Source organism: Aminobacter sp. LjRoot7 (assembly GCF_964252895.1).
Lineage (GTDB): Bacteria > Pseudomonadota > Alphaproteobacteria > Rhizobiales > Rhizobiaceae > Aminobacter > Aminobacter aminovorans_B.
Genome location: NZ_CAXUPX020000003.1, coordinates 55568 through 111260, shown reverse-complemented (window position 1 = coordinate 111260; position 55693 = coordinate 55568). Strand labels below are relative to the sequence as shown.

The 55693-nt window shown below is 60.3% G+C and carries 56 protein-coding genes (1 of these 56 only partly in view); 23 read left to right on the top strand and 33 right to left on the bottom strand.

Annotation, left to right across the window (positions count from 1 at the left end; all coding sequences use genetic code 11):
* The first annotated feature begins 293 nt into the window (after window positions 1-293).
* From ACSQ3E_RS10030 to ACSQ3E_RS10020, 3 genes are all read left to right on the top strand, one after another.
* The gene (locus ACSQ3E_RS10030) at window positions 294-593 is read left to right on the top strand and encodes a hypothetical protein (protein WP_436122591.1); all 300 of its coding nucleotides are present in this window, start codon (window positions 294-296) and stop codon (window positions 591-593) included.
* A gap of 165 nt (window positions 594-758) precedes the next feature.
* On the top strand, window positions 759-1289 hold the full coding sequence (locus ACSQ3E_RS10025; protein ID WP_436122590.1) for a YcnI family copper-binding membrane protein: 531 nt from the start codon (window positions 759-761) through the stop codon (window positions 1287-1289).
* Between the two features lie 52 nt (window positions 1290-1341).
* The gene (locus ACSQ3E_RS10020) at window positions 1342-2934 is read left to right on the top strand and encodes a copper resistance CopC/CopD family protein (protein WP_436122589.1); all 1593 of its coding nucleotides are present in this window, start codon (window positions 1342-1344) and stop codon (window positions 2932-2934) included.
* A gap of 12 nt (window positions 2935-2946) precedes the next feature.
* On the opposite strand, the gene ACSQ3E_RS10015 is transcribed toward ACSQ3E_RS10020, so the two are convergent.
* From ACSQ3E_RS10015 to ACSQ3E_RS09970, 10 genes are all read right to left on the bottom strand, one after another.
* Window positions 2947-3270 carry a metal-sulfur cluster assembly factor gene (locus tag ACSQ3E_RS10015; RefSeq protein ID WP_067964940.1) on the bottom strand — a complete coding sequence of 108 codons (324 nt, stop codon included), beginning with the start codon at window positions 3268-3270 and terminating at the stop codon, window positions 2947-2949.
* Complete coding sequence (locus ACSQ3E_RS10010) at window positions 3267-3788, bottom strand: DUF2249 domain-containing protein (protein ID WP_067964942.1); 522 nt, start codon at window positions 3786-3788, stop codon at window positions 3267-3269. Before ACSQ3E_RS10010 ends, ACSQ3E_RS10015 begins: the two co-directional genes overlap by 4 nt.
* Window positions 3789-3804: 16 nt before the next feature.
* A complete protein-coding gene (locus tag ACSQ3E_RS10005; protein WP_436122588.1) occupies window positions 3805-5151 on the bottom strand; it encodes a hypothetical protein in 1347 nt (448 codons plus the stop codon).
* Between the two features lie 174 nt (window positions 5152-5325).
* Window positions 5326-6321, bottom strand: coding sequence for an FAD:protein FMN transferase (locus ACSQ3E_RS10000; protein WP_067964947.1), 996 nt, complete (start codon window positions 6319-6321; stop codon window positions 5326-5328).
* A gap of 1 nt (window position 6322) precedes the next feature.
* Complete coding sequence (locus tag ACSQ3E_RS09995) at window positions 6323-6835, bottom strand: nitrous oxide reductase accessory protein NosL (RefSeq protein ID WP_067964949.1); 513 nt, start codon at window positions 6833-6835, stop codon at window positions 6323-6325.
* Window positions 6832-7659, bottom strand: a complete 828-nt coding sequence (locus tag ACSQ3E_RS09990) for an ABC transporter permease (RefSeq protein ID WP_067964951.1) — start codon at window positions 7657-7659, stop codon at window positions 6832-6834. Before ACSQ3E_RS09990 ends, ACSQ3E_RS09995 begins: the two co-directional genes overlap by 4 nt.
* A complete protein-coding gene (locus ACSQ3E_RS09985; protein ID WP_067964953.1) occupies window positions 7656-8579 on the bottom strand; it encodes an ABC transporter ATP-binding protein in 924 nt (307 codons plus the stop codon). The genes ACSQ3E_RS09990 and ACSQ3E_RS09985 overlap by 4 nt, the downstream gene beginning before the upstream one ends.
* Window positions 8576-9946, bottom strand: a complete 1371-nt coding sequence (locus ACSQ3E_RS09980) for a nitrous oxide reductase family maturation protein NosD (protein WP_436122969.1) — start codon at window positions 9944-9946, stop codon at window positions 8576-8578. The genes ACSQ3E_RS09985 and ACSQ3E_RS09980 overlap by 4 nt, the downstream gene beginning before the upstream one ends.
* 5 nt (window positions 9947-9951) lie before the next feature.
* The gene (gene nosZ, locus ACSQ3E_RS09975) at window positions 9952-11877 is read right to left on the bottom strand and encodes a TAT-dependent nitrous-oxide reductase (protein WP_067964956.1); all 1926 of its coding nucleotides are present in this window, start codon (window positions 11875-11877) and stop codon (window positions 9952-9954) included.
* Window positions 11878-11896: 19 nt separating this feature from the next.
* On the bottom strand, window positions 11897-14170 hold the full coding sequence (locus ACSQ3E_RS09970) for a 4Fe-4S binding protein (protein WP_436122968.1): 2274 nt from the start codon (window positions 14168-14170) through the stop codon (window positions 11897-11899).
* 260 nt (window positions 14171-14430) lie between these two features.
* Between ACSQ3E_RS09970 and ACSQ3E_RS09965 the strand changes: the two genes are divergently transcribed.
* Window positions 14431-15273 (top strand): ferritin-like domain-containing protein, encoded by an 843-nt coding sequence (locus tag ACSQ3E_RS09965; protein WP_436122587.1) that lies wholly within the window; start codon window positions 14431-14433, stop codon window positions 15271-15273.
* Between the two features lie 11 nt (window positions 15274-15284).
* A complete protein-coding gene (locus tag ACSQ3E_RS09960) occupies window positions 15285-15482 on the top strand; it encodes a hypothetical protein (RefSeq protein ID WP_436122586.1) in 198 nt (65 codons plus the stop codon).
* A gap of 118 nt (window positions 15483-15600) precedes the next feature.
* On the opposite strand, the gene ACSQ3E_RS09955 is transcribed toward ACSQ3E_RS09960, so the two are convergent.
* A complete protein-coding gene (locus tag ACSQ3E_RS09955) occupies window positions 15601-16020 on the bottom strand; it encodes a universal stress protein (protein WP_436122585.1) in 420 nt (139 codons plus the stop codon).
* Window positions 16021-16370: 350 nt separating this feature from the next.
* On the opposite strand from ACSQ3E_RS09955, the gene ACSQ3E_RS09950 reads away from it, so the two are divergent.
* Window positions 16371-16814, top strand: a complete 444-nt coding sequence (locus tag ACSQ3E_RS09950; RefSeq protein ID WP_067967011.1) for a pseudoazurin — start codon at window positions 16371-16373, stop codon at window positions 16812-16814.
* A 92-nt stretch (window positions 16815-16906) separates the two neighbouring features.
* Window positions 16907-18082 carry an NnrS family protein gene (locus tag ACSQ3E_RS09945; RefSeq protein ID WP_436122584.1) on the top strand — a complete coding sequence of 392 codons (1176 nt, stop codon included), beginning with the start codon at window positions 16907-16909 and terminating at the stop codon, window positions 18080-18082.
* Window positions 18083-18099: 17 nt separating this feature from the next.
* Here the strand turns inward: ACSQ3E_RS09945 and ACSQ3E_RS09940 are convergent, their stop codons facing one another.
* The gene (locus ACSQ3E_RS09940) at window positions 18100-18369 is read right to left on the bottom strand and encodes a hypothetical protein (protein WP_436122583.1); all 270 of its coding nucleotides are present in this window, start codon (window positions 18367-18369) and stop codon (window positions 18100-18102) included.
* Between the two features lie 50 nt (window positions 18370-18419).
* Window positions 18420-19166, bottom strand: coding sequence for a DUF1194 domain-containing protein (locus ACSQ3E_RS09935; RefSeq protein WP_436122582.1), 747 nt, complete (start codon window positions 19164-19166; stop codon window positions 18420-18422).
* Window positions 19167-19783: 617 nt separating this feature from the next.
* Here ACSQ3E_RS09935 and ACSQ3E_RS09930 point away from each other — a divergent pair.
* Window positions 19784-21055 carry an MFS transporter gene (locus ACSQ3E_RS09930; protein ID WP_436122581.1) on the top strand — a complete coding sequence of 424 codons (1272 nt, stop codon included), beginning with the start codon at window positions 19784-19786 and terminating at the stop codon, window positions 21053-21055.
* A gap of 279 nt (window positions 21056-21334) precedes the next feature.
* Here the strand turns inward: ACSQ3E_RS09930 and ACSQ3E_RS09925 are convergent, their stop codons facing one another.
* The 8 genes from ACSQ3E_RS09925 to napE all read right to left on the bottom strand — a co-directional run bounded on the left by ACSQ3E_RS09925 (window position 21335) and on the right by napE (window position 28153).
* A complete protein-coding gene (locus ACSQ3E_RS09925; protein WP_436122580.1) occupies window positions 21335-22249 on the bottom strand; it encodes a formylglycine-generating enzyme family protein in 915 nt (304 codons plus the stop codon).
* Window positions 22250-22315: 66 nt separating this feature from the next.
* Window positions 22316-23419, bottom strand: coding sequence for a copper-containing nitrite reductase (gene nirK / locus ACSQ3E_RS09920; RefSeq protein WP_067964971.1), 1104 nt, complete (start codon window positions 23417-23419; stop codon window positions 22316-22318).
* 145 nt (window positions 23420-23564) lie between these two features.
* Window positions 23565-24272 (bottom strand): NapC/NirT family cytochrome c, encoded by a 708-nt coding sequence (locus ACSQ3E_RS09915; RefSeq protein ID WP_067964973.1) that lies wholly within the window; start codon window positions 24270-24272, stop codon window positions 23565-23567.
* A 3-nt stretch (window positions 24273-24275) separates the two neighbouring features.
* Window positions 24276-24767: a nitrate reductase cytochrome c-type subunit gene (locus ACSQ3E_RS09910; RefSeq protein WP_436122579.1), complete on the bottom strand. Its 492-nt coding sequence runs from the start codon at window positions 24765-24767 to the stop codon at window positions 24276-24278.
* A complete protein-coding gene (napA, locus tag ACSQ3E_RS09905) occupies window positions 24737-27241 on the bottom strand; it encodes a periplasmic nitrate reductase subunit alpha (protein WP_436122578.1) in 2505 nt (834 codons plus the stop codon). Before napA ends, ACSQ3E_RS09910 begins: the two co-directional genes overlap by 31 nt.
* Complete coding sequence (locus ACSQ3E_RS09900) at window positions 27238-27501, bottom strand: chaperone NapD (protein ID WP_436122577.1); 264 nt, start codon at window positions 27499-27501, stop codon at window positions 27238-27240. Before ACSQ3E_RS09900 ends, napA begins: the two co-directional genes overlap by 4 nt.
* On the bottom strand, window positions 27494-27991 hold the full coding sequence (locus tag ACSQ3E_RS09895) for a ferredoxin-type protein NapF (protein ID WP_436122576.1): 498 nt from the start codon (window positions 27989-27991) through the stop codon (window positions 27494-27496). The genes ACSQ3E_RS09900 and ACSQ3E_RS09895 overlap by 8 nt, the downstream gene beginning before the upstream one ends.
* 9 nt (window positions 27992-28000) lie before the next feature.
* The gene (napE, locus tag ACSQ3E_RS09890) at window positions 28001-28153 is read right to left on the bottom strand and encodes a periplasmic nitrate reductase, NapE protein (RefSeq protein WP_154386989.1); all 153 of its coding nucleotides are present in this window, start codon (window positions 28151-28153) and stop codon (window positions 28001-28003) included.
* Between the two features lie 409 nt (window positions 28154-28562).
* Between napE and ACSQ3E_RS09885 the strand changes: the two genes are divergently transcribed.
* Both ACSQ3E_RS09885 and ACSQ3E_RS09880 read left to right on the top strand, forming a co-directional pair.
* On the top strand, window positions 28563-29027 hold the full coding sequence (locus ACSQ3E_RS09885; protein ID WP_067964985.1) for an RrF2 family transcriptional regulator: 465 nt from the start codon (window positions 28563-28565) through the stop codon (window positions 29025-29027).
* A 45-nt stretch (window positions 29028-29072) separates the two neighbouring features.
* Window positions 29073-29297: a hypothetical protein gene (locus ACSQ3E_RS09880; protein ID WP_182575674.1), complete on the top strand. Its 225-nt coding sequence runs from the start codon at window positions 29073-29075 to the stop codon at window positions 29295-29297.
* Between the two features lie 11 nt (window positions 29298-29308).
* Here the strand turns inward: ACSQ3E_RS09880 and ACSQ3E_RS09875 are convergent, their stop codons facing one another.
* Window positions 29309-30445: an NnrS family protein gene (locus ACSQ3E_RS09875; RefSeq protein ID WP_436122575.1), complete on the bottom strand. Its 1137-nt coding sequence runs from the start codon at window positions 30443-30445 to the stop codon at window positions 29309-29311.
* A 3-nt stretch (window positions 30446-30448) separates the two neighbouring features.
* Window positions 30449-30694: a DUF2249 domain-containing protein gene (locus ACSQ3E_RS09870; RefSeq protein WP_067964988.1), complete on the bottom strand. Its 246-nt coding sequence runs from the start codon at window positions 30692-30694 to the stop codon at window positions 30449-30451.
* A 405-nt stretch (window positions 30695-31099) separates the two neighbouring features.
* Between ACSQ3E_RS09870 and ACSQ3E_RS09865 the strand changes: the two genes are divergently transcribed.
* The gene (locus tag ACSQ3E_RS09865) at window positions 31100-31510 is read left to right on the top strand and encodes a hypothetical protein (RefSeq protein ID WP_436122574.1); all 411 of its coding nucleotides are present in this window, start codon (window positions 31100-31102) and stop codon (window positions 31508-31510) included.
* Window positions 31511-31556: 46 nt separating this feature from the next.
* Here the strand turns inward: ACSQ3E_RS09865 and ACSQ3E_RS09860 are convergent, their stop codons facing one another.
* Complete coding sequence (locus ACSQ3E_RS09860; protein WP_067964992.1) at window positions 31557-31838, bottom strand: DUF2249 domain-containing protein; 282 nt, start codon at window positions 31836-31838, stop codon at window positions 31557-31559.
* A gap of 218 nt (window positions 31839-32056) precedes the next feature.
* Here ACSQ3E_RS09860 and hemN point away from each other — a divergent pair, with 218 nt between their 5' ends.
* Together hemN and ACSQ3E_RS09850 are read left to right on the top strand one after the other, a co-directional pair.
* Entirely contained in the window at window positions 32057-33409 is a 1353-nt protein-coding gene (hemN, locus tag ACSQ3E_RS09855) for an oxygen-independent coproporphyrinogen III oxidase (RefSeq protein ID WP_436122573.1), read from the top strand.
* Window positions 33410-33447: 38 nt separating this feature from the next.
* Window positions 33448-33978 (top strand): ClbS/DfsB family four-helix bundle protein, encoded by a 531-nt coding sequence (locus tag ACSQ3E_RS09850; protein WP_067964996.1) that lies wholly within the window; start codon window positions 33448-33450, stop codon window positions 33976-33978.
* A 145-nt stretch (window positions 33979-34123) separates the two neighbouring features.
* Here ACSQ3E_RS09850 and ACSQ3E_RS09845 read toward each other — a convergent pair whose 3' ends face one another.
* From ACSQ3E_RS09845 to ACSQ3E_RS09820, 6 genes are all read right to left on the bottom strand, one after another.
* Complete coding sequence (locus ACSQ3E_RS09845) at window positions 34124-36022, bottom strand: nitric oxide reductase activation protein NorD (protein WP_436122572.1); 1899 nt, start codon at window positions 36020-36022, stop codon at window positions 34124-34126.
* 10 nt (window positions 36023-36032) lie between these two features.
* Window positions 36033-36842, bottom strand: a complete 810-nt coding sequence (locus ACSQ3E_RS09840; RefSeq protein ID WP_436122571.1) for a CbbQ/NirQ/NorQ/GpvN family protein — start codon at window positions 36840-36842, stop codon at window positions 36033-36035.
* 74 nt (window positions 36843-36916) lie between these two features.
* A complete protein-coding gene (locus tag ACSQ3E_RS09835; protein WP_436122570.1) occupies window positions 36917-38263 on the bottom strand; it encodes a cbb3-type cytochrome c oxidase subunit I in 1347 nt (448 codons plus the stop codon).
* A gap of 18 nt (window positions 38264-38281) precedes the next feature.
* Complete coding sequence (locus ACSQ3E_RS09830) at window positions 38282-38734, bottom strand: c-type cytochrome (protein WP_067965004.1); 453 nt, start codon at window positions 38732-38734, stop codon at window positions 38282-38284.
* A gap of 161 nt (window positions 38735-38895) precedes the next feature.
* Window positions 38896-39180, bottom strand: a complete 285-nt coding sequence (locus tag ACSQ3E_RS09825) for a cytochrome C oxidase subunit IV family protein (RefSeq protein WP_067965006.1) — start codon at window positions 39178-39180, stop codon at window positions 38896-38898.
* Window positions 39177-39734 carry a cytochrome c oxidase subunit 3 gene (locus ACSQ3E_RS09820; protein ID WP_436122569.1) on the bottom strand — a complete coding sequence of 186 codons (558 nt, stop codon included), beginning with the start codon at window positions 39732-39734 and terminating at the stop codon, window positions 39177-39179. Before ACSQ3E_RS09820 ends, ACSQ3E_RS09825 begins: the two co-directional genes overlap by 4 nt.
* A 317-nt stretch (window positions 39735-40051) precedes the next feature.
* Between ACSQ3E_RS09820 and ACSQ3E_RS09815 the strand changes: the two genes are divergently transcribed.
* Together ACSQ3E_RS09815 and ACSQ3E_RS09810 are read left to right on the top strand one after the other, a co-directional pair.
* Entirely contained in the window at window positions 40052-40510 is a 459-nt protein-coding gene (locus tag ACSQ3E_RS09815; protein WP_184767450.1) for a hemerythrin domain-containing protein, read from the top strand.
* A 209-nt stretch (window positions 40511-40719) separates the two neighbouring features.
* Complete coding sequence (locus tag ACSQ3E_RS09810; RefSeq protein WP_154386980.1) at window positions 40720-41523, top strand: GGDEF domain-containing protein; 804 nt, start codon at window positions 40720-40722, stop codon at window positions 41521-41523.
* 331 nt (window positions 41524-41854) lie between these two features.
* Here ACSQ3E_RS09810 and ACSQ3E_RS09805 read toward each other — a convergent pair whose 3' ends face one another.
* The 3 genes from ACSQ3E_RS09805 to speB all read right to left on the bottom strand — a co-directional run bounded on the left by ACSQ3E_RS09805 (window position 41855) and on the right by speB (window position 44181).
* Window positions 41855-42046, bottom strand: a complete 192-nt coding sequence (locus ACSQ3E_RS09805; RefSeq protein WP_436122568.1) for a hypothetical protein — start codon at window positions 42044-42046, stop codon at window positions 41855-41857.
* Between the two features lie 172 nt (window positions 42047-42218).
* Window positions 42219-43229, bottom strand: a complete 1011-nt coding sequence (tauA, locus tag ACSQ3E_RS09800) for a taurine ABC transporter substrate-binding protein (protein ID WP_436122567.1) — start codon at window positions 43227-43229, stop codon at window positions 42219-42221.
* Window positions 43230-43275: 46 nt separating this feature from the next.
* A complete protein-coding gene (speB, locus tag ACSQ3E_RS09795) occupies window positions 43276-44181 on the bottom strand; it encodes an agmatinase (protein ID WP_312874168.1) in 906 nt (301 codons plus the stop codon).
* A gap of 237 nt (window positions 44182-44418) precedes the next feature.
* Between speB and ACSQ3E_RS09790 the strand changes: the two genes are divergently transcribed.
* The 8 genes from ACSQ3E_RS09790 to ACSQ3E_RS09755 all read left to right on the top strand — a co-directional run.
* Window positions 44419-45345 (top strand): LysR family transcriptional regulator, encoded by a 927-nt coding sequence (locus ACSQ3E_RS09790; protein WP_436122566.1) that lies wholly within the window; start codon window positions 44419-44421, stop codon window positions 45343-45345.
* 324 nt (window positions 45346-45669) lie between these two features.
* Entirely contained in the window at window positions 45670-46020 is a 351-nt protein-coding gene (locus ACSQ3E_RS09785) for a diacylglycerol kinase (RefSeq protein ID WP_436122565.1), read from the top strand.
* Between the two features lie 324 nt (window positions 46021-46344).
* Window positions 46345-47811 (top strand): arginine-ornithine antiporter, encoded by a 1467-nt coding sequence (gene arcD, locus ACSQ3E_RS09780; RefSeq protein ID WP_436122564.1) that lies wholly within the window; start codon window positions 46345-46347, stop codon window positions 47809-47811.
* A gap of 24 nt (window positions 47812-47835) precedes the next feature.
* Window positions 47836-49053, top strand: coding sequence for an arginine deiminase (locus ACSQ3E_RS09775; RefSeq protein WP_436122563.1), 1218 nt, complete (start codon window positions 47836-47838; stop codon window positions 49051-49053).
* A gap of 16 nt (window positions 49054-49069) precedes the next feature.
* Window positions 49070-50071, top strand: coding sequence for an ornithine carbamoyltransferase (gene argF, locus ACSQ3E_RS09770; RefSeq protein ID WP_436122562.1), 1002 nt, complete (start codon window positions 49070-49072; stop codon window positions 50069-50071).
* A gap of 1 nt (window position 50072) precedes the next feature.
* On the top strand, window positions 50073-50984 hold the full coding sequence (gene arcC, locus ACSQ3E_RS09765; RefSeq protein WP_436122561.1) for a carbamate kinase: 912 nt from the start codon (window positions 50073-50075) through the stop codon (window positions 50982-50984).
* Between the two features lie 73 nt (window positions 50985-51057).
* Window positions 51058-53616 carry a cation-translocating P-type ATPase gene (locus ACSQ3E_RS09760; protein WP_436122560.1) on the top strand — a complete coding sequence of 853 codons (2559 nt, stop codon included), beginning with the start codon at window positions 51058-51060 and terminating at the stop codon, window positions 53614-53616.
* A 232-nt stretch (window positions 53617-53848) separates the two neighbouring features.
* Window positions 53849-55693: the 5' portion of a phosphoketolase family protein gene (locus ACSQ3E_RS09755; protein WP_436122559.1), read on the top strand. 543 nt of this gene lie beyond the right edge of the window; the window shows 1845 of its 2388 coding nt (coding positions 1-1845); the start codon lies at window positions 53849-53851; the stop codon falls past the right edge of the window.

The following is a 55693-nucleotide window of genomic DNA, read 5'->3' as shown; positions in this document are numbered from 1 at the left end:
TTCGCAGCGGCCGGAATGCTGCACGATCAGCTGCAACATGTCGGTGCAGCCAACGGGTGTGCCGACGGACAGCGGTTGGATTTTCTTCGAGCCACATGTCAGCGTTTCCACAGGTACCCGACCTTGGCTGTACCGCCCGGCGCGGCTGTCGGCTGACGGAGCCGTTCATCCACGCGCGCCCCCGCTGCGGACCTGATCGCCGCGGACAATCCTCTCGATTTGCGATGTCGCCTCCACGCCTGACAACCTTGGCGTGGCCATGGATCCGCGTGTTCGTGTCCGAGGAGACGCCCATGAACAAGCCATTCCGTTCCATCAAGAGTTCGCCGGTCAACCTCCCTCGAGCCTCACGGCTCCGTAGCCTGGAAGAGCGGATCGGCATCATCGGCTTTGCAGCCGCGCTGATTTTCGCGATGGCGCATTCGCTTTGCGTGTCGGAGGGCCGAGGGATCGGTACCAACCGTTGGGAAGCGGCAATCATTACCGCAAAGAGCGTCGGCAACGACAACGGCACGCCGTTGCAGGCAAGTCTACGAAACAAGCAATCTTTCGTAGAGGCGATGGCCAAAGTGGTTGGCGAGCACCGCAACTGACGCGGCAACGGAGCCTACGTCCCTGTCAATCCTTCGTGCGGCCGACGCACGCAGACCGAGGCGGATAGCTCCTCCGAGGTCAGCCCGCTCGCACGACCCCCATACGTCACAACACAACACCTTTACTGAAACTCGGCCGGAAACCCGGCAATCTGGAGAAAACCGATGTTGAAACAAATTCTGGTCGCCGCTGCGGTGGCATCGATTGGTGCAAGCAATGCTCTTGCTCACGTGAGCCTCGAAACCAAGGAGGCCGCTGTCGGCTCGACGTACAAGGCCGTGCTTCGCGTACCCCACGGCTGCGAAGGAAAGCCAACGAATGTCGTACGGGTGAAGATCCCGGAGGGGGTCATTGCGGTCAAGCCGATGCCGAAGGCCGGCTGGACGCTGGAGAAAGTGAAAAGTTCCTACGCAAAGTCGTATGACCTTCACGGGACAGCGACCAGCGAAGGAATCACGGAAGTCGTCTGGACAGGCGGCAGCCTGGCTGACGACGAGTACGATGAATTCACGTTGCGGGCCTTCCTCACGACGGACCTCGCGGCCGGCGAGCCACTCTATTTCCCTGTCGTCCAAGAGTGCCCTGAGGGCGCCGCTGAACGCTGGATCGAGATTCCTGCGGCAGGGCAGAAAGCCGACGACCTCGAGCGGCCGGCTCCCGCCATTATGCTGCTGCACGAAGTCGGCGGACATTGATGACGCAAAGCGAGGCGCGCTCGGCGCGCCTCGCTTCGTCGGGAAACCGATCATGACCCGACACACACTCAGCGCTTGGAAGGCCATATCAAGCGGCCGGCTTCGTTCTCTGACGCTGGCCGTCCTGATCGGGTTCATGTCCGCAGTCCCTGCATTCGCTCACGCGTCCCTGATAGGGACGAATCCGTCCGACGGCGCCGTGATCGAGCGGCCGCCCGAGCTCCTGACGTTGAGGTTCAGCGAACCAGTCTCGCCGCTCTTGCTCAACCTCATCAAGCCAGATCGCACTTCGCTCAACCTTGCGGATTTCAAGGTTACTGACCGAAGCTTGAGAATCTTCTTTCCTTCATCGCCTATTGACGGCACCTACGTCTTGTCGTGGCGTGTCGTCTCCTCCGACGGGCACCCGATAGGAGGCTCGGTTGTCTTTTCGGTAGGCATTCCAAGCACTGCCTCAATGCCCAATTTCGAAGACAGTGGCCGTTCCGTCCGTATATCCATCTGGATTGGGAAGGTGGTGATGTACCTAGCCCTGTTTCTCGGGGCTGGAGGTGCGTTCGCAATATCGTGGATCACGAGAGGCGATCCGTCAGGCCGCATTCCTGTCGTTATGCTGGCGGCCTTCGGCATCGCGGGGTGCGGGCTATCCGCTGGCTCACAGGGGCTCGATGCCCTCGGCGCCCCGATGTTTCGCATGCTGGAGGCGGACACGTGGCATGCTGCGATGAACACGGCTTTTGGACCGACAATCATCATCGCGGTCATTGTTTTGGCTATGGCCCTCGGCAGCGTACTGTCAATTGGACTGCAGGCGCGGGTGCTTTCACTCGCTGCGTTAATTAGCGTGGGAATTGCGCTTTCGCAAAGCGGCCACGCCGCATCGGCGGAGCCCCGATGGCTCATGCGGTCGATGGTGTTCACGCACGGCGTCGGCATCGCGTATTGGACGGGCGCGCTCATGCCGCTCGGGCTTGTGCTGGCCCGTCGCCGCCCGGAGGCAGCCAATGCGCTCCTGCGGTTCTCAAGGACAATTCCGTACCTGGTTGCGGCCATTCTCGTGTCTGGCATCGTCATGGCCAGCGTGCAGCTGGAGCAACTTGCAGCACTGGTCAACACGGCCTATGGGCGCGTGCTCTTGGTCAAATTGTCGTTGCTTACGGCCCTCTTCGGCCTTGCCATCCTAAATCGCTGGAAACTGACTGTCCCGCCAGCCACGCGCCAACTGGTACGGTCCATTGCGGCAGAGACGCTTGTTGTCGTTCTGATCTTTGCCGTGGCCGCCGTCTGGCGCTTTACGCCGCCACCGCGAACACTGTCGATGGCCGCGGCGGACATCGCGATGGTGCACGTCCACACAGGGACGGCCATGGCCGATGTCACCGTTTCGCCCGGCCACGCGGGTCAGGTCAGCGTATCGATCGCTCTTGCGGCAGGTCCGGTTGAACCGCGGCAAGTCGAGCTCGTAGCCACACATTCGGAAGCCGGAATCGGACCTATGCGCCGCCGGGCGAGAAGGTGCCAGGACCAGTGGTGCGTAGACGGGCTGGTCTTGCCCGTTCCTGGAATCTGGGTCGTGCAGGTCGAAGTGCTGATCTCGGACTTCGAGCTCGAGAAGCTCGAAGGGAGCATCGAGATTACGCCTTAGGTACTGCGGTCGTTAGCCTGCAATGCCGAGCCGACTCATTGTGCCGGCGGTCATCATCGACGGACTCCACTCCGGTTCGTATGTCAGAGACACTTCGACCGACCCAATGCCGGGGACGCTTTTGGCGCTGTCTCGAGCCCCGTTCTTGAGGTAGGCGGCCGCCGGACATCCGCGCGTGGTGGTCGTCATCACGATGTAAGCCGCACCTCCTTCGTGAACCGCCACGTAATAGACAAGACCCAGATCGACGATATTGTCACCGAGCTCCGGATCTATCACCAAACGAAGCGCCTGCTTCACCCGGCCGGCAAGCGCGTCGGTCGCTTCGACCGTCATCCAACCCGCTCCTTCGCATTGATCCAAACCAGCAGACGATAGGTAGTACCGCCGGAATCGAAGCCTCCCTTCCAACGATGCCCCCGCTTCTCCAACTCGGGAAACAGGAAGACTGGCTCACGTCCGAGCAGGGCCGACATGACCTCTCCTGGCGCCATTTGCTCAACCTCGGCCAGGATGCGCACCATCGGCTCTGGCGGCTCCAGATCGCGATTGTCCAAGTGACGAACTGGCTCCGGCCACCTTTCCGACGACACCTCCTCGGCGGAACCGACAGGCCCGTGTTCGCCAGACGGCCTGAACAGGACCTCCCAGTCCCCGTCGCCGATCTCTCTTGCTTCGTAGTCGAACCCTCTTGAAGCAAGCACCTGTAACAGCGGAATGGGCTTGAAGGGCGCGACAAGCCTGAGGCCAACGTCGGGCCCGAGCGATGCCACCGTCTCCATTATCTTGCCGAATGGTTCGTCGCCCGCCGCAAGCAGCGGCCGTACATCGAGGTCTACGAATGTCGTGGTCATAAATGTCAACCTTCTCTCATTGTGCCGCGGACCACAGCATGGGCGGCCTGCGAACACCTGATGGCATTCCAGCTTTGGGCACGTCGGCCAAATACCTGACGCGCACGAGCTCGCCTACAATGCCAAGGGTCGCGACGAGCATGGCCGCCGCAGCCGCTTGAAATGCCCCAGGGTACCCAAATACAAGCGCCGCAGCGCCCAACCATACCGCAATAAAGTACAGCAGAAACCACTTCCCGGCCCGTGGTTCAACGACGAGATCCTGCACACGAGGCGTCGGCATCTTGCCTAGAACGGGGCCGTAGCATTCGAGCCACGTCAGAAATGCTACGATCTTGTAAAGCTTGGCCAGCCCCAGTCCCGAAAGCCAGCCGAATGCGAAAAGAAAAGCGATCGGGGCGGAATACCTCTGCATCTCCGACAGGAGCGTGGCGATCACAGCGAGCAGGACTGCGGCCGCCAAGGAAACGAAGGCAAGGGTGGCCATGCGAGCGTTCAATTCGATTGTTCGACGCTTGCGCGCACGATAGACGTGGAGAATATCCCGGCCGTAGAACGCCATGGCACCCAGGCCTGGGGCACCGGCTGCGAGTAGCACCAGATCGCGACTCCCGCCAAACCAGACGGCAACGACAGCTCCAGGCATGCCAATCAGGAGGGCGCATGTCCCGAGATAAAGCGCCGCGCGGCTGCCGCGCCTGTCGAGCTCGGGCGCCAGCATGAACATGGCCAGCAACTTGTAGCTCACGCCCATCGCGCAGAATCCAAGCCAGCCTCCAAGTCCGGTTATAGCGTGAATGGGAATGCCTGCCGAAGCGAGTTCGACGAGATGCTCCTCGTCCGCAATGCCTCCCCGCACGAGGGCGAACGTAACGCCTAAGGCCGCAGTCAGAGCGAGGCTTGCCAGTCCGACAACCACGAAGCGTGCTGGGATGGGTAGTGGGCGACCTTTCAACAGCGTGACAAGCAGGTTCCCAAGCACTAGCCCAAATCCCATCACCAGAAGCAGGCTCGCAGCAGCGAAAAACGATGGCGTCGCGGCTATTCTTCCCTCCAGCGCCAGAAAGCCGAGCAAGAGCGCCACCAAGCCTGACACCAAGCAAACGAGAGCCGACAAGGGTGCAGCATCGCTGTAAAGAGGACGAGCTATCAGCACGGGCACGAACTGAAAAAGCGCGCCGCACATCAGAAGGCTCAACCACCCGAGCACGGCCAGATGCACGACCACAAGCGTCTGCGGCGATTCGACTGGAACGTGAGGGAAACCGTAACCGACAGCCATCAGCGCCAGCGCCAGAAGCAATGCCAACAAGGCGGCGGCGAAGTACGACACTGTCCATCGCGACAGGGATGCGCCGATCATTGAACTCCCCTCAGGACCGGGCTGCGATCCGACGCGGCCACGCCATAACCGTCCTCACGATCCCCGAAATTTCCGCGCGACCTCCGCAACAGCGGTTGACCTTCAGCGATGTCGCTGCAAGTTCCGATACGCATCTCGGGCACTGGGCGGGCCCATGCTCGAATATCCGCTCCGTCATGTTTGCATCACCAGTTCGGGACCGCCGACTTGCGCGATGCGGACGTCGATCCTTCCAATCTTCTTGGCAGCCGCAGCGATGGAGGCTGTGTCCATCAGGCTGAAAGCCGTTGACAGGGCATCTGCGTCGGCGGCTTCCACGGCGACCACCGTCAGGCTCCTGTAGCGATGAGCCGGCAGGCCAGTTCGCGGGTCCAGGAGATGGTTGAAGCGGCCATTGCTGTCGAAATGGAACCCAGAGGGACTCGTCGTCGCTACCGCTCGGTCGACGACATCCAAGACCGCGAGTTGGCGGCCCGCGTCATCCGGGTCGGCGATCGCGACCTGCCAGCCGTTGCCATCCGGGCGCATGCCGACGGCACGGCACTCGCCCATGTCCACGAGGCAGGAACCTATGCCTCCAGCCCGCAGTAGCGTCACGATGCGGTCTGTGATGTAGCCTTGGGCAACGCCATTGAGGGTGAGCGCCATGCCAGCGGCGAGTTCAATGCGGTCGCGGCTGAAAACGACTCGGTCAAACCCGACCTTGCTCCGCGCCTCTCGGAGAACGCGGTCCGATGGGCCTGTCGCATCGGCATCGGGAACTGAGAAGTGTCTTTGGTAGGCTGACCAGAGCGGCTGGATCGTCGGATCGAAAGCGCCCTCGCTCAACGTCCAATAACCGCGGCATTTGGCAAGCAGGTCGACCAGTTCCTCAGGCGGAGCTACCAGCGAGTGCTGCCGATTCAGCGAAACCAGGATCGAGTCCTCGCGATAGAGGCTGAAGATTCGTTCGAGGCGCCGGACCTCTGCAGCGACCTGTTCTACCAACGCCTGCGCATGCGCGCGGTCGTGGTGGTGAATTCTCAATTCAGCGGGCGCACCCAGCGCCTGCCCGCGCCAATCCACGGCGTGGGCCGGGACTGCGACAGCGGAACCGAACGGCACTAGACTCAAGCCCGAGGCGGCAGCCAATATCCCGATTGCGCGACGACGGTTCACGAACGAGGCCATGTCAGCCACCCGCCTGGCTTTTGCCAAGCACGTATTCGGGTGGAATCCTGGCGAAATCTACGATCTCACCGCCGTGCATCGACACGAAAACCCGGGCTGCGGTTTCAGACGAAAAAGGAATCGTTTCTTCGGCACCCATGCCGCCCCGTTTGGAGCTGCGGATAACAAAGAATGCCTTCCTGGCGTCAATCCAGTTCTCTGGGCCCGGCTCTTCCCAGGTCGGAGCTGCTGCCATGTCAGAGACGAAGATAGCAGCGACGTTCTTTGGCTCTTCTGGCAGCATGGTGAACGCAACGGCATCGCGCGCAGACGAGAACCAGATCGGTTCAGCTATGCGACCCAGCACGATCTGTCCCTTGGGTCCTGGGTGCTCCAGGACGTTCATGCCGCAATAGTGGCCGATGGCGCTTTCCGTCAGGGCAAAAGGCTGCGGCGTCTCCGCCTGTTCTTCGGCACCGCAGCCTGCCAGAAAAAGGACCGCAGCGAACGTGCAGGCAACAGCGGCGAGTCTCATAGTTCTCTCCTCGAAAACACGACCGTGGCCATCGCCAAGGGGATGATCGTCCATCCGGCAAGGGCCGCGACCAAAATGGCGGGCGTGAGTGCGCTGCTCTGTGCAATGCCACCCATCCCAGACAGCAATCCTGCGCTGCCGGATCCGAGATTCAGCAGGCGGTAGACATCGGTTGGATTGAGCAGGAGCAGCGTATCCAACAGACCGCCACTCAGGTTGCGGCCTTGATCCACCACCAGCACCCCCAGCAGCCCCATGTCGTAGATGAGGACGAAAAGCAGCCAGGCGCCGATCGCTATTCCTCCGGCTGTCCCGCGCTCCCGCACCAGCGCGCTCACCAGGTAGCCGATCGCGATGAACCCAGCGCCAAGCATTACCGAGGCGCCGATCATGGACAGGAACGCCCACCAGCTTGCTGCGTCGATGGCCGCACCAGTTGCCGCCAGCGCCGCGGCGGCCGCGCCATAGCCGAGAAGGGTAGCGAACGACAGTATCGCCACATGCCCGACAAACTTCCCGATAATCACCTGCCAGCGGCCAACCGGATAGCTCAACAGCAGCAGCATGGTGCCCCGTTCCATCTCGCCGACGATGGCATCGTGGGAGATCAGGAGAGCGATTAGCGGCACGAGGAAGATGGTCAGGCTGGAAAGGCTGACGATGACCACGTCAAGTGCGCCGACGGCGACAATGCCCGTCGGTGCGCTGCCAAGGAACGTCAATGTCAGCGCAAGCGCGGCCAGCAACAGCGTTGTCGCCAGGACCCATCGGTTGCGAAGGGCCTCCTGCACCTCTTTCCGGGCGAGGATCAGTATGTTTTTCATGGCAGTGCGTCCTGCGTGCTCAAGAAATGCGCGTAGAGCTCGTCAAGGGTCGGCGGGATCAGGTCGAGATCGGCAACGGGCGCGCCTTCTGCGGCAGCTCTGCGCAGGAGCTGGATCTTGTCTTCCGGGGCCGCGTCGATTTCCAGCATGTGGCCGTTGACCCGTTGCCACCTGCCCGTGTCGCTGATCCAGCGCTCGACCGTGCCGGGTTCGCGGTCTGCGAGCTTCAGGCGGATGCGCGTGGGCAGCCGCGCGATATGGCGCAGTTCGTCTATCGTGCCGTCCGCGATCTTGATGCCGCGGTTGACGATGATTACGCGGTCGGCCTTTCCCTCGAGTTCCGTGAGGGCGTGCGACGACAGCAGGACGGTGGTTCCTTGGGATTTCAGCTCATCGATGATTGCGTAGAAACTGCGCCGCAGCGACGGATCGAGCCCAGTCGTCGGCTCGTCGAGCAGCAGAACTTGCGGACTTCCGAGAAGCGCCTGCGCCAACCCCAGCCGCTGGCGCATACCCTTGGAGTAGGTCCCTACCCGTCGGTCCATCGCCGCGCTCAGCCCCACCCGATCCAGCAGTTCCGGGACCTGGCAGAGGGCCGCGCGCTTGAGCCGAGCGTAAAACGCCAGCGTCTCGCGCCCTGTCAGCGCCATGTTGAACGAAACGTTCTCCGGCAGGTAACCCAAGCTCTTGCGCGCGGCAAATTCGCCTGCCGCCGGGTTTTCCCCCAACACGCGGACATTGCCGGCGCTCGGCCGGATAAGGCCCAGCATGAGCTTGATAAGGGTAGTTTTGCCGGCGCCGTTGTGCCCCACCAGCGCTATGGTCTCGCCTGCGTTCAACGCGAGCGATACAGATTTCACGGCCTCATGGCGGCCATAGGACTTTGCCACGCGTTCAACACTTACGGTTTCGCTGCTCATCGCGCTGCTCCCCGCAGTTCTGGAGGCGCCATCAGCGGTCGGCTGTCCACCACGCCGCCCGGAAGCAGCGCCGGAAACTGCGCCTGAGCCCATCGGATAACTTGAATCGCCGGGCTGTTGACGAGAACTTTCGCCTGGGGAGCCGTCCACAGGACCTTGTCGATCAAATCGTTGGGACGATAGAGAGCGTCGCCGATGCCGTCGGAGTCGAGGTCGAAGGCCGGATTGTCGCTCCAATAGTTGCCGCGTCCGTCAACCTGCCAGTCGAGATCCCGGGTCCCGACATACTTGACCTGATTGCGGTTCCTGACGAAGGCGTTGCCGGACATGGTGTTGCCTTCGGACCCGGCCGTGAAATGGATGCCGATCTCGCAGCCCTCGAACCAGTTCTCGCGGAAGACGTTCTTGTTGGCATTGTAGATGAAGACGCATTTCTCCGGGCCGATCCGCATGGCGGAAGACGACGGCGCGTCGGCGGCAGCGGCCGGCAGGCCATGCTCGCTAGTCTGCTGTCCAGCCGTCCTCCATCGTTCCTCCGATTGGGGACGCCCACGCACGACGTTGCCCGATATCTGCGAGCCGTTGGCGTAGTTGAGCAGCAGGCCCCGGTCTCGGTCGCCGTCCGACAGATTGTAGGTGACCTTGAGCCTGCTGGAATACATGATCGCGTAGCCGACGGCGTTGCCCAGCGAGACGTTCCCGCTGATCTCGCTGTCGTTGGTGTACATGTAGTGGATCGCGAAACGCACGCTGCGGAAGCGGTTGCCACTGAAGACGTTTCGCTTGCTAGTCACTGAGAATATGCCGTCGCGGCCAAAGCTGATGTCATTGTCGATGACTTTGGCTCCAGGCGCGTTCCAGACCGAGACGCCGTTCCCGGCCTCATTCGTGCGGCCCTCGCGCATCCCGACGATACGGTTGCCCTTGGCGACCGCGTCCGGGGAACCGTGGAGATAGATTCCGTAGAGATTTCCGACGATCGTGTTGCGCTCGACGATGGCCGCGCTCGCCGTCTTGGTGACGAACACTCCGGCATCCATCGCTTCCATGTCCGTGCCCGAACCTTTTATCTCGAGACCGCGCACAGCCGAATTCGGCGCCCGCAAGGTCACGACGCTGCCGTGGCCGCTTCCCATCAAGACAGCTCCGGGAGCGCCCTCCAGCGTCACCGCCTTCCGGATCTCGATCGGTCCCTTGTGCTCGCCACTCAAGAGCGTCACGACGTCGCCCGGCGACGCCGCGTCGACAATGGCCTGTACGTTTCCGTTCCCCGCCGGGACCACGATGTTGGCCGACCAGGCTGGGCCAGAGAGGACGGCGACAATCGCCGCCGCCCCCATCGCTGTGAATGCTCCCGAACGGGTCATGGCCGTCAAGCGCCCTGCGGCTCGACGAACATGCGGCCCTTCATCTCCATGTGCATGGCATGGCAGAACCACGAACAGTAATACCAGTACACGCCTGGCTGGCTCGCGGTGAAGGTGACCGACGCGGTCGCCTGCGGCGCGACCTCCATATTGATGCCGTAGTTGATGATGCTGAACCCGTGGGTGAGATCCTCCACTTCGTCGATGTTGGTTACGTAGACTGTGACCTCGTCGCCCTGCTTTACCGAGAAGCTCTCGAGGCTGAACGCCGGCGCCGCCGACGTCATGTAGACGCGCACCTTGTTGCCATCGCGGATGACTTCCGCCGCCGACATCAGGTCGATCCCGTCAGCCTTCGCCTGTTTGACCGCATCGGCGAAGAACGGATCTTCACGGTTCCATACATGAACGGGATTGACCTTGGAGCGGTGCACCAGGGTTGCGTCATGCGGTTCCGCGAAGGTCGGGTTGTCATGCACCAGGACCATCTGGTCGCCGGAGATGTCGATGAGCTGGTCGTTCTCCGGCTTCAGCGGCCCGACGTTGAGGTAGCGATCCTTCGAGAACTTGTTCAGCGAAATCAGCCACTTGCCATCGGCCTCTTTGGTCTGTCCCATCGAGGTGTGGTTGTGGCCGGGCTGGTAGTGGACGTCCAGCTTCTGGCGGATGGGGTCGACCGCCTCCCCCTTGAAGGCCCGCTTGGCGTCGTCGATGTTCCACTTGCAAACCTGGCTGTCGATGAAGAGCGTCGTGTAGGCGTTGCCCTTGCCGTCGTAGGCAGTGTGCAACGGCCCGAGTCCGAGTTCTGGCTCGGCGACGACGGTGTCACGGGGCTGGATCTTATCGTCGAACAGCTCGTCGAACTTGCGCACGTCGAAGACCGTCACAGTCGGCGACAGCTTTCCGTTGGCGACGACATGGATTCCATCGGGCGCGGTATTGATGCCATGCGGGCTGTTCGGCACTGGAACATAGCGGGTGTAAGGCGAGCCCTTGCGACCGTCGATCACCGGAACGCCGTTGATCTCCTTGTAGTCGCCCTTGGCGACGGCATCCTCGATGCGCTTGAGATTGAAGATGACGACCCAGTCCTGCTCCTTTTCCATCATCTCGGCGAGGTTCACGCCCTCTTCCGAGTTGTAGCAAGTGGCGAAGCAGTACTTGCCCTGATAGTCGGCATCAACGTTGTCGAGGTTGCCGTCGACCATCACCTGCCAGGCCACCTTCATCGTCTCGCCGTCAACGGCTGTGAAGATCGCGTGATACTGCTTGTGGTCGTCGAGCACTTTGCCGTCGTTGGGGATCGGCACCCGGTCTTCGCCGTTGCAGAAGACGTATCCGGTCTTCGGATACTTCTGCACGCGGAGGCCGTGGACGGTGTGCTGGTTCGGGAGTTGGATGATCTTGTCGCATTTCATCACGTCGAGACGAATGCGGCAGACGCGGGTGTTGGCCTTGTCGTTGGCGAACAGATAGCGGCCGTCGTAGGTTCCGTCAGTGAAGGAGGGGTGAGGATGGTGCAGGTCGCCGTTGAGGTAGATCCCGCCCTTGTCCTTCAGGAACTCCTTCGTGTTGGGAAGCAGTCCTTCGGTCAGCACCTTGCGGCTCTCGTTCGTCTGGCCCCATCCGGTGGCGCTGCAGCGGTTGAAGACCGGAATGCGCATCATTTCGCGCATCGAGGGTGCGCCGACGATACGGACCTCGCCCGATTGGCCGCTGGAAAAGAAGACGTAGTATTCGTCGAGTTCGCCGGGCTTCACCTCATAACTTCCGCCTTCGCCGCTCGGCGCAGCAGAAGAGGACTGAGCGGCGGCGGGCGATACGGCTCCGCCTGCCAGCGTCAGGGCTCCGCTCACGGCGGTTGCGCCCGCGGCTACGCTAGTGCCCAGCAGCTGTCGCCTATTCAGTCTGTTGATTTGCTCGTCTGACATTTGAGCCTCCTTTTTTCGCTCATGGCTGTTTCGTCGGCTCGGCTTTCCCCGGCGCTGGGGGAATTGGAGCGCCCCGATGGGTGATTACAGGCTTTGCAGGTCCGCGATCGTTGTCGCTGCGCAAGGAAGGCGACGAAAGCGCCTGGAACTTTTCGCGCTTCAGCCGCACCTGGATCATGTGCGGGCAGCGATGGTCGTCGTGGTAGAGTTCCTGGCAATGCATGCAGTAGATGCATTCGTTGACGTTGATCTGGCCTTCCGGATGAATTGCCTGCACCGGACATTCCTTGGCACAGCGCTGGCACGGCGAGCCGCAATCCGGATAGCGCTTGAGCCATTCGAACATCCTGATCCGGCCAGGGATGGCGAGCGCTGCGCCCAGCGGGCAGAGGTAGCGGCAGTAAAACCGCTCGACGAAAAGTCCGAGTGACAGGATCGTCAGCGCAAAGATCACGAATGGCCATTCCCGCGCGAATTTAAGGATGATGGCCGTCTTGAACGGCTCGACCTCCGCGAACATTTCTGCCAGCGCGACGGAGTAGAAGGAGAGCCCGAACAGCCCTAGGAAGATAATGTACTTGATAGGCCACAGCCGCTCATGCAGCCCGAAAGGCACCTTCAGCTGAGGCACTTTCAGCCATTGGGCCAGATTGTTGGTTAGCTCCTGCAAGGCGCCGAAGGGACAAAGCCAGCCGCAGAACGGCCCGCGCCCCCAAAACAGCAGGCCTGCCGCGACCGACGCCCACAAGACGAAAACGAGGGGCGCGGAAAGGAAGAACTCCCAATTGAAGTTGGTAATCAGGGAGTTTGTGAAGGTCAGCACATTGACTACGGACAGCTGCGCATTGGCGTACCAGCCGAGCCAAACGAGCGTGAACAACAGAAAGCCGCGACGCACCCAGCCAAAAAGCTTCGGCCGCCGCACAAGCCAATCCTGGAAAAAGAAAATGGCGGTAAGGACAAGAAGCCCTAACACCGTGATGCCGATAGACACGGTGTTCATCTTCCACATCCTGACCCAGAGCGGCTCTTCGTCTGGAAATGTTCCGGCGCTGGCGTCAGGCTGGGCTGCGGGCGATGCGGCTGTCGAAGGCTGTGACTGAGCCACCGGCGGTGCCGGCGGCTCATTCACGGTCAGGTATTGTTTCGGCAGCGTATAGCCGACGTTGAAGGGAAGCGTCGCCTTCTCGCGTGCGCCAAAGCTGCGCTGCACCAGCAACTGCAGTTCCCAAGGCTCGGTCAGGTCCAGCGAAAACTCCGGCGGCACGACGAACAATGCGATCTCTCGCAGCCGCGGTGCGCCGGCCGCTGCCAGATCGCCGAGGCGGGAGTGATTGCGGTCGCGGAAGCGTACTCCTTGTCCATCCTGGAGGAGTTCGATCCGGTCGAAAATGCCTCCCCGGACGTATCCGGATCCCTTGAACGAATAGAGCCCGTCCCCGGCAACAACGATCGCCTGCTGGCCAGGCTTTAGCATCGACTGCATCCGCTCGAACCCGCTCTTGCCGAGCAGGCTGAGGCCTATCGACGGTACACTGACTGGAGCGATGTAAAGTTCCATGAAACGGTCGCCTGGAGTGTTCGATTCAGGCCGTGCGGCGGCCTGCGCCAAGCCAGCCTGCTTGAACGCCTCGGTAACTTCGCCCACCGACAGCTGCAGTTTTCGGACCGAGCCGTCCCCGACGAGAGCCTCCCAATCGTGGCCTTCGCGTTTGGACAGGTCGAGCTTCGTCGTCGCAGCGTGGGCGGGAGCGGACGCCAGTCCTGCTTCCCCCAGTCTGTTGCTTCGGATCAGCTTAACCGCCGACCGCACGATGCTGTCGCCCATCACGAGCACGGTAACCGTTGCGCCGCTGACGATGTCCACCTGGGGCGGTCGTTCAGCGCCCGCTGCTACCCGCCCCATGTCCTTGCCTATGAGCGCGTTCAGCGCGGCGACCACCTTTTTCTCGGGGATGCCAATGAGGACGATGGGCTCCTTGTGGTCAACGAGCTTGAACCCACGGACAACGCCGTGCTTGTCAATGCCGACCAGGATATGGATCGGCTTGCCGGAATAGCCGACCGCGCTGGTGAAATCCGAATTGAGGTAGACGTACCCCAGGATGTCGTCGCCTCGATATACAGGGGCGAGCGGCGGCTCTCCTGCAAGTTCGCCGAACCGTTCGGCGCCCTGGAAGAACTCGCCGGGCTGCGCCTTGGGCAAGAATTCGGCAACCCGGCTCGCCGCTGAAGCGTCTGCCAGTTGCCCAAATATAACGAAGGCGATTGCAGTAACTGCCAAGGCGGCCATCAAGGTTCTGGCGGCTGCCTTCTTGGCTTGGGGGAGAAATGCGCTTGTCACGATCGAATTCCGGTTCGGCCTAGCGACTTCGCCAAGGCTCGTCTTTTGCCCACGGGGTGGTTGCCCACGCGACGAGACTGCAACCGCATGCAGGTCGCTGGCTCGAGAGCGATAAAGACGGCTTAAGCCCGCGCGTCTTTGATCCAGCGCAAACTGAAGGTCAGCATCCCGTTCTAGGTTGTTCCAAAGTTCGTGCTGGGAGGAAGTTCATGTCGGTTCTGAAATGGGAGCCCTATGTGTCCGTCGATACGATGGACGAGCTAATCGCCCTCGCCTATGCGATGGAGCAGGAGGCCGCCTCGGGCTATTCAGAACTGTCTTCCAGAATGCGCAAGGAAGGCCGGACCGATCTCGCCGTCGTTTTTGACAGATTGGCCGCGGAGGAAAGGCAACACATCGACAACGTCACGCACTGGTCCCACCAGGTCAGCGGCAAGCAACCAGAACAATCACGGATCAGTTGGCAGCTCTCCGACGTTTTCGACGATGAGGGAGCGGGAACCATCGCACCCGAGCTGCTGAACGGCTATCGGGCGTTCTCGATGGCGGTGCGCAACGAAGAGCGCGCCTTTGTCTTCTGGACCTACATGGCCGCGCGCGCACCGACAAACGAGTTGCGGGAGGCAGCGGAGACGATGGCGAGGGAGGAGCTGGGGCACGTAGCCACGTTGCGCCGGGAGCGAAGGCTGGCGTTTCACAAGCAGCGGACCGCATCCAAAAGGACGGCTTTCGCTTGGGACGAGATGGAGCTTCGGCTTTCCGAACAGCTTGAAGTCGCGGCTGCCCGCGGAACTGCCGCCGAGGGAACACGGCTGCGGGAGCTTGCGCGCCAAGCACGGATGCGCGCGGATAGCCTGGCGAGATCGCCGCTTGGCCATTCGCCCCTGCTGCAAAACACACCAAGCGCAGGCTCGCTGGGGATGGCGGCACTTTGCGAGCTGCTCCTGGACTGCTATCTCGATTTCGGCGAACGGCTTCCGACTGAATTGGAACGCAATCGCGCCCAGAAGTTCGCGGCTGCTACGGTTCACTGCCTTAGCGCGATCCGCTGACAGGACCAAAGATGGACAAATATGAGAAAGAGGCCCTCGATGCCGTCGACCGTTATCTCGACCTCATCAGTCCACCGAATGTAGTTTCTGTCGTTGCGGCCGTTGCTGACATAATCGCCCAACTTCCGGCGAGCGGGATGGATGAAGCCCAGCTGCGACAGCTAATTGTTGCCCGCGCCGATTCTCGAAACTTGGCGACAAATCAATAGCGCTTGGACGCGTCTCCTCAGAGAGGCGATAGCTATCTTTCGGCGCTCCGTGCAATGGCAGACCGCGCTGGCGCTTGGCGTCGGCGCGGCACTGCAGGCCTGGGTAGTTCGCACGGCTCTACCGTACGACAAGCACCGGAATCTTGGAGAGGTGGACAACTTCCGCGGTTTGGCTTCCGAGCAAAAGCCTGCTCACACCACGTCGGCCGTGGGATGCGATAACGATGAGGTTGCATCCCCGATCTTGTGCTGTTTTGACGATCGCTTCCGCGGGCGATGCATGCGACGCCAGCACTACTTCGATGGTCACGCCCATCTTAGCGGCCGCTTCTTTTGCCAAATTCAAGGCAGCATCAGCATGATGTTGCTGAGCTTCAGTCCATGACCCGATTGTAGCGGGGCTGTGCAGTGGGTAGGGCTCCGCCACCGTTATCACAGTCGCTTTGCTGCCAAGGCTCTTCGCTAACGTCAGGCCGTGGTCGACACCCTTCTGCGCAAGTTCCGAGCCATCCGTGGTTATGAGAATGTTCGTGTACAAAACTACCTCCACTGCTGTGGTTTTGTGGCTATCGTGCATACGGCACTGTGTACCCCAAGAAGAAAAAATAGATTGATCTGTGTCAATCGTCTTGCGGGAGTCTTGCCCGTTACCCTCTGGGGGAAAGACGGTTCGTGTCGTGCGAACTACCATCCGCGAATTCCTTCTCCGAGGGGCCAAACCTCCCACAAACATCGAACTTCAACCGTCTTCGGTAGTTAGCCATCCCGAAGTCGCGCCACTTCCAAGGTTTTCTTGCCGAATTTGCGCAATCGCAAATTCCCTCGACGGCAATCGGAGTAGTGAGAGGCAACTGCTGACGCAGCCATAGATCGCTAGAAAGGCACATGATGAAATTCCTCCTCCACCTCACGACTGCCGTTTCGCTCTTCGTATTCGCTGGCGGCGCCAATGCTGCGGAACACGTGGTCCAAATGCTCAACAAGGGCGAAAAGGGCGCAATGGTCTTTCAGCCGAACTTCGTTCAGGCAGCGCCTGGCGACACAGTGAAGTTCGTGCCGACCGATAAGTCGCACAACGCCGAGTCCATCAAGGGCATGATCCCTGAAGGCGCCGCCGATTTCAAAAGTAAGATGAACGAGGAGATCACGGTGACCCTCGACAAGGAAGGCGTCTACGGGGTGAAGTGCACTCCCCACTACGGCATGGGCATGGTCGCCCTCGTGGTTGTCGGCCAGCCAGTCAACGCCGATGCGGCCAAGGCCGTCAAGCAGACCGGGAAGGCCAAGGCAGCGTTCGCCGAACTCTTCGGCCAGGCGGTAGCCGCCAAGTAATTACGCTCTCCTCCTGGCCTCAATTACCCTCGCTGAGGCCGACCGGGCGGACATTTCTTGACCGCCCGGTTCTTTTTTTGAAAGTCGCAAGAATGGGAATTCCAAGACTACGGTCCTACAAAGGACCAGCAATACTGTCGTACGGGTTCAGGCCATTCTTTCTGCTCGGGTCGTTGTACGCGGGACTCTCGATCCTGTTCTGGCTCCCGCTTTATGCTGGCCACCTTGAGACCTACAGCCTTCTGGCGCCACTGGACTGGCATGTTCATGAGATGCTGTTCGGCTATCTGGCGGCGATCGTCACTGGTTTCCTGCTCACTGCCATTCCGAACTGGACGGGCCGCCTGCCCGTTCAGGGATTTCCCCTCTTGGGTCTCGTGGTGATCTGGATCGCAGGCCGCCTCGCGGTGTTTTTCTCGTCTGCCATTGGCTGGCAAGTGGCGGCGATGGTGGACGCGGCATTCCTTGGCGCAGTGGCTCTGGCGGCCACCATTGAAATCGTTGCGGGCCGAAACTGGCGCAATCTGAAAGTGCTGCTGCCGCTGGCTATGCTTCTGGCAGCAAACGTATGTTTCCACCTTGAAGCTCATTATCTCGGCCTTTCCGACACGAGCCGACGGCTTGGCATGAGCGCCGCGGTGCTGCTGGTCATGATCATCGGCGGAAGGATCATACCGAGCTTTACGCGGAACTGGCTTGTCCGGCAGAATCCGGGACGCCTTCCCGTGCCTTTCAATCGCTTCGACGTGGTCTCTCTTGCAGTCGGCGCGCTTGCGCTCGCCGCATGGTGCTTCGCTCCAACCAGCGTAGTTACGGCCGTTGCGCTAGGGATGGCGGCCGCTTTGCAGTCGGTACGCCTGGCGCGATGGGCCGGTGACCGGACCATCAAGGATCCACTGGTCCTGGTCCTCCACCTCGCCTATGGATTCATTCCGGTGGGTTTCACTCTCCTGGCGGCTTCTATCGTGCTTCCCGAGAGCCTGCCTGTCGCAGCGGGGATACATGCCCTTGGCGGCGGAGCCATCGGCGCCATGACACTTTCCGTCATGGTACGCGCCACGCTGGGTCACACCGGGCGGCCGCTAAAGGCAGGACACGGAGCAGCTTTCCTGTTTGCGGCCATCATCGCGGCTGCAGGTTTGCGCATTGCGGCCGTCTTTCTCCCGGAACTCCATCTGATCGAGATCGCAGGAGCGGCATGGTCGGTCGCGTTCCTGGGATTCGCAGCGCTCTTCGGGAAGGCTTTGTTGCAACCCAAACTAACGTAACAGGTGCAGAGGTTCCGCTACAGCAGCGTGACGCGGGTGTCGTCACTGAAATGGAGCACCCGCTTCAGACACTGGCTAAAGTAGTACTCCTCCATGAAGCGCCCTGAACGGTGGTTCCGGTCGATCAGCAGATCGATGAAATCGGCCTGGAGCTCGTTCCATCTGGCGAGAGCGTTCTCTCCTTGGTCGAGCTTCCGAGCGAATCCTTGATGGTTTATCGGCCGCAGGTACACGGATCGGATAGGGTAAGAACTGGTGGTTTTGCTACCGAATGCCGGAAATTTCATCCACAAGAATTCGAAAGAAGAGGTGCGAGGAGTGATCCGCGACCGGGACGTTACTCTCGGACGACGACCATTTCCTTGCTGGGTGGCCGGATCGACAGACTGATCTCAGCAACGAGTTTTCGGCGGAGCGCTGCCGCGTAGTCGGTTGTCGTGGATGGCGCGATGACAAATGCTCTCGGACCACCAATGACATTGTTGTCGAAATATTCGGTGAGATCGTAAACAACGCTGCGTATCATCTCGGGAATGGCGATTGCGTTGATTGTGTAACCCTTGGCAATCGCCCGCCGTCGGCTCACTGCAACGGGCAAGCCGTCATTGTTGGTGCCATTGGCCGAGATATCGATGACCTTGCTGGCGGCTGATCCAACGTAACTGTCGAGCAGCATACAGCCGAGATCGATGGCGAAGGAAATGGAGGTCGCGCACGTCTGTTCACATCCGAGGCCTCTATCGCCTTCCTTCAGGATGATCGACGCCACGGCTTGCGCATCCTTAAGGCCACAGACACTTGTCCACGGCACCACCGAACGCGCATGCCCAGAACTTGCCCATTCGACATAGGTTACTGCGATGCAACCGGTGCTGTTGCGGGTAATGGCTGCGACGACCTCGGGCGAAGAGATTGCTGCGGCATGGCCTTGGCGTTGCAGGTTGGCGGTGGCGGGATCGATGGATGCCGAGACGTCGACCGCGAACACAATCGCCGCATCAACGTCAGCAGCATTTGCCTGCGGTGTATAAAGCGCCGATGCAGCAAGCATCGCTCCCAGCGGGGCAGCGAGGTTCGCGCTCATTGTCAGGCACCGTCTGGAGGTGCGAAGAAGCAGTTTGCGTCTCTCTTGGTGGGATGAAGGCAGATGTGATAATCGCGTTCTCCCGACGCAATTTCGTTTCCATATGGGATCAGAAACGTCTGCCTTCGTGTAATCTGGCAATGATCGCCAGGGTAGAGGGTCACAACGAAGCCGTTCAGCCTTGTCTTGACCGCAGCGTAGGGTATTCGCTGGCAATCTCCCTCAATGGGGTCACCCCCGCAGCATGCCGGAGGATAGGTCCAACCGGTGTCGGCTCCGTGGGCTTGCGCCTGGTCGTGATTGATCGCCAGAACGAGGGCTGTCGCAACCGCAACTGAGCCTAAAAGGTTCCCGATTGCGTCTCTGGTACGAAACCGCACCACGCCCATCTGGCCCCCCAAATCCCTGAGGTGAACAGGACTAATGCTACGCCTCGCTTCGAGCTTATGACAGGTAGCCGAAAGAGCTAGGCGATCCGAGGAGTTCAACATCTAGATGTGCTATAAGACGCATCGTGTTGAGGACGAGGATGCATTCATAGCGGCAATGACGGTCGAAATCCCCCCACCTCCGCCCAACGCCACTCAGACGCGGGCTGCGAACTCCGGGATTGCGCAGTGATCCATTCATCTCCGCGGATCGCCCTCGGGCTCAAGCAAAACTGGCGGCAGTTTGCCCTGCTTGTGGTGATCAATGCCTTTGTCGGCGGCATGGTGGGCATTGAGCGCACTGTGGTGCCACTCATAGGTTCCGAAGTATTTGGCATTGCCTCGACGACATTAGTCGTCTCATTCATTGTCAGCTTCGGCGTGGTAAAAGCCTTCGCTAATCTACTCTCCGGCCAACTCGCTGACAGATGGGGGCGCAAGCGCGTGCTCATCCTCGGCTGGCTCTTTGGCCTTCCGGTGCCCTTCATGATCCTTTGGGCACCCAGTTGGAGCTGGATTATCGCCGCCAATGCATTGCTGGGAGTCAGCCAGGGACTGGCTTGGTCGATGACCGTGATAATGAAGGTCGACCTCGTCGGTCCCAAGGGTCGCGGCCTCGCCGTCGGCCTCAATGAGTTCGCAGGCTACTTCGCGGTTGGCCTGACCGCATTCCTCTCCGGGTACCTCGCGGGGCGATATGGTCTACGACCAATTCCGATCTATGTTGGCGTGGTGTACGCGGTTCTCGGGTTGGCCTTGTCGGTTCTGCTGGTGCGCGACACCCGCCCCCATGTCCAACTGGAAATGGCGAACCATCCAAAGGAAGAATCCCCTCTCAGCTTTCGGGAAGTGTTCGCCCTGACGACCTTCCGCGACCGCAATCTCTTTGCGGCCTCGCAGGCGGGGCTCGTCAACAACCTCAATGATGGTATGAGTTGGGGCATCTTTCCGCTCTTTTTCGCCGCCAACGGACTCGGCGTGGAGAAGATAGGCATCCTGAAGGCCGTGTACCCTGGGGTGTGGGGACTGTTTCAAGTGCTGACTGGACCGCTTAGCGACCGTTGGGGGCGGAAGGGTCTGATCATTGCTGGAATGTGGGTGCAGGCAGTGGCACTCATGATGACAGCTCTCACCAGGGACTTCGGCTGGTGGCTGGTGGCAAGCCTGTTGCTCGGCTTGGGAACGGCAATGGTCTACCCCAGCCTGATTGCGGCTGTTTCGGATGCCTCACACCCTTCGTGGCGCGCCAGGTCACTGAGCGTGTACCGCTTCTGGCGTGATTTGGGGTACGCCATCGGAGCGCTGTCGGCCGGACTTATCGCCGATACCTTCGGACTTCCTTGGGCCATAGGGTCGATTGCAGCGCTCACTTTTCTTTCAGGGGCGATTACGGCGCTGGTAATGCGGGAAAGGCTGACGGCAGTGGCCGATCATGTATCGGCTAACCATTCCACGGGATAGTTCAGGCCGCTTTTCGTTGCACCTCCGCTGCATAGCCTCCAAGAATGCCATTCCAGCCGTGCTCAGACTCGAAGGTCTGACGGGCAGCCTCGGCGGTCTCTCCCATATTCTCAAGTAGCCGATGCACAAGTTCCACTCTCGTGTATTGCTCGCTCTCTTTGAGGAAGCACGCCCCCAACGCCAAAACCCCCAAATCCCGCCGGAGTATAGAAAAACTGACTGGCTGCATTGTCAATGAACCACCCTGCGTGCGCCGGATCACGTGTTCGGCATGGGAAGTCAGGCGCCGAACATTTCGCGCCGTAGCCTCCGGATCTGCGCCTGGAAATCGGCTATGGTCATGGCAGCAGGCCGTTCCCGCACCAGCCGGAAGCCCAGATTGTCGGGCGGCAAGCCGACAGCACATCCACCGCTCTTTCCATCACGGATGAAGTTCGACATGTATGTCCGGTGGAATCCCTCGACGACATGAACACCGCAATTCTCAATAGACGTTTCGGCGGCCCTGCCGTCTGCGGCCATGGTGACACGAGCATAACATGTCGACGTCCATTCCCAGACGTTGCCCGCGATGTCTGCCACGCCCTTGGAGTTCACCCCAAAAGAGCCGCGGCTCCTCGGCACAGGGTCTGCTTTCCGCTCCAAGTCCACCTCCCGCTGGTAGCTCGACAGCCAGGCGCGAGCGGGATTCTGCGCGTCTTGTTCCAACGGTTCGATGTCGCTCCGAAACCGTTCGCTGGCGGCATGCGCCCATTCCTCATCAGTTGGCAACCGCCATGTCTCTCCGGTCGCCTCGGAATACCAGCGAGCATATGCCTCGGCGTCGAGGTAGCTCACTCCAGTGACCGGAACGTCGCCGCTTCCTTCAGCATCGGCTGCCTCGCAGGCGCCGAGGCTGACACAGCGCTCGTACTCGTCCAGGCTCACTTGATACTTCATGATTTCTAGTGGCTGACTGATGGCGACCCGCTTTCGCGGTGCTGGAACAGGGCGCTCGTTCATCAGAAATTCGCCAGGCTCGGCGTGCGAGAAGAGTCCAGGCGCGGCCGCGACGGTGATCGCTGCCGGAGTGCGAGCTTGGCTATGTTTCGGACCGTCAGTCCAATTCAGCAGGGCAACGGCTCCGGCCGTCATGATGGCAGCAGCGCTGCCGATTAATGTTAGCGTATTGACTGGCATGGTGGTGGCCTTCAACGAAACGCGACCCGCCGGGGGCAATCCGACGGGTTCGCGCTCGCTTCCATTGTTCAGGTCCTGTTGTCAGTTCATCGGGATCGGTCTGGGCGCGTCGACCTGTTTCATCAGGTCGTCGTTCCACTCGCCTTCGACAGTGAAGTGAGCAGTCGCACCCAGTTCGACAGCTTCGATGAGATTGTGATTCACGTACGCGTAGACGCCGGGCTGAAGGAAAGTATACAGCGCAGCACCTGCGGATCCGCCACGGATGAACCAGGTCTCAAGGTCCTTTGCCGGAGGGTTGGCAAACTTGCCTTCTTCCCAGACATAGTCCCCATGCCCGCCGATCAAGTGCGGCCGGGTATCGCGATTGGCCTGCGAGTGGACGATCATGACGGTTTCGCCGACCTTCGCCGTCATGGCGTTCTTGCCCGTGAGGGAGCCGACCTTGCCGTTGAAGACCACGTGGGTCGGGATCAGGCCGCGCATGACCTTGAGCGTGTCGTCATAGCTTTCGCCGAGGGACTCATACTTCTTGTATTTGCCGTTCTCGTCCCGCGGAATGTAGAACTCGTTCTCTCCGACGTAGAAGATCTTGTCGTAGCGAACGGGCTCGCCCTTTTCATTCTTCAGTCCTTCACGCGGCAGGACCATCACGGTCCCGCTCATGCCCGAAACCACGTGCCACGGGATCATGCCTTCCGGCGCGCAGTGGTAGACGAACGTCCCGGTGCGCGTGGCCTTGAACCGCAGCGTTACCTGCTCGCCTGGATTGACGTGCGTAAGCGCCCCGCCGCCAAGCGCGCCCGTCGCGGCATGGAAGTCGATGTTGTGGGGCATTTCGTTCGTCTCCGGATTGACCAGAGTGAGTTCCAGGTAGTCGCCCTCGTGCACGACCATCATCGGTCCGGGGATCGAGCCGTTGAACGTCATGCCCCTGAGCGTGGTGCCTTCGTCATCGATCACGATCGGCTTTTCTTCGATCTTCATCGTGAACTCGACGACCTTTGGGCCGCCGTTGGCCACCTGGTCGTGTTCATGGACGAAGGGCGGTGCAACGAGCGATACCTTCTGGCGAGGAAGGGCCGCGATGTCCGCGGTCTGTGCCTGGGCCGCAAAGGCAGGTATCGCGGCCGCCGCGGCAGCCGCTACGACTGCTCCGATGAGGGCTTCGCGTCGCGTGAACATTTTAATCTCCTTGTGAATGTCGTTTCGACAAGGAGAACGATATGACTGGTCCCGATCCTGCTCTTTGTTCTGGCGCAATCATCGCCGCCGCAACCATAGGGTGCGACAATTTCGACCGAAATCACGTTACGCCAGGGTCTGGTCGTCACTTCGCGAAGCTATGCGAAGCCGGGTGATAGCTCGTCATAAGGCGTTCAAGTTCATCGATCGCCGTGGATTGCGGCAGCTGTTGTCCCTCCAGCTCGGGCGGCACCTTCCAGCCCGGGTCGACGCCTTCCATGTTCGGAAGCTCGTGAGCGATGCCTTTGTGGCAGTCGATGCACGTCGCCTCGCCTGAAAGGAGGTAACGGGTGTGGATTTCGGCCGCGCGCGTGGTTTGTTTCGACAGGTCCATTGCCACGGAAGAATGGCAGTTGCGGCATTCAAGACTGTCGTTGGACTTCAGCCGCGCCCACTCATGCTGGGCGAGCTCGAGACGCATGTCCAGGAACTTGCGCCTGGTGTCGATGGTCCCGAATATCTTGCCCCACACCTCCTTGGAGGCCTGCATTTTGCGTGCGATCTTGTCAGTCCATTTGTGAGGCACATGGCAGTCCGGACAGGAGGCGCGCACGCCGGAACGGTTGGAGAAGTGCACCGTGCGCGTCAGCTCTTCGTACACGTTGTTCTTCATCTCGTGGCATGACGTGCAGAACTGCTCTGTGTTGGTTACCTCAAGCGCCGTGTTGAAGGCACCCCAAAAAATGACGCCGCCAACGAAGCCTCCGAGGGTAAGAAAGCCCAGTCCGAGCGTTGCCGCCGGCGTGGTGAGGATGCCCCACGCCCAGAGAACGAGTTTCTTGATCCATTGCATCGTTTACTCGCTCCCGGCGGGTTCGACGCCCATCTCGCTCATGTCCTTGAACAGGTTTTCCACCAATGGCTTTACGTCCGCCTGCGGCACGTGGCACGCCGTGCAGAAGTAACGCCGCGGCGACACGTCGGCGATCATCTGGCCTTCGCGCGTCAGGTAGTGGGTGACGCTGATCATTGGCGCGCCCGAACCTTGGGTGAATTCGCGCTTGTGGCACGACAGGCAGCGGTTGGTGTTGACCGAGAGCTGATAGCCTTCGATCGAATGCGGGATGACCGGAGGTTGGTCAGGATAAGCCCGCATCTTGCGGATGTCGTCAACGATCCACTTGGGTAGGGGATCGGCGGGCAGCGACTCCATTGGCGGAGTCGCTCCCGTCAGTTCCGAGGCCATCTGAGCGATCGCCGCAGTCCCTGTGAGGAGAACGACGGCAGCGAGCGCCGCCGCCAGCTTATGCCGCTTGATCAAGCGGCCGATACGATCTTGACCGCGCATTTCTTGAAATCCGTCTGTTTGGAGATGGGATCGGTAGCGTCGAGCGTAACCTTATTGATCAGCTGGCTAGCGTCGAACCACGGCACGAAGATCACCCCGCTGGGCATGCGGTTGCGACCTCGCGTTTCCAGCCGCGACCGGATTTCGCCCCGGCGCGAGATGATGCGAATCTCGGCGCCCTGGTTGAGGCCGCGCTTTCGCGCATCGTCGGCGTTCATGAAACACCGCGCCCCGGGGAACGCTCTGAATAGCTCTGGCACGCGCATGGTCATCGAGCCCGAATGCCAGTGCTCGAGAACGCGGCCAGTCACAAGCCACAGGTCGAATTCGTCGTCAGGCGATTCCGCTGGCGGCTCGTACGGCACGGCCAGGATGACCGCCTTGCCGTCCGGACGGCCGTAGAACCGTACCCCCTCGCCCGGCTTGACATAAGGGTCGTAGCCCTCGCGGTACCGCCACTTCGTTTCTTTGCCGTCCACCACGGGCCAACGCAGGCCTCGCTCTTCGTGGTAGCGATCGTAGGGCGCCAGGTCGTGACCGTGGCCTCTGCCGAACGCGGCGTACTCCTCAAACAGGCCCTTCTGCAGGTAGAAGCCGAAGTCCTTGGCCTCGGCGTTTTCGTATTCAGGGTTGATTTCGGCTGCCGGGAACTTGTCGACATTGCCGTTGCGGAACAGGACGTCGAAGAGCGTCTTGCCGCGATATTCCGGGTTAGCGTCGAGGATCTCCGCAGTCCAGACCTCGTCCGTCGTGAAACGCTTCGAGAACTCCACCAGCTGCCAGAGGTCGGAGCGGGCCTCCCCCTTTGCCTGCACCAATTGGTGCCAGACGTGGGTTCGGCGCTCGGCATTGCCGTACGCGCCTTCCTTCTCCACCCACATGGCAGCAGGCAGGATCAGGTCCGCGCTCAAGGCGGTCACGGTCGGGTAGACATCCGACACGACGATGAAGTTGTCGGGATTGCGGTAGCCGGGATAGGTCTCCTGGCTGTTGTTTGGCCCCGCCTGGACGTTGTTGTTAACCTGCACCCAGTAAAAATTGAGCTTGCCGTCCTTGAGCATCCGGTCCTGCTGCACGGCGTGGTATCCGGGTTTGTCGGGCAGCAGACCGTGCGGCAGCTTCCATATTTCCTCGGCATGCGCCCGATGCCCGGGATTGGTAACCACCATGTCGGCGGGCAGGCGATGCGCGAAGGTCCCGACCTCGCGGGCGGTTCCGCACGCCGATGGCTGGCCAGTCAGCGAAAACGGGCTGTTGCCCGGCTCCGAGATTTTGCCCGTCAACAGGTGGATGTTGTAGACCATCTGGTTGGCCCACACGCCGCGGACGTGCTGATTGAACCCCATCGTCCAGAGCGACATGACTTTCCGGGCCGGATCCGCGTAAAGCTCGGCAAGTTCCTCCAAAAACTCGCGTTCAACGCCAGTCAGTTCGACAGTCTTTTCCAGCGTGTATTCCGCCACGAAAGCCTTGAACTCGTCGAAGCCGATCGGCTCCATCTTGCCCGCATCGGCCGCGCCCGTCGCCGCGATTTCCAGCGGGTGTTCAGGCCTGAGACCGTACCCGATGTCCGTGGCGCCCTTCATGAAGGTCGTGTGTTCGCGCACGAACGCCTCGTTGACCCGCCCCGTCACGATGATGTGGTTCGCGATGTAATTGAGGATCGCCAGATCGGTCCCTGGCTTGAAGATCACCGGAATGTCGGCCAGATCCATGCTGCGGTGGGTGAAGGTCGACAGAACTGCAACCTTCACATGCGGATGCCCAAGCCTGCGGTCCGCCAGGCGCGTCCACAGGATCGGATGCATCTCGGCCATGTTCGAACCCCACAGCACGAAGGCGTCGGCGGCCTCGAAGTCATCGTAGCAGCCCATCGGCTCGTCCATGCCGAACGTCCGCATAAATCCGTAGGCTGCTGACGCCATGCAATGCCGCGCATTGGGGTCGAGGTTGTTGGAGCGGAACCCTGCTCGCATCAGCTTGGTCGCTGCATATCCTTCGAAGATCGTCCACTGGCCGGAGCCGAACATCCCTACGGCGGTAGGCCCCTTCTCCTTCAGCACCTGCTTGCACTTCTCGGCCATCACGTCGAAGGCTTCATCCCAGGAGACTGGCTCGAATTCCCCCTCCTTGTCGAAGACCCCGTTCCGCTTGCGAAGCAGCGGCGTGGTCAGCCTGTCGGCCCCGTACATGATCTTGGAAAGGAAATATCCTTTCACGCAGTTCAGGCCACGGTTGACCTCCGCCTGCATGTCGCCATGCGTGGCAACGACCTGGCCTTCCTTGACTCCGACCATGACCCCGCACCCGGTGCCGCAGAATCGGCATGGCGCTTTCGACCATTTGATCTCGAGGGCACTCACTCCACCGGGGACCGGCTGCGCGGCAGCCGGCAAGGAGATTCCGGCTGCGGCAGCCGCGATGCCAGCCGCATGGGCCTTCAGAACCTCGCGCCGTGTCAGTTCGGTCGTCATTGTCCCGTGACCTCCGCTTCTTCAATGTGTTCAAAAACCATGTTCGCCGCGACCACCCCGTCGAGCAACGCCATCCGCGTCAGGCAGTCGCCCATTGCTCCGGTACTGTCGCCTTCAATCACGACGACAATTTTACCTTGGTGCCTGGCCCTGACCTCGACCCCTTCCATTGCCGCAAGCAGGACAGCAACGCTGTCCGCCTTATGGGGAAGCGTAGTCACGACCGCGCTGGAGATATGGCGCATGCGCAGTTCAGGCATGGACTTGCCCCTTGCTTCGTTCCGAGATCGTGATTGCCCCGGCGGGGCAGACGCCGATACATCCTCCGCAGCCGCTGCAAGCGGTTTCATTCAGGACAGGCAGGAACGGGCCGCCGACGCGGGGCTGAAACCGGATGGCTTCTTCCGGGCATGCGTCCCTGCAAGATTGGCACGCGATGCCATTGCTCGCAAAACACGACGACCCGATCGAGACGACATGAGCAAACCGCCGGGGAACTTCGCTGCCGAACACGGGTTCAGGGCAGGCTGCAGCGCACCTTCCGCAGAAGGTGCATTCACCGCTGGCGAAATCCAGAAACGGAACGTTTCCTGCGAGCGAAATGATGGTCGTCGGACAGGCATCGACGCATGCTCCGCACCCCGTGCATAGGGCAAGCTCCACCACCCCTGGCGGACGAGCCATAATTTCAGGAGGAGACGACTTCCGTCCGGCGAGAAACGAACGTCTGGTGATGTCGGCGGCGCTCATTTGTGCACCTCAGCCGCCATGCGGCCCGGGTGGGCCAAAGATAATCTGAAACATCCAGACGAGAAATCCGTAGCCGCCAACCACGCCGACGGCCACAACGGGCCAGATTCCAAAGGCCAAAACAAGAAAGGCGAAAAGCTCATTGCGTCGCTTGCGCCGCATATCGGGCACGAGCGCTTCATCGGGTGTGTTTTGAGCCATGAAACCTCTCCCTAGACGTCGAGCGTGTCCGACATCCTTGGTACCTCTCCGAAGATCTTTAGATCGTCTTTATGTCTGGAACGTAACTGCCGATCACGACTGCGTGCTCCCACACGGCCCTTTCTTGTCATCGCACCAGACTAGCCATAAAAGTGGTATTCGCAATACCATTATGAGGGCTTTAGAAGGCGCTGCATTAGGGTGGACTCAACCGTCCTCGACCAAGCCCAGCCGTCGCGGAACAACCGTAGCTGCGGAGGCGCGTCTGCGGGCGCGGTGAAGTGTGACCATACTGCTGCCGGAAGGCAGGCATACGCGACTTCCTGCCCACGTTCCCAGATGGGACAGCGGACGAAAGAGCAACCACACCATGCGCATGACACTTCATACTGACTACGCGCTACGGATGCTGATTTACCTGGCCGTGCATTCCGACCGGACCAGCACGGTAAACGACATTGCTGAAAGCTACGGCATTTCGCGCAACCACTTGCTTAAAGTCACCCTAAACCTCCGGAGATTGGGGCTGGTGTCGACCGCGCGCGGCCGATCCGGCGGCGTTCGCCTGGCGCTCGCGCCCACCGAAATCAATGTCGGCACTGTGGTTCGCGCCATGGGAGACGGCTTCCCTGTGGTCGCGTGCATGGCGGACGGCGAAGGCTGCGTGCTGACACCCGAGTGCAAGTTGCGAAACGTCGTTCGCGCAGCGGTTGGAGCCTATCTTTCTGTCTTCGACAGCTACTCTCTCGCCGATCTAGTTCACAACGGGGACGTGCTCAGGACAATTCTCGATCTTTCCGCAGTCAGCAACGCTCAAGGCACCGTCGCCGCGTGATCATTGCTGCGCATTTTGGGGGCAGGCAAGACATAGGGGGCAATCATGAACTATCGCGAAGCCCAGGAACGCCTTCGCGCCATGGGGATACTCATGAGCAAGCGGGACGGACGAATCCGCCTCAACTATTCCGGAGGTAGCGAAGAGACAGCCTACTATACCCAGGATCTTGAGGATGCGATCGATGCAGGGGGTCGAATGGGACGTTCGCGGCAACCAATGCCAAACTGGTTCACGGTCAAGCCCCCCAAGAGTTCCACAGGAACTTGACGAAGCAGCGTCTAGCGGCCCGGTGGGCATCCGCGGACGAGTAATGGCTGATGGAACGCTGCGATAAATAGCAGAAACGCAACGAGCCAAAGCCCGCCTGACAACACCAGGAGGACTGAACCTTGGCTGGCGATGAGTTCGCCCCCGACGCGAGCGACCGCCGCGCCCGTCATCGCCGCGTAGGCTACCGTGGCGCGAATTGACCGGGCGAAAGCGAGTCCGCTGTGCTTCCGGATCATGCTCCCCATGATGGCCAGCGACATCGTTCCGAACGCCCCTACGGTCCAGGCATGCACCGCGGCCGCCGTGCTGACATGCAACGGCACCAATATGTGCAGGGCCAGCAAGGCGAAGCCCAGCCCGATCCAGCAGTATCCCACATGGAGCGCCGCGACCGCTGCGGGCAAACGAACCTGCCAGCCTCGCCATTGCGTCGCCCGCGCTAGCTGGAGCGAGGCACATGCCGCGCAGGCGACGGCGGTGACTTGCGCGTCGGGCATTTCGATCCAAAAAGACAGCGCCAATACCGCAGCTGCCGCCGATCCCTTCTCCATCACAGCCAAGGGAGCAGGCACTGACGGAGCACCGGAATTGCAGAGATACGCGGCGGTCAACGCAGGAATGACCCGACCGCCCACGACCATCAGCAGACCTGTCATCGTCGCGAGCGACAGACGCAGCGTGAGATCAACTGGATATGATGCCGCGGTCATGGCTGCGCTGGCAGAGAAGCCGAACAGCAGCAGGACTATCTTGTAGTTCCGACGATCCCTCGAGGAGATAACATACCCCGCCGTCGTCAGGGTGAGCGCAGACAGGAAAACTGCCGCGATAGCTGGCCCGGTGCCGTGCGGCCCAAGGACGTAAGATCCGCGCGCGGCGAACCACAGCGCCAGAAGGAATTTCGTCACCGCGTTCCGCGGCCCTGCCTTCCCAGTCCAACGCGGAAGGGCAGTCAAGAGGAAGCCCGCGAGCATGGCAGGAAACGTGCCGTACAGCAGAGCTTGGCGATGCCAGTCGCCGGCCGACGGGCCCGCAAGCCAAGGCTGTGCCCATGACAACGCGGGGGTCCAAATCGCGGCTCCGAAAAGCGCATCCAGCGAAGCGACGGCGAAAAAGGGACGAAATGGCTGGCTGCCGAAAAACAAGGGTCAGCTGCGCTGCGTATCGGTGGCGCGTTTACCGATCTGAATATGCCAATGGGGTGGCCCGGACTGTAAGCACACCCAACTATGCTCGTCGTCGAAGAAAGCCTTGAACTGACTTTCGAGCCGGGAAGTGTCGAAATCGCAGATGACCACACACGATTGGCCGGGATACAGCCCGTCGAAGGCCGACAAGACTGCTGCCTTTTTCAGAGCAGCTGGCAACTTCCGGACATCGTACGTCAAGCCCATGGTGATTTCCCATTTGTCGTCGCCACCGCATCAGGATTCGATGTGCGTTTCCTTGCGCTGCATCAAAGAGCTTGGAGGCTGTTCCCGTAGGATGGGAAAAAAGGAGATCCATCTTGTCCAGCCTGCCCATTCAGACATCTCGCGAGCAATTTAGATGTTGAACGCCTCCTCACAGGCGGTCTTGAAACTCCCTAGGACCACGCGGCGCTCCAGCAGGATCCGATTCCTCGTCGCCCGCTGGTGGCTTCGAGAAGTCTGGCGCTGGACCAGATAGGCGATGCTTCCCCTTGTGCCTTCGCCGACCGGAATCATGAGTGTTTGTTTCATCACAAGGAAAGGATGTCTGGGACGCGCTAGGAACGGCAATTCGAGTTGCCATGGTGACCCAAGGAGGAGAAGGCTTCCATGACTGTTCCGATTGTTAAAGCGTATGCGATCTGGAGTTCGGCCGTTGAGCGCTACCAGGATTGGCGGGAGCGTCGAAGGGACTTGCGCGAAGTGGAAGGTCTAGATCAACGCGAGCGCAGCAGATTGCTTCTCGAGGTCGGCCTGACAACCACAGATTTCTCAACCGCAATGCGGTATGCCTTTGCTTCACGTATTCTACTGCCGGAGGCGTTCAGGTCAGTGGGTGTGGATTACGACAAGTTCGAGGCCCGCCACCCGGAATGGAACCAGGACATGCGCAGGACGTGCATGCTCTGCCCGGAGCGGCGGCGCTGCAGTGCCCGCCTGAAGGACTCGTCGTTCGCGGCGACCTATGCTGAGTTTTGTCCCAATGGCCGTAGTCTGGAAGAACTGGTCTCGGTGCAGTAGGCAGTGGAGCGGTGCGGGGCCAATTGCGCGCCCGCACCGCAATCTGTCAGTCGTCGCCGCAGCAGCACCCGCAGCCCGACTGAACGCGTCGTCCGATTTGGACGCGCCAGGTTTCTGGGCCCTGCTCCAGATATTCCCAATCGAAAAGTCCGGGATATCTCACCTCCAGCTGATAGTGCAGCGGACGCGGGTCATGATCGTTCATGAGCACGAAACAGCTGCCTTCGGCCAAGGATTCGATCTGTCCAAAAATCCGGGGATGCCGCTCGGGACGGGGGATGGCCCGAACGTCGATGACGGGGATGGAATCGTTGTCTGCAACTGCCATGTAGCTTTGTCCTGCGGCCTTCCAACTAAACCCATGCCGAGAGGGGCCCAGTTCCATTCTCGACAGGCGCGGGCAACTTAATGCGGCATGCGCGGCCGCAGATTGTCCAAGCGCAAACAACCGGAAGAAACAGCAGTCCAGGCGACGCTTATTGCGTTGGAACAACGATGGCAGATCGACGAGGCGGGTAAGACAGTCGGCGAAACGATAGGTGCCCGATGTCCCAGTCTATCCTGCAAAAGTACGGCGAGGCTCGCCTCCCCCGCTACACCAGCTATCCAACCGCGCCCCGCTTCTCGCCAATGATCGGCGTTGACTCCTATGGTGACTGGCTCGAACAGCTTCCCAGCAAGGACCCCGTCTCGCTCTACCTGCACATCCCGTTCTGCCGATCGATGTGCTGGTATTGCGGCTGTCACACGACAATCACCCGGCAGGACCGCCCCATCCTCGACTACCTCGCCGTGCTGCGTGACGAGATTCGAATGGTTGCCGAACGCATCCCGCACCGCCTGCCAGTCGGCGAGGTGCATTTCGGCGGTGGCACGCCCACCATCATCTCGCCCGCGGAATTCCTGGCACTCATCGGGCTCTTGAGGGAGCGCTACGCCTTCTCCGACACGACCGGGATCGCTGTCGAAATCGATCCGCGTCGGCTGACGCCCGAAATGGCACAGACGCTGGGGCACGCAGGCGTCACCCGCGCCAGTCTCGGCGTACAAAGCTTCGATCCGATGGTGCAGAAGGCAATCAACCGAATCCAGACCCGGAAGGAAACGGCGGAATCCACTGACAACCTCCGGCGCGCCGGCGTTGAGGGGATCAATTTCGACCTGATCTACGGGCTTCCCCATCAAACGGTGCAGTCCTGCATCGATACGGCCAATGCAGCAATTGAAATGCTGCCGGACCGCTTCGCCGTTTTCGGCTATGCGCATATCCCCTCCTTCAAGAAGCATCAGCGCATGATCGACGAAAATGCCCTGCCCGACGGGGCAGCGCGCAACGAACAGGCGGAAGCGATTGCCGCGACGCTGGTCGCCGCCGGCTATCGGCAAATCGGCCTCGACCATTTCGCCCTGCCCGGAGACGACCTGGTACAGGCGCAGGAGTCGGGCAATCTGAGGCGCAATTTCCAAGGCTATACCACGGACAATTGCGAGACGCTCATCGGCTTCGGCGCTTCTGCCATCGGCCGCATGAAGCACGGCTATGTTCAAAACGAAGTGGCGCCAGGACTATATGCCCAGCATATAGCCGACGGAAAGCTGGCTACGGCCAAGGGCTATCGGCTTACCCACGAGGACAAAGTGAGAGCCGAGATCATAGAGCGGTTGATGTGCGACTTCGAGGTCGACATCGCGGCGGTCAGCCGAACCCACGGTTTCGATGCGTCAGCGTTGCTTACCACCAACGAAAGGCTGGTGCATCTGGCCGACGATGCTGTGGTTCACTATACGGGCAGCATGCTCCGCGTCAGTCAAGAACATCGTTTTGTCATCCGTGCAGTCGCTGCGGCCTTCGACGCATATATCGACCAGTCGACGCGGACGCACAGCCAGGCAGCCTGAAGCTGCTACCGATTAGAACGGATAGAGCCGAGAGAGAGATGCCAGTACCGCAGAACAAGGGTGAGCTTCTCAAGGCTATTGAGCACAATTTTGGCAATCTTATTGGCGATTTAAACGCAGTTCCGGAGGACCTGGTTGATCAGCGATCGCTCGACGGTCACGTGACCGGGTCGCTGATGAGCGTGTCCAACCTGTTAGCGTATCTAGTCGGCTGGAACGAGCTTGTGCTCAAATGGCTCGCCAAAGACGCAGCCGGACAACCGATCGATTTTCCCGATTCGGGCTACAAGTGGAACGAACTTGGGAAGCTCGCGCAAAAATTCTATCGCGACTATGACGACATTCCATATCAGCAGCTCCTTGACCGTCTGGATTCTGCCAAGCGCCAGATCGTTGCCCTTATCGAAACGCGCAGCGACGAACAGCTTTATGGAGGCGTTTGGTATGAGAAATGGTCCATGGGGCGCATGATCCAGTTCAACACTTCGTCTCCCTATGACAATGCCCGCAGGCGGCTCCGGAAATGGAACAAGGCGCAGGCGATTCTGCGCAATTCCCAGGCTTCCTGACCAAGCGACTGTGCCGGGACAGCTGGCTCCGCGGGGCATGCCATCGCGATCCAGTTGGCTGACGACCGCTGTCATCCAACTGGAGGACCCAACAAAAAGGCCCGGCGTGGGAGCGCCGGGCCTTTCAGTATCGCGGCCTTGTCCCCTAGCCTGCAAGGCTGCGATAAATGGCGGGAAGCGCTGCCGGCAGCCGCCCGATGTTAGAGACCAGCGCATAACCGTTCTGGCCGAACATCGCCGGAACGTAGGATTTCGCCTCGCGGTCGACCGTCACGCCGAACACGCCGAGCCCCATGCGTCGCGCCTCCATCACCGCGCGGCGGCTGTCCTCAAGTGCGAACCGCCCCTCATAGTGATCGATGTCGTTGGGCTTGCCGTCGGTCAGCACCAGAAGCAGCTTCTTCCGGTTGGGCTGCTTGTCGAGCTCGGCGCTCGCGTGCCTGATGGCCGCGCCGATGCGGGTGTAATAGCCCGGCTTCAAGGCCGCAATGCGAGCCTCTACCGTCGCCCCCATCGGCTCATCAAAAGCCTTCACCGACTCGATCCGGACCCAGTCTCGGCGGCGCGACGTAAAGGTGAGGATCGAGTGATTGTCGCCACAGGCGGTGAGCCCGTTGGCCAGGATCAGCAAGGCTTCCTTCTCGACGTCGAGCACGCGTCGGTTGTCGAACCAGGCGTCAGTCGACAGCGAAACGTCGACGAGGATGGTGACGGCAAGGTCGTGCACCTGCGGCCGGCTCATCAGATGGATGCGGTCGCTGCCCTGCCCGCCGGCGGCCAGGTCGGTGCGGGCGCGTACCACCGCATCGAGGTCGAGGTCGGCACCGTCGAGTTGAGCGCGCAGCACTTCGCGGCGTGGCCGCAACACTTCAAACTGGCGACGCACGCGTCGAATGAGGCGTCTCGTTTCGATGTCCGGCTCGGCTGTGCTACCTAGCGCCGAAGCAGGTGCTGCCAGCACCCGGCAATGGTCGGGTAGGTAGGTGCCCGAGCGGAAATCCCATTCCGGATAGGTCCGTTCCGCCGTCAGCGGCGTCCGGTCCAGCGCTTCCGGCGGCAAATCGAGGTCGAAGCGAAAGCGCGATGCCGGACGGCCCTTCCGCTCGCCAAACGTCATGTCGTCAAGGTCTTCGGCCGCCTTGGCGTCGTCGTCGCTGTCGTCGGACGGACGGTCAATATTGACCATCTCGGCCATCGCAAGGATCTTCTCGAAGCGATTGAGGATGAATGGGCTGCGCTCGTCGGTCCGTGCATCCGCGTTTTCGCGGACGGCGACCTTTCGTTCGGTTTCGGCGCCATCAGCCTCGCGGCCGCCAGCGACGGGTTCGTCTTCGCCACGGCGCGGCGCGGTCTCGGCGCGCAGCAAGGCGTCGGGCCATAACGGTATGGGCAGCATCGGCAAGTAACCCGCCGGGGCACGGTGGGGAAAGATCACGGGCAGCGTATCGTCGAGCAGTCCTGCCTGATGTCTCAGCAGGCCCGTCACGCGCCCTTCGACCTGCGCTTCAACCGTGGGAAGCGGACCGCGCTGGCGGGCAGCAAGCGTTGCCGCCGCAAGTCGGCTATAGCGCCGTCCAAGTCCCGGAAGAGCTGCCACCACTCTGGCCGTCGTCTCTTCCGCACGCCGAAGCACTGCAAGGTCGCGCAGCAAGGGGTCCGTTTCCACGATGGAGTCCAGCGGCATCACCGCCATATAGGCAGCCAGCCAGATATAGAGGTCGCGGTTGAGTGCCCTGTCCGGAAACAGGTCGATCGATGCAGGCAGCATAAGGGACGAGCGGTCGCGCGCTGGCTGGGCGAGCTTTTCCTCGCCGAGCCCCATGCGCTGCCACCAACCGAGGCGGTGGCCAGAAGTCTTGCCGCGAACTGTAGCGACCTGGACCGCCCCTTCGCCGCCGAAACCACGGAAGCAGATCGCCAGCACAGGCTGCACTGCAGCCAGCTTCACCGCATGTTCCGGGTGGCGCGGCCAGGTCTGGACGTGGCCGATCAGGCGGTGCCAGGCGCGGCCGACCGTTTCCTCCAGCTCAAGGAAATCCAGCATGACATGCGCCTCAGCGGATCAGGGAATCGGCCAGTTCGGTCAGGGCTGTCTTGACGTCAGGCTCGTCGGTCAGCGGCTCGATCATCGCGGCAAGCACTGCCTCGCGCACTGGCACGCCGGCGTCGATCAGGCTGGCGCAATAGACAAGCAGACGGGTCGACGCGCCCTCCTCGAGGTCATGTCCTTTCAGCGCGCGAATGCGCCGGGCCAATTCGACAAGCGGCGCCACCTGGGCGTCAGCGAGGCCGCTTTCGGCCGACACCACGGCGATTTCTTCAGACTTGGGCAGGAAATCGAACTCGATGGCGACAAAACGCTGACGAGTGCTCGGCTTCAGGCTTTTCAGGAGGTTCTGGTATCCGGGATTGTAGGACACGACGAGCATGAAACTCGCCGGAGCCACCAATTGCTCACCCGTGCGTTCCAGCGGCAGGATGCGGCGATCGTCGGTCAGGGGATGCAGCACCACGGCGACATCCTTGCGTGCCTCGACGATCTCATCGAGATAGCAGATGCCGCCCTCGCGCACTGCGCGGGTGAGCGGCCCGTCTACCCAGACGGTATCGCCGCCCATCAACAGGTAGCGCCCGGTGAGGTCGGCCGCGGCCAGGTCGTCGTGGCAGGATACGGTCGAGAGTGGCAGCCCAAGCTTCGCCGCCATGTGGCTGACGAAACGAGTCTTCCCGCAGCCAGTTGGCCCCTTGAGCAGTAGCGGCAAGCGCCGTGCCCAGGCGCGTTCGAACAAGCTGCATTCATTGGCCGAGGGGCTGTAGTAGGCGGGCGCGTCGGCGGCGGGACGGATAGGTAATGCGATTGTCATGGGAGGAACTCCGGAGGAGGCAGGCAGGCATGGGGTGCATGGCCCCGGAATGCTCCGGGGCCATGCACGGAAAGTCATTCGGCTGGCTGCAGGATGCGGGCCGGCTTCTCGCTGCGCTGGCGGCCGGGCACGAGCACGGCCCACATGAACATCAGCGCGGAGACGACCACGACAACGCCGGAACCGAGGCGCACCCAGTAGAACAGCGCGAGCTGGTCCTGCACGTCCATGAAGCTCTCGCCCAGCACACGCTGGAGATGCACTTGGACGACACCCGCGAAGGTCAGCGCAAAGGTCATCACCGACATGGCCGTGACCATCATCCAGAAGCTGACGATCGAGAGCCACTGGTTGTAAGGTGCGCGTCCCTTAATCTCGGGGATGGCGTAAGCCATCATGGCGAGATTAAGCATCACGTAAGCGCCGAAGAAGGCGAGGTGTCCATGCGCGGCAGTCACCTGCGTGCCGTGGGTGTAGTAGTTCACCGACGAAAGCGTGTGCAGGAAGCCCCAGACGCCGGCGCCGAAGAATGCCATCACCGAACAGCCGATGGACCAAAGCAATGCCGCCTTGTTGGGATGGTTCCGGCCCGCCTTCCAGGTCATATGGACGGTGAACGCGACCATGGAGAAGAAGGGCGCGACTTCAAGCGTCGAAAACAGCGAACCGATCCACTGCCAGTAGCCTGGCGCGCCAATCCAGTAGTAGTGGTGGCCGGTGCCAAGAATGCCGGAGAACAGCGCCAGGCCGACGATGATGTAGAGCCATTTCTCCACGACCTCACGGTCCACGCCGTTGAGTTTGATCATCAGGAACGCCAGCACCGACGCCATGATCAGTTCCCACACCCCCTCGACCCAGAGATGGATGACATACCACCAGTACATCTTGTCGAGTGCGAGGTTGGAGGGGTTGTAGAACGAGAACAGGAAGAAGATCGCCAGCGCCCAAAGGCCGAACAGCAGGATGTTGGTGATCGTCGTCTTGCGGCCCTTCAGCGCCGTCATGGTGATGTTGAACAGGAACAACAGGACCACGACGACTATGCCGACCTTGATGACGAAGGGCTGCTCGAGAAACTCGCGGCCCTCGTGAATGCGGAACAGGTAGCCGACCACGGCGACGCCGGCCGCGATGAAGAACATCCAGAATTGGATGATCGCCAGCTTCGGGCTGAAGAGCTCGGTCTCGGTTTCCTCTGGCAGCAGATAGTAGGTCGCGCCCATGAAGCCCATCAAAAGCCAGACCACCAGCGCGTTGGTGTGAATCATCCTGATGATGTTGAACGGCAGAAGCTCGGACAGCGTATTGGGCAGCACATAGATGGTCCCGGCGAGAACGCCGAAGGCGACCTGAGCCAAAAACAGGACCAGCGCGCCGTAGAAATAGGTCATCGCGACCTTTTGCGTTTGGTATTTCATATCTCTCTCCTTGGCGCCTCAGCCTGCCTCGTTCGGCGGCCACTTCTGGGTCTTGATGCGGCTGGTCCATTCGAGAAAATCGGCAAGATCGTTCAGCTCCTCGTCGCTGAGGTGGAACTGCGGCATCTGGCGGCGGCCCTCGATCCCCGAAGGCTGCGCCGCCATCCAGGCCTTGAGCGTGTCGCGCGCGCCGTCGGGGTCGCTTTCGCCGCCATAGCGCTTCCACACATTGCCCAGCTCGGGCGCGAAATAGGCGCCCTCGCCCAGGATCGTGTGGCAGTTGATGCAGGAGTTCTTTTCCCAGACGTGCTTGCCGCGCGCCACGGAGTCCGTCAGCGTCTTCTCGTCCGTCGAGGTCGTGCGGATGTAATAATGGCTGTGGGCCGTTAACCCGACGAAGATTGCGAAGAAGAAGATCGAGCCGCCGTAAAAGACGTTTCGAGCCCCCGTTTTTGTGAGGCGTTCTGCCATCACGCGTTCCTTTCCCAGTCAGAATTCCGCGGGCGCGGTATGGTTCGAACGGTTTCATCCCGGCGGGCCAGCCACCGCTCTCCGGATGCCGTCCGGTCCGAACCCTTCTATGAGTTTGGGGAAGACGTTCTTTGCGTTTTGGCAAACAAAAGCGGACTGCTTCAGCCTGCCGCGACGGAGACGACGAGCGTTCTCGCCAGTGCACCAAGCGCAAGGACCAGGCACCAGCAGAGCAACGCACGCAGCATTGTTGGGTTGCTGCCGCGCAGGCCCATGAAATCCCTCGCTACAAGACGCACCTTCAAGAAGGCGAGCCCCAAAACGAACACAAGACCGATGACGGGCCAGGACAGCTGTGCTGCAAATGCACTCGCGCCACTCAGGGCAAGCAACGCAAGCCATGCGAACGTCAGTCGCCTCGGGTTGCTGGGGTCCACGCTGCTCATGCCAGATACACGATCGGAAACATGACGATCCATATCAGGTCGAAAGTGTGCCAGAGCGTTGCGATGAGATGCGTGTTCGCCGGCGCAACCCGCACACTCACCACCAGCAACACGAAAGCCCCAAACACAACGTGCATCAGGTGGAAGCCTGTCAGCAGGAAATAGAGTTCGAAGAACACGCCATAGGCATCGTCTCCGGCAAAGCCGATCTCGCCGCTGTATTCGGCAAGCTTGATGGCCGCGAACAAGAAGCCCAAGAGGGCGGCGCGTATGAGTGCCCACCTCGCCCGGTCCCGGGATGCATTGGCCGACGTTGCCAGGGCAGCCTGCCAGCCGCTCGTAAGGAGCACGCCGGTGTTAATGGCGGCGAGCGACGTGTTGAGGTGTACCCGCGCGGCCGCGAACTGGTCAATTTGCATGGCGCCCGCGACAAGGAATGCGCCGAGCAGTAGGCCAAAGGCGGCCAACTCGCTCCAGACTAATATCCAAAGGAGAAAATCATCGCTGCCGTCCGCTTCCTCAGCGGCGTGCGTTACAAGTGTGGCTGCTTCCATCCAGCGACCTAATGCTGAACCGCGAGCAGCTTCTTTGTCATGGCGCAAATGTCTTTGTGATCGCGCAAAGACGCGGTCACGCGGCAGGATATGCTCGCAACCGCTTAAACTCCGGCACCTGAGCTGGCCGGACTCGCGACAATTCGTCGAAAGGGGCCGATATGTCGGACGCACAAATTGGTCTAGCCGTTGCAACTCCAATCATCGTTGGTTTCGCTGGCCTCATGTACCGGATGGGGGTACTTCAAAAGACTGGCACGATTGCTGCCGTCATGTGCACTCTGGTAGTTTTTGCCATACTGTTGATGGGCCAGTAGATGTCCAAGTCGAAGTCGGACTGCCCCAGATGGCTGGCTGAACTCAATCGCCGGCACTCCCGGCTGCTGATGCTCTGCGACATGCTGGAGAACATCGCCGACTCCCTTCCGCGCCATGTCACGCCCGCCCTGTGCAGGACAGTTGCGACATCTCTTAAGCCAGAACTCGACCGTGTATGCGAGATCGAAGAACTGTTCTGCTTTCCGTATCCCACAGGACTCGCGGAGGCACACGCATCGAGCGAAACCTTGTGCCGGATGTGTCGAGAGCATGAGGGCGACAGGGCCGCGGCCGAAGAAATAGTCAGGACGCTGACCAAGCTTGCGCACGGGCGAAAGGACGTGAACTGGGACGCCACAGGTTACATGCTACGGTCGTTCTTTGTCGGGGTCCGACGTCACGTCGCAAACGAACAATGTATGCTCGGTTTCAGTGGGACCCAGGCCTCGCGGCATTGAGCAACGTTGGCGGACCTTGTCCGCAGCGGCCTATCTGTACAGCCCGCGTGGACGGAATATTTCGCTGGAAGAACACCGCGCCATCGGCCTAGTCGCGACGGCATCCGCGCGTCACCTACCTGCAGCAGCGCTAATATTTCTTCCCACCGTATCCCAATTTTCAACCCTTTTGGGTCATCGTGTCGCCTTAGCTGGGAGGCAGAGGCGCAATGGTCGACGTGAAGGGAATATCCAAGCACGGATGGCGGCAGTTGGCTGCCTGGACCGGTTTCGGAACACTAGGTTGCGTTGCCGTGTCGGCCGCCATCAACTTCATGGTATTCATGAGAATGGGGGGCGAATCTCTTCACCTCAGCATGGTTTCGGCGACAATAATTCCGGTTATCCTGGCCGTCCCGCTATTTTCCTATCTTACGCTGAAGTTGCGAGAGCTCGCGGTCGCTAACCACAAGCTTGAAGACGCTGCCACAACTGATCGCCTGACCATGTGCCTGAACCGCACTGCTTTTGCCGCCATGGTCGAAGCGCGGATGGGCCGCGACGGCCGGGCAGCTTGTTCCCGCGGGTCCTTTCTCGTCATTGATGCGGATCATTTCAAGGCGGTCAATGACCGTTACGGACATGATCAGGGTGACGAGGCGCTCCAGTTGATTTCCGCCGCAATAAAATCGGCACTCCGCTCAGATGATCTTTTTGGGCGTCTCGGCGGCGAAGAATTTGGCGTGTTTCTACCGGGCACGTCGGAAACGGATGCTGCAGGAGTCGCTGAGAGGATTCGTGCCAAGATAAAAGCAACGTCTTTTCGCCCAGACGGAAACGAACACGTGTTGACTGTGAGCGTGGGCGGCGCAGCCTTTTCGCCTCTTCCCGGTTTCGCGGAAATGTTCAAAATCGCTGACCGGAGCCTGTACGAAGCTAAGCATGGCGGGCGTGATCGAGTGGCTTTTATGTCCTTCGACGAAATCCAGAACGGCAACACTTCGTATCTGAACAAACGCGTGCACCTTCACTGAGGTCGGAGCTGAATGTCAGGCGCTGTTACGGCTGGTTGCAACTAGCAGCCGTCGCGCCAGCGCTCGTTGCTTGACCTAGCGTCAGGGTGAGCTGATATTGGGCCAAGCTCATTCGCAAGCATCCCCTCGCAAGCGGCCCTCCGAGCCCAGCGCCCGCCCTTGACCCCACTCGCGGCGGGCGCGATCTATCCCCGGCAAAAGTGCGGAATTAGGTAGCAAAGACCACCAGCTTCAACCATTTAATGCATCTTTCATGCAAGAATGGTTGTCTCCGCAAAAGACTGTTTCAGTTCGGGAACATACGATTTCGATTTATGCAACATGACTGCGATCAGCGATGTGCGGGCCCGCCGACGTTGGCCATTACCTCGTGGTATCGTTTAACAGTGTCGGGCTCCACGCCATATGCCACACAGTTCACTTCGCTGATCGACTCGATGATGTCCGAGAACGACTGAACGATAATATCGAAGTCTTCTCCCTGGATATCCGCGAACGCTTCCGTCGCGAAGTCGTTCGGCATTAAGCTGAACAATCCTCACAAAGCTAGCGTGCGGAGTGCCGCTGCCGGCCCATTTGGCCTGATTTCGGCTGCTTGGGCCGCGCCGGGCGGCAGCAAGAGCCTTCATTGAGATATTCGAGCGCTAGAGCTCGAATGTCTGAGGTTCCTGCGGTGAAGTGCTTGGCGCGCGAGGCTACCGAGAAGCCGCTAGGTAGTCATCCGCAACGAAGCCGGAATAGTCGTCGAGAACCTTGTCGATCCTGCCTTGAGACTTTAGAAATTCGGCAGTCAGCCTCAGCGTCTTGGCTGCGCCGCCTTCGGCGCCACAGCCCAGCCAAGCACAGGAAGCCTGCTCCTTCAGCGACGGATATTTGTATTGTGATAGGTCTTCTGTAACGGTGCTGGCATCGGCGCCAAAGAGATCTGAAATAAGTTTGATGTTGGCAGAGTCGATCGCCCACGCGGCAGGGTTGTTTCTGTAATCGCGATTGGCTTGGTCGACTACGCTCGTAAACTGCTGCATGAATTCAGCGTTATCCCGGGCAAATTCAGTACTGACGGCCATCCCTTCGAATGTGCAGCGCCCCATCTCACAGATTTGGCCGGCCGTAACGAGGGGGGTGCCATTCCGTTTAAGACGCGCCATCGCCGCGCCCCAAATGAAGGCACCGTCAATGTCTTTGCGTTCCCATGCAGCTGCCGCCTTGTTCGGATCCAGGTTCAGCACGGTGACCTGCTCATCGACGCCCCATTTCTTCAGCGCGTACATGAGTTGGTAGTGGCTCGTGCTCGCAAAAGGCACTGCCAGCCGCTTGCCGACCAGATCCTGTGGCGAACTGATGCCGCTGTCGTTTCGGACATAAAGCGCTTCGGCGCTGGCTATATCCTCCAGCACCCAGAACAGTTTGATGTCCAGCCCTGCGGTAGACGCAACCGCCAACGGGCTCGAGCCAAGCACACTTAGGTCGATGGAACCCGACGCCATGGCGCTTATTATTTCGGCGCCCGTGTTGAACTGGTGCCAGTTGATCGTGTACCCGGTCTCTGTCTCGAAGGCCCCGTCCGCCAGACGGGCGATCCAGGGGCTGGTGGTCAATTGATATGCCACATCAACGATTTTCTGCTCGGCTGACGCTGGACCCGCAAACGACAACGCGGACAAGGCCATTGCACCGACTGCCGCTAGATTTCTGGCGAAATTCATCAGTTCCTCCTCAAATGTTTATCTTTTTCGGTGTGGTCGGGTCGGTTTAGCTGTTGGCTTTTGAGACAGTGCCAGCGGCCACGCAGAGGATCTCAAACATCAGCGTGGCCGCCGCGAGAGCTGTGTTGCCGCTGGTATCGAATGGCGGTGAAACCTCGACAACGTCGGCGCCGACGCAGGTAATGCCTTCAAGGCCACGGACGAGGCACTGGGCCTCGTAAGTCGTCATACCGCCGATTTCCGGCGTTCCAGTCCCGGGTGCGTAGGCTGGGTCAAGCACGTCAATGTCGAAACTGACATAGGTCGCTTGCGAGCCCACGCGAGCGCGGGTTTCGCGCAGTACCTGTTCGACTCCTAACCTCTTGTATTCGTCGAAGTCGATCACGCGGATGCCCTGATCGCGTCCCCAGCAATCGTCCCCGTCAGCATAAAGAGCGCCACGGATTCCGATTTGCACAGTGCGGTTCGGGTCGAGAATCCCCTCCTCGATTGCCCGGCGAAACGGGGTCCCGTGCGTGTATTTCTGGCCGTCGAAATACGAATCCCATGTATCCGTATGGGCGTCGATGTGGACCATTCCCAAGGGACCTACGTGCTTACTGATCGCGCGCATGACCGGAAGCGTGCTCAGATGATCACCTCCGACAAAAAGGGGAACTATGCCCGAAGAGCAGACGTCGTCGACGAAACGCTCAATTCGCTGCATCGAATCTGCGAGATCAGCAGGATTAACAGGTGTATCGCCCATATCGGCGCAACGGCAGAGAGCGAAAGGATTCACACCAGTCGCGCGATTGACGTTGCGAACCATAGTTGACGCGTCTCGCACCTGCCGCGGTCCCTGCCTCGCTCCTGGTCGATTGGTCGTCCCGCCGTCCCACGGGATTCCAAACAACCCAATCTGGATGTCGTCCCAATCGGATGAACCGGGAAGAATTAGCGGGAGCCGCATCAATGTCGCTGCCCCCGCATATCGGGGCATTTGTGTTCCGGTCACAGGCGTAAATCGGCGGTCCGCCATTGCAATACCTTTCTGGAATATTCGGTCGACCCGGCATTGATGTCAGGCTGACCCAAGCGGACAAATGCCTATCTCCTCAAGTTGACTTCTGGCCAAACCGAAGTGAGCATCCCGGGCCGCTTTAAGTTTCGATGCCGCCGGCCGGCCGAAAACAGCGTTTCGGGGGTAATGCACATGAGGGCCGTGTCCGACTTCGATCTTCGCCTTTTGACGGTCTTCAAGACGGTGGTGGAGTGTGGGGGGCTCTCCACCTCCCAGTCGGCTCTCGACATGAGCCTCTCCAACATCAGTACGCACATGGCGAACCTCGAGAAGAGGGTCGGATTCAAGATCTGCAATCGCGGAAGATCAGGTTTTAAGCTCACGCCTGGCGGAACAGAGCTCTACGCTTCAGTGGAGGAACTTTTCCAATCAATAGATCAATTCCAAAACAAGGCCTGGTGCACCAAAACCCATATCGGCAAGGAATTGTGTTTGGGTATCATCGACGGGTTAATTTCAGAACGTCAATTCTCAATACAGAAAGCGATTCAATCTCTGTCTTTGAAAGAACGTAACGTTTTAATTCGGATGGATATTATGCCTCCGAACAAATTGAAAAGCAGTCTTGCTGAGGGAGACATAGATCTAGCGATTGGCCCAACGTCTATCGTATCAAAGGCTGTCGCTTGCCAAGAGATTTTTCGCGAAAAGATTACGCTTTATTGTGCAAAGAATCATGAGTTATCTGAGCCGGAAACCCAACAAGAGAGGCTTGTTCGCTCGGGGGCAACCTTTGATTTTGTATCTAGGGGCTATCTGAGAGAGTCCCAGCAGCCAAGTTACATTGACAACTTGAGGACAGCTGCAATCGTGCATTCAATGGAGGCAGCAGCGATGTTAATTCTCAGTGGAAAGTACATTGGCTTCCTTCCTGACCATTTTGCGAGAAGATGGGAAGACACAAAGGAACTGACTCGCGTTCTCCCAAGCATGACAAGCCACACCGTGCCGTTTGGCGTCATGTATCGTCGCGACCACAAGCTCTCTCGGGGGGCAAAGGTACTTATTGAGCAATTGCGGCCAATGGTGTCCGGGGGCGGCGCATCGGATTGAAGGCGACAGGTCGAATAGGCCGTCGTCAAGAGGATGCCGCCCACGGAAATAGTGTTGGCTACCGGAGCCAGGACAGCAACAGTCAGAGCACGTTTTAAGGCGGCAAATCCGTCGTGGCCGCGACGCATAATCTCGACATGGCAGCGCGGATGAACTGTCGAATCAAACTTGTCGGTGGCAAGATCACTGAGGCGGTTCCAGGCTAACGGTGTATAATAGCGGTCACCGTGGCTGACAGATTCAAGTCGGCCCACGCCCACTTTGGCCGCTATCGCCGACACATCCGACCGGACACTATGTCAGGGTCCCAATAAGCACACGAACATGAAGAACAGACCTTTTCTCAATCGACTTGGTTTTGCCATACAGGGCTTGCGAGAGGGGTGGCAACGTGAATACAGCTTCCGGGCCCAGGTGATGATCGGCCTAATCATTGCCTTGAGTGTAGTGCTCCTCGGTGCTTCCAGTATTTGGCTGGCCATCGTGGGGCTAGCAATTGCACTTGTCTTGGGTGCGGAACTGTTCAATTCCGCCCTTGAAACACTCGTCGATCGCCTGCACCCGGAAATACACCCCGAAATTCGCGTAGTGAAGGATATGGCTGCTGCCGGCGTGCTGCTGATCTGCCTTGGTGCGTCGGTGGTAGGTCTGCTCTTTCTTGCATCGCAAATCTAAGTCGCCTCAGGTGCACGGAAGTTCCCAGGCAGCCGGCAATTCTCTTCGCCGCTGAGTAACCCCGACGGGCGCCTCGACATGAGCGTGGTTACAAAGGTTCCGGCCCGCGTCGCGGTGAACCCTTCGGCCGCTCCTATGGAATTTGGCATCGTCCAAATCTGAAGGGTGATCTCGCCGTGGACGGAGAGACAACCATTTCGAGTCGTGGATGGCAGCGCCAATTTTCAGGTCAGAGGCGCAGATTGTTGACGCGCGTCAAAGCAGAGGATGCCCCAACGGCCCAAGACTACCCAAGAAGATGGACTTAACCTTGGGAGACACACCATGGCCACTACCGAGATTTCGACGTCCGCCGCCAGAACTCCGATCGTGTCGAGCAAAAGGTTGCGCCTTGGTGCGCTCACGGCGCTCGTCATCGGCTCGATGGTCGGTTCCGGCGTGTTCAGCCTGCCGCAAAACATGGCTGCCGGCGCCGGCCCCTTGGCCGTTATCATCGGTTGGGGCATTACTGCGGTGGGCATGATGGCTCTGGTCTTCGTCTATCAGTCGCTCGCCACACGAAAGCCGGATCTGGATGCAGGTCCCTATGCTTACGCCAAGGCCGGCTTCGGCCCCTTCATCGGCTTCAACAGTGCCTGGGGCTACTGGATCAGCGCCTGGATCGGCAACGTATCGTATGCCGTCATCGTATTCAGCGCGTTGTCCTACTTCTTCCCGTCTTTTGGAGACGGCAACACTTGGCAAGCCGTTCTCGGTGCCTCGGTACTGCTATGGGCTATCCATCTGCTCGTCATGGCCGGCGTACGGCAGGCGGCGATAGTAAATCTGATCGTCACAGTCGCAAAGATCGCACCGATCGTTCTGTTCATCGGAGTTGTTGCTGTCGCATTCAAGGTCGATGTCTGGTCGCTCGACTTCACCGGGCTCGGCAACGCCAACCTCGGCTCGATCATGGACCAGGTAAAAAGCACCATGCTCGTCACGCTCTGGGTGTTTATCGGCATCGAGGGAGCCAGCGTCTTTTCGGCCCGCGCCGAACGCCGCAAGGACGTCGCCACTGCCACGGTGTTCGGTTTCCTTACCTGCCTGGCGCTTTACGCGCTGGTTTCGCTGCTGTCGCTCGGCATCATGAGTCAGCCGGAACTGGCCGCACTAAAGAACCCGTCCATGGCCGGTGTTCTGGAGGCCATCGTTGGCCCGTGGGGGGCGATCCTCATCAACCTGGCGCTTGTCGTCTCCGTCATCGGCGCCTTCCTGAGTTGGACGCTGCTGGCGGCCGAGATCCCGCACATGGCCGGCCGAGACGGCACCATGCCGAAGTACTTCGGCTATGAAAACGAACGCGGTGTGCCGTCCACCGCACTTCTCATAACCAATCTCCTTGTGCAGGCATTTCTGATCATCACGCTCTTCGCGCAAAGCACATACCAGGCGCTTTTCTACATCGCCTCTGCTGCCATTCTCGTGCCTTACATTTTCTCCGGCGCCTACGCAGCGAAGCTCGCGATGACCGGGGAAAGCTACGGTGCGGGGGAAAACCGCATCGTTGCACTGATCATCGGGGTGGTTGCGACGGCTTATGGGCTGTGGCTCGTCTACGCAGCGGGGCTTTCGTACCTGTTCATGTGCGCAGTTCTCTACGCGCCGGGCATAGCTTTCTACATCTGGGCGCGGCGCGAGAACCGCGAACGTGTGTTCCAGCCGGTGGAAGCCGTGCTCGCGGCCGCACTCGTCGCCATCGGCCTATACGCCGGATGGCAGATGTGGATCGGCGCGGTCAGCGCGCTCTGAAAACCGCAACGAAAGGGCCTCATCATGACCGCTCTTGGCGTTCATTCCGAAACTGGACGGCTGCGCGAGGTCATCGTGCACCGTCCGGATCTCAGTCTGCGCAGACTCACACCCGACAACTGTAAGGCGCTGCTGTTCGACGACATCTTGTGGGTCAAGCGCGCCCGGCAAGAGCACGACGTCTTCGTCGACGCCTTGCGCGAGCGCGGCGTCACAGTGCATCTGTTCGGCGAACTGCTTGCTGAAACCCTAGCGCTGTCGGAAGCCCGTAAATGGCTGCTCGACCGCCGGATTGACGCCTCGGTCGTGGGCTACGACATGGTCGAAGAGCTGCGTGGTTGGCTGGAGGAAATGCCCGCTGAGGAGCTTTCCGCAATCCTCGTCGGCGGCATCGCGCGTGCCGAGTTACCCTTCGAACCGGCGGGCCTTACGGGCAAGACGATGCTACCGCAGGACTTCGTGCTGCCGCCCCTGCCCAACCAGCTCTTCACCCGCGATTCATCCTGCTGGGTCTATCGCGCGGTATCGATAAACGCCATGTACTGGCCAGCGCGGAAGCCAGAAGCCACCAATGTGGAGGCCGTCTACCGCTTCCATCCCCGCTTCCGAAAAGACGACCTTGCCTTCGTGTCGCCAGATAATCCTGGACCAGGTGTCAGCCTCGAAGGCGGCGATGTTATGCCCATCGGTGGCGGCGTCGTCCTGGTGGGTATGGGCGAGCGAACGACCCCGCAGGCGGTCGGCGGATTGGCCCGCAGTCTGTTCGCCGCCGGCGAGGCGACGCGCGTCATTGCCGCCCTAATGCCGCGCGACCGCTCTTTCATGCATCTCGACACGGTCTTCACCTTCTGCGACCGCGACCTCGTCACGATGTATCCACCAGTCGTCGACCGGCTGCGAACCTTTTCGCTGCGACCCGGCGAAGGCGAAACCGTCGTGGACGTGATTGAGGAGGAAAAGCCCTTCACCGATATCGTGAGGGAGGCGCTTGGCCTGAAGGCGCTTCGCATCGTCGGCACCGGGGGCGACGCCTATCAGGCGGAGCGCGAGCAGTGGGATGATGGCAACAATGTCATCGCCGTCGAGCCAGGTGTGGTCATAGGTTACGATCGCAACGTCTACACCAACACGCTGCTGCGGCGTTCGGGGATCGAGGTCATCACCGTAGAAGGCGCCGAACTCAGCCGTGGCCGCGGCGGAGGGCACTGCATGACTTGCCCAATCGCCCGCGATCCGATCTGAAAAAGGACCACAGACCATGCCTGTCAATCTGTTGGGCCGCAACGTGCTCACGCTGGACGATCTCTCGCCCCCAGAAATCCGCTACCTGCTTAGGCTGGCTGCCGATCTCAAGGCGGCCAAGCAGGCCGGTACAGAAGTGCCGCGTCTGGTGCGCAAGAACATCGCGCTGATCTTCGAGAAGGATTCCACCCGCACCCGATCGGGGTTCGAGGTCGCTGCCTATGACCAGGGTGCGCATGTATCCTATATCGGTCCGTCAGGCAGCCATATCGGCCACAAAGAATCGATGAAGGACACCGCGCGCGTACTGGGCCGCATGTACGATGCGATCGAATATCGCGGCTTTGGCCAGCATCAAGCCGAGCAGCTCGCCAAGTATGCCGGCGTGCCGGTCTACAACGGCCTGACCAACGAGGATCATCCGACCCAAATCCTCGCAGACTTCATGACCATGCGCGAGTTCACCCACAAGCACCTGTCAGATGTGACTGTCACCTTCGTCGGCGAGGGCCGCGACAATGTTGCTAAATCACTGGCGATCGGAGCCGCCAAAGTCGGCATGGATATACGCATAGCTTCTCCCAAGCCACTCTGGCCGGACGAACAATTTTGCGCGCATGTCCGCGAATTGGCCGAGCGTAATGGTGGCCAGTTTCGGCTGGATGTAGACGTAGAAAAATGCGTCGAAGGCGCCGACTTCGTCTACACCGACGTTTGGCTATCCATGGGTGAGGATGAGAGCGGCTGGGCGGAGCGCATAGCGCTGCTTATCCCCTATCGCGTCACCCGCGCGCTGATGCAGGCGACCGGGAATTCTTACGCGAAATTCATGCATTGCCTGCCGGCCTTTCACGACGACAGCACAGAAGTCGGCGCGCGCATTGCCCGAGACTATGGCATCGACTGCATGGAGGTTACCAACGAGGTCTTCGAATCGGAGGCCTCCATCGTCTTCGATCAGGCCGAGAACCGAATGCACACGATCAAGGCAGTACTCGTCGCGACCCTCGGCAACTGACATGCGCATCGTCGTCGCCTTAGGTGGGAATGCGCTGTTGCGTCGTGGCGAGCCGATGACGGCCGAAAACCAGCGCGCCAACATCCGGAGGGCCGCCTCCGCGCTGACCGAACTCGTCGAGGCCGGACACACTCTGGTGATCACGCATGGCAACGGACCACAGGTTGGGTTGCTCGCATTGCAGGCCACCGCGTCCTCCGACGCCCCCTTCCCACTGGACGTTCTCGATGCGGAGAGCGCCGGCATGGTCGGCTACGTCCTGCAGCAAGAGCTCGGCAACGTGATGAAGGATCAGCTTTTTGCGACGCTGCTGACGCAGGTCAGGGTCGATCCGCGTGATCCGGCCTTCGCGAACCCGACTAAACCGATCGGCCCTACATATGACGAGGCGACCGCGCGCAGACTCTCCGCTGAGCGCGGCTGGCGAATCGCGCTGGACAATGACAGATGGCGTCGCGTCGTGCCGTCGCCAAAACCACTGGCAATCCTGGAGGCAAAAGTTCTCCGCTTCCTGGTCGAACGCGGTGTTGTCGTCATCTGTGCCGGTGGCGGAGGCATACCCGTGGTCGAGCTGGAGAACGGCGCCATCGCAGGCATCGAGGCGGTCATCGACAAGGACCTCGCCAGCTCGCTTCTGGCGCGCAACCTCGAAGCCGACATGTTGCTCATGCTGACCGACGTCGACGCCATATATCTCGGCTGGGGCACTCCCGGTGCCCGTCCGCTTGGCCATCTGCGCAGCTCCAACATTTCCGTGGCAGACTTTCCGGCCGGCTCGATGCGGCCGAAAGTGACAGCCGCAATTGAGTTTTCGGAAGCAACCGGAAAGCCGGCCGCGATCGGCAGACTTGAAGATGCGCCGGAGATCGTAAAGGGCATGCGCGGTACGTGGATAGAGTCGGACCGACAATGACAGTGCCGATGAACCAGTTCTTGGTCGGCATCGAAACATTTTTGCCGATATACTTCACTGGCCTTTCAATGCCATGACCGATGAGCATACACCTTTGTTGTCCGGTCTTAGCGAGGCGGAAGCACAGGGGCGGCTTAAGTCAGAAGGCTTCAATGAACTGCCCCACCTCGACCGCCGGACAACGCTTGGCATCATGTTGGAGGTTCTGCGCGAGCCGATGCTCGCTCTCTTGCTTGGTGGCGGCGTCGTCTATCTTCTGCTCGGCGATCTAAGGGAAGCGCTGATCCTGCTTGCCTTTGCGGCCCTGTCGGTGCTGATCAGCTTCGTTCAGCAAGCGCGTACCGAGCGCGTGATGGAAGCGTTAAGAGATCTCACCAGTCCGCGCGCGCTCGTGGTCAGGAACGGCTTGCGTGTTCGCGTTGCAGGCCGCGAGGTCGCACGTGGCGATCTGGTCGTACTTGGCGAAGGTGACCGTGTTCCGGCCGACGCAACCCTCCTACAGTTGCAGGATTTGCAGGTCGATGAATCCTTGCTGACCGGGGAATCTGTGCCAGTACGCAAGGCGTTGTCCGTCGACAAGACAGGCAGCCTGTCTCGACCTGGTGGGGACGACCTGCCTTTTGTTTATTCGGGGTCGCTCGTGGTGCGTGGCAGTGGCATCGCCGAAGTGATCGCCACCGGACCGCGCAGCGAAATCGGGAAGATTGGCCAGGCGCTCCATACGCTTGAAACCGAGCCTCCCCGCCTTAAGGCGCAGACAGCGCGGATTGTACGTTTAGCCGCGATGGGCGGCATCGTCATCAGCCTTGCGACGGTCGCACTTTACGGCACGCTACGCGGCGGCTGGCTTGATGCCGTGCTTGCAGGGATCACTATCGGCATGGCGATGCTGCCGGAGGAATTTCCGGTCGTCCTGACCGTCTTCATGGCAATGGGCGCATGGCGGCTTTCCCACGCGCGCGTGCTGACACGCCGCGCCAGCTCCATTGAGACGTTAGGATCAGCGACGGTGCTGTGCACCGACAAGACCGGCACGCTAACCGAGAACCGGATGAGCATCGCCGAACTTCGGCACCCGGATGGCGCATCCTTCCGCACAGGAAATACGGACGAGATCACAATACCGGGTCGTTTCCGGGAACTCGCTGCGTACGCCCTGCTTGCCAGCGCACCAGAGCCGTTCGATCCGATGGAGAAGGCCATCCATAAGCTTGCACACGATGGACTGAACGCAACGGACGGCTTGCCCGGGCCGAAATGGACACTCGCGCATAGCTATGGGCTGCGTCCCGACCTTCTCGCCATGACACAGGTCTGGCGGACCGATACCCCTGCGCCCGCTTTCCTGGTCGCTGCCAAGGGCGCGCCTGAAGCCATCGCAGGTTTGTGCCACCTCGACGAAGCCGAACTTGATGCTTTGCGGCAATCGGTGGACGAGATGGCTACCGAAGGATTGCGCGTGTTGGGCGTTGCGAAATCCAGCCATGAGAGCGGTCATTTGCCGGGCACGCAGAAGGAATTTCCATTCGTCTTTCTAGGGCTGGCCGGTCTTGCAGATCCGCTGCGCGCCGGCGTCCCTGACGCCGTGCGCGAATGCCGCTCGGCCGGGATCAGGGTCGTCATGATAACAGGCGATTATCCCGCGACGGCGCGCGCCATTGCGCTTCAGGCCGGAATCGCGGTCGACGAAGTGCAGACCGGCAATGCTCTCGCATCTCTCGATGAAGCCGAGTTTGCGCGCCGGGTGCGTAGCGCGTCCGTGTTCGCACGGATCATGCCGGAACAGAAACTGCGAATTGTGCAGGCACTGAAGGCCGACGGCGAGATCGTTGCAATGACCGGTGACGGTGTGAACGACGCGCCGTCCCTTAAGGCCGCGCATATCGGCGTCGCCATGGGCGGGCGCGGGACCGACGTCGCGCGCGAAGCCTCATCAATTGTGCTTCTTAACGACGATTTTGGATCAATCGTCGTTGCCGTCCGGCTCGGACGCCGCATCTATGACAATTTGCGCAAAGCCATGGGATTCATCTTCGCCGTCCATGTTCCGATAGCCGGATTGGCGCTCCTGCCGCTTGTGTTCGGTCTCCCGATCCTGATGGGGCCTATCCACATTGCCTTCCTTGAAATGATCATCGATCCGGTGTGCGCCTTGGTCTTCGAAGCGGAGAGGGAGGAAGGTGACGTGATGCGCCGCAAGCCACGTCGGCCCAATGAGTCTTTGTTTTCGTGGCCGCTGATCGGCTGGAGCGTAATGCAGGGTGCGTTGGTGTTCGGGCTGGTGGCCGCCATTTACCTAGTGGCTCTCGATCGCGGCATGCCGGAGGACGAAGTGCGTGCGCTAACTTTCTTTTCACTTGTGATTTCGATCATCAGCCTCATTCTTGTCAATCGCTCCTTTAGCGCATCGCTGATGACGGCGGTTCGCGGGCATAATCCTTCACTGGGGTGGATCCTTCTGGGGGTCAGCGCAATACTTGCGGCCAGCCTCTACTTGCCATGGCTCAGCGCGCTGTTTGCATTCGGCCCTCTGCATGTCTACGACCTTACCGTGACGCTGGCAGCCGGGATCATCGTGTTGCTCGTTCTGGAATTCATCAAGCCCTTATGGCGAGCAAGCCTGCGGTCCTGATTTCCGCGGAGCAGGCTCCTGCGGCTTAGAGATCGTCGTGGCCTGAGTGTCGACTGGGTTGGGTCATGGGTGCTCGTCGCGAGCCTCGGCTAATGCCGCCTTCGTCTTTATGTAGTGACGGCCAAGCACATACATCCTGAAAGAAACCGCTGTTTGACCTAGCGCAAGGCGGGGAGCGACCTATTGTTCCTTAGTGATTGCCACTTTCTGATCTTCGTAGAAGGAAATGCGCATGGGAAGGCTTGACGGTAATAACCGAGAGCACGCTATCGACGATGGGGAAATTGCGCTGCTCCACCGCTACTGGCAGGCAGCGAACTATCTGTCAGTCGGCCAGATCTATCTTCTCGACAATCCTTTGCTGCGTGGGCCGCTAAAGCCCGAGCACGTGAAGCCCAGGCTGCTCGGTCACTGGGGCACGACACCCGGCCTCAACTTCATCTATGCCCATCTAAATCGGCTTATCCAGATGCACGACCTCGACATGATCTATGTCTGCGGTCCCGGTCACGGTGGGCCAGGCATGGTCGCCAATACCTATCTCGAGGGTAGCTACAGCGAAATCTATCCACAAATCAGCCGCGATCTCGACGGCATTCGCAAACTTTTCCGCCAGTTCTCCTTTCCCGGCGGGGTTCCCAGCCACGCAGCTCCCGAGACGCCCGGCTCCATTCATGAGGGAGGCGAGCTCGGTTATGCGCTCGTCCACGCTTACGGTGCTGCTTTCGACAATCCCGATCTCGTCGTCGCCTGCGTCATCGGTGACGGCGAAGCTGAGACCGGCACGCTCGCTGCTTCCTGGCATTCGAACAAGTTCCTGAACCCGGTACATGACGGCGCCGTGCTGCCGATCCTGCACCTCAATGGCTACAAGATTGCCAACCCGACCATTCTGGCGCGGATGGAGAAGGCGGAACTGGAAAGCCTGCTCCGCGGCTACGGCCACGAGCCTCTTTTCGTCGAAGGCGACGAACCCCAAATGATGCACAGGCAGATGGCGGAAACGCTCGATTTCGCGCTTAAGCGTATCACTGAGATTCAGACCAGGGCGCGCAGCGTGGGCAATACCGATCGACCGCAATGGCCAATGATCGTCTTGCGTAGCCCCAAGGGCTGGACCGGCCCCAAGGAGGTTGATGGTAAGAAGGTCGAAGGCTTCTGGCGTGCGCACCAGGTGCCGATCTCCGATCCGCGAAAAGACGCAGGTCACCTCAAACTGCTCGAAGATTGGATGCGCAGCTACAGACCTGAAGAACTTTTCGACGAACAAGGTCGGCTGCATGCAGAACTGCAGACGCTGGCGCCAAAGGGCAAACGCCGGATGGGCGCAAACCCACACACCAACGGCGGATTGCTCAAGCGCGACCTCATGCTTCCAGACTTTCGTTCGCTCGCCGTGGAGGTAACTGCTCCCGGTGCCGCCAAGTCGGAAGCCACGCGCGCCATGGGGCGTCTGCTCCGACAGGTTATGACGCTGAATGCCGAGGCGCGCAATTTCAGGCTGATGGGTCCGGATGAAACTGCATCCAACCGCCTCGATGACGTCTTTGCGGTGACCGACCGCGTCTGGATGGAGGGCATCGAGCCCTACGACGAACATCTGGCGCATGACGGCCGGGTCATGGAAGTGCTCAGCGAAAACCTTTGCCAGGGTTGGTTGGAGGGCTATCTGCTGAGCGGTAGGCACGGCTTCTTTTCCTGCTACGAAGCGTTCATCCACATCGTTGACTCGATGTTCAACCAGCACGCCAAATGGCTCAAGGTTTCGCGCGAGCTGGCTTGGCGGCAACCGGTCGCCTCGCTGAACTACCTTTTGACCTCACATGTGTGGCGACAGGATCATAACGGTTTCAGCCATCAGGATCCGGGCTTCGTCGATCTGGTCGCAAACAAGAAGGCCGACATCGTGCGCATCTATCTGCCGCCGGATGCGAACACACTGCTCTGGGTCACCGATCACTGCCTGCGCACACATAACCGCGTCAACGTGATCGTTGCCGGCAAGCAGCCGCAACTGCAATGGCTGAACATCACCGACGCCATTGCCCATTGCGAGGCCGGTGCGGGCATTTGGCAA

Excerpts from the sequence above, each read along its gene's own strand:
- ACSQ3E_RS10030 (WP_436122591.1), top strand. The coding sequence starts at position 294 with ATGAACAAGCCATTCCGTTCCATCAAGAGTTCGCCGGTCAACCTCCCT.
- ACSQ3E_RS10025 (WP_436122590.1), top strand. The coding sequence starts at position 759 with ATGTTGAAACAAATTCTGGTCGCCGCTGCGGTGGCATCGATTGGTGCA.
- ACSQ3E_RS10020 (WP_436122589.1), top strand. The coding sequence starts at position 1,342 with ATGACCCGACACACACTCAGCGCTTGGAAGGCCATATCAAGCGGCCGG.
- ACSQ3E_RS10015 (WP_067964940.1), bottom strand. The coding sequence starts at position 3,270 with ATGACGGTCGAAGCGACCGACGCGCTTGCCGGCCGGGTGAAGCAGGCG.
- ACSQ3E_RS10010 (WP_067964942.1), bottom strand. The coding sequence starts at position 3,788 with ATGACCACGACATTCGTAGACCTCGATGTACGGCCGCTGCTTGCGGCG.
- ACSQ3E_RS10005 (WP_436122588.1), bottom strand. The coding sequence starts at position 5,151 with ATGATCGGCGCATCCCTGTCGCGATGGACAGTGTCGTACTTCGCCGCC.
- ACSQ3E_RS10000 (WP_067964947.1), bottom strand. The coding sequence starts at position 6,321 with ATGGCCTCGTTCGTGAACCGTCGTCGCGCAATCGGGATATTGGCTGCC.
- ACSQ3E_RS09995 (WP_067964949.1), bottom strand. The coding sequence starts at position 6,835 with ATGAGACTCGCCGCTGTTGCCTGCACGTTCGCTGCGGTCCTTTTTCTG.
- ACSQ3E_RS09990 (WP_067964951.1), bottom strand. The coding sequence starts at position 7,659 with ATGAAAAACATACTGATCCTCGCCCGGAAAGAGGTGCAGGAGGCCCTT.
- ACSQ3E_RS09985 (WP_067964953.1), bottom strand. The coding sequence starts at position 8,579 with ATGAGCAGCGAAACCGTAAGTGTTGAACGCGTGGCAAAGTCCTATGGC.
- ACSQ3E_RS09980 (WP_436122969.1), bottom strand. The coding sequence starts at position 9,946 with ATGACCCGTTCGGGAGCATTCACAGCGATGGGGGCGGCGGCGATTGTC.
- nosZ (WP_067964956.1), bottom strand. The coding sequence starts at position 11,877 with ATGTCAGACGAGCAAATCAACAGACTGAATAGGCGACAGCTGCTGGGC.
- ACSQ3E_RS09970 (WP_436122968.1), bottom strand. The coding sequence starts at position 14,170 with ATGGCCGCCTTGGCAGTTACTGCAATCGCCTTCGTTATATTTGGGCAA.
- ACSQ3E_RS09965 (WP_436122587.1), top strand. The coding sequence starts at position 14,431 with ATGTCGGTTCTGAAATGGGAGCCCTATGTGTCCGTCGATACGATGGAC.
- ACSQ3E_RS09960 (WP_436122586.1), top strand. The coding sequence starts at position 15,285 with ATGGACAAATATGAGAAAGAGGCCCTCGATGCCGTCGACCGTTATCTC.
- ACSQ3E_RS09950 (WP_067967011.1), top strand. The coding sequence starts at position 16,371 with ATGAAATTCCTCCTCCACCTCACGACTGCCGTTTCGCTCTTCGTATTC.
- ACSQ3E_RS09945 (WP_436122584.1), top strand. The coding sequence starts at position 16,907 with ATGGGAATTCCAAGACTACGGTCCTACAAAGGACCAGCAATACTGTCG.
- ACSQ3E_RS09940 (WP_436122583.1), bottom strand. The coding sequence starts at position 18,369 with ATGAAATTTCCGGCATTCGGTAGCAAAACCACCAGTTCTTACCCTATC.
- ACSQ3E_RS09935 (WP_436122582.1), bottom strand. The coding sequence starts at position 19,166 with ATGAGCGCGAACCTCGCTGCCCCGCTGGGAGCGATGCTTGCTGCATCG.
- nirK (WP_067964971.1), bottom strand. The coding sequence starts at position 23,419 with ATGTTCACGCGACGCGAAGCCCTCATCGGAGCAGTCGTAGCGGCTGCC.
- ACSQ3E_RS09915 (WP_067964973.1), bottom strand. The coding sequence starts at position 24,272 with ATGCAATGGATCAAGAAACTCGTTCTCTGGGCGTGGGGCATCCTCACC.
- ACSQ3E_RS09910 (WP_436122579.1), bottom strand. The coding sequence starts at position 24,767 with ATGCGCGGTCAAGATCGTATCGGCCGCTTGATCAAGCGGCATAAGCTG.
- napA (WP_436122578.1), bottom strand. The coding sequence starts at position 27,241 with ATGACGACCGAACTGACACGGCGCGAGGTTCTGAAGGCCCATGCGGCT.
- ACSQ3E_RS09900 (WP_436122577.1), bottom strand. The coding sequence starts at position 27,501 with ATGCCTGAACTGCGCATGCGCCATATCTCCAGCGCGGTCGTGACTACG.
- ACSQ3E_RS09895 (WP_436122576.1), bottom strand. The coding sequence starts at position 27,991 with ATGAGCGCCGCCGACATCACCAGACGTTCGTTTCTCGCCGGACGGAAG.
- napE (WP_154386989.1), bottom strand. The coding sequence starts at position 28,153 with ATGCGGCGCAAGCGACGCAATGAGCTTTTCGCCTTTCTTGTTTTGGCC.
- ACSQ3E_RS09885 (WP_067964985.1), top strand. The coding sequence starts at position 28,563 with ATGCGCATGACACTTCATACTGACTACGCGCTACGGATGCTGATTTAC.
- ACSQ3E_RS09880 (WP_182575674.1), top strand. The coding sequence starts at position 29,073 with ATGAACTATCGCGAAGCCCAGGAACGCCTTCGCGCCATGGGGATACTC.
- ACSQ3E_RS09870 (WP_067964988.1), bottom strand. The coding sequence starts at position 30,694 with ATGGGCTTGACGTACGATGTCCGGAAGTTGCCAGCTGCTCTGAAAAAG.
- ACSQ3E_RS09865 (WP_436122574.1), top strand. The coding sequence starts at position 31,100 with ATGACTGTTCCGATTGTTAAAGCGTATGCGATCTGGAGTTCGGCCGTT.
- ACSQ3E_RS09860 (WP_067964992.1), bottom strand. The coding sequence starts at position 31,838 with ATGGCAGTTGCAGACAACGATTCCATCCCCGTCATCGACGTTCGGGCC.
- hemN (WP_436122573.1), top strand. The coding sequence starts at position 32,057 with ATGTCCCAGTCTATCCTGCAAAAGTACGGCGAGGCTCGCCTCCCCCGC.
- ACSQ3E_RS09850 (WP_067964996.1), top strand. The coding sequence starts at position 33,448 with ATGCCAGTACCGCAGAACAAGGGTGAGCTTCTCAAGGCTATTGAGCAC.
- ACSQ3E_RS09845 (WP_436122572.1), bottom strand. The coding sequence starts at position 36,022 with ATGCTGGATTTCCTTGAGCTGGAGGAAACGGTCGGCCGCGCCTGGCAC.
- ACSQ3E_RS09840 (WP_436122571.1), bottom strand. The coding sequence starts at position 36,842 with ATGACAATCGCATTACCTATCCGTCCCGCCGCCGACGCGCCCGCCTAC.
- ACSQ3E_RS09835 (WP_436122570.1), bottom strand. The coding sequence starts at position 38,263 with ATGAAATACCAAACGCAAAAGGTCGCGATGACCTATTTCTACGGCGCG.
- ACSQ3E_RS09830 (WP_067965004.1), bottom strand. The coding sequence starts at position 38,734 with ATGGCAGAACGCCTCACAAAAACGGGGGCTCGAAACGTCTTTTACGGC.
- ACSQ3E_RS09825 (WP_067965006.1), bottom strand. The coding sequence starts at position 39,180 with ATGAGCAGCGTGGACCCCAGCAACCCGAGGCGACTGACGTTCGCATGG.
- ACSQ3E_RS09820 (WP_436122569.1), bottom strand. The coding sequence starts at position 39,734 with ATGGAAGCAGCCACACTTGTAACGCACGCCGCTGAGGAAGCGGACGGC.
- ACSQ3E_RS09815 (WP_184767450.1), top strand. The coding sequence starts at position 40,052 with ATGTCCAAGTCGAAGTCGGACTGCCCCAGATGGCTGGCTGAACTCAAT.
- ACSQ3E_RS09810 (WP_154386980.1), top strand. The coding sequence starts at position 40,720 with ATGGTCGACGTGAAGGGAATATCCAAGCACGGATGGCGGCAGTTGGCT.
- ACSQ3E_RS09805 (WP_436122568.1), bottom strand. The coding sequence starts at position 42,046 with ATGCCGAACGACTTCGCGACGGAAGCGTTCGCGGATATCCAGGGAGAA.
- tauA (WP_436122567.1), bottom strand. The coding sequence starts at position 43,229 with ATGAATTTCGCCAGAAATCTAGCGGCAGTCGGTGCAATGGCCTTGTCC.
- speB (WP_312874168.1), bottom strand. The coding sequence starts at position 44,181 with ATGCGGCTCCCGCTAATTCTTCCCGGTTCATCCGATTGGGACGACATC.
- ACSQ3E_RS09790 (WP_436122566.1), top strand. The coding sequence starts at position 44,419 with ATGCACATGAGGGCCGTGTCCGACTTCGATCTTCGCCTTTTGACGGTC.
- ACSQ3E_RS09785 (WP_436122565.1), top strand. The coding sequence starts at position 45,670 with ATGAAGAACAGACCTTTTCTCAATCGACTTGGTTTTGCCATACAGGGC.
- arcD (WP_436122564.1), top strand. The coding sequence starts at position 46,345 with ATGGCCACTACCGAGATTTCGACGTCCGCCGCCAGAACTCCGATCGTG.
- ACSQ3E_RS09775 (WP_436122563.1), top strand. The coding sequence starts at position 47,836 with ATGACCGCTCTTGGCGTTCATTCCGAAACTGGACGGCTGCGCGAGGTC.
- argF (WP_436122562.1), top strand. The coding sequence starts at position 49,070 with ATGCCTGTCAATCTGTTGGGCCGCAACGTGCTCACGCTGGACGATCTC.
- arcC (WP_436122561.1), top strand. The coding sequence starts at position 50,073 with ATGCGCATCGTCGTCGCCTTAGGTGGGAATGCGCTGTTGCGTCGTGGC.
- ACSQ3E_RS09760 (WP_436122560.1), top strand. The coding sequence starts at position 51,058 with ATGACCGATGAGCATACACCTTTGTTGTCCGGTCTTAGCGAGGCGGAA.